This is a genomic window from Pseudidiomarina gelatinasegens (genome assembly GCF_004025325.1).
In the GTDB taxonomy this organism is placed as follows: Bacteria; Pseudomonadota; Gammaproteobacteria; order Enterobacterales; family Alteromonadaceae; genus Pseudidiomarina; species Pseudidiomarina gelatinasegens.
The window spans coordinates 57,672-114,548 of sequence record NZ_RSFE01000003.1 but is presented as its reverse complement, the minus strand read 5'-3'; the positions used below and the strand labels follow the sequence as shown (position 1 = coordinate 114,548).

At 47.7% G+C, this 56,877-nt stretch carries 58 protein-coding genes (2 of these 58 running past the window's edge); 36 read left to right on the top strand and 22 right to left on the bottom strand.

Annotation, left to right across the window (positions count from 1 at the left end; genetic code table 11):
* The 4 genes from EGC76_RS04810 to EGC76_RS04795 all read right to left on the bottom strand — a co-directional run.
* A protein-coding gene (locus EGC76_RS04810; RefSeq protein ID WP_128351877.1) for an efflux RND transporter permease subunit crosses the window boundary here: on the bottom strand, window positions 1–2,910 show its 5' portion. The gene continues 147 nt to the left of window position 1, outside the view; the window shows 2,910 of its 3,057 coding nt (coding positions 1–2,910); its start codon is at window positions 2,908–2,910; its stop codon lies off the left edge, out of view.
* A complete protein-coding gene (locus EGC76_RS04805; protein ID WP_128351876.1) occupies window positions 2,907–6,146 on the bottom strand; it encodes an efflux RND transporter permease subunit in 3,240 nt (1,079 codons plus the stop codon). The genes EGC76_RS04810 and EGC76_RS04805 overlap by 4 nt, the downstream gene beginning before the upstream one ends.
* Complete coding sequence (locus EGC76_RS04800) at window positions 6,143–7,231, bottom strand: efflux RND transporter periplasmic adaptor subunit (protein WP_164876794.1); 1,089 nt, start codon at window positions 7,229–7,231, stop codon at window positions 6,143–6,145. Before EGC76_RS04800 ends, EGC76_RS04805 begins: the two co-directional genes overlap by 4 nt.
* 232 nt (window positions 7,232–7,463) lie before the next feature.
* Entirely contained in the window at window positions 7,464–8,744 is a 1,281-nt protein-coding gene (locus tag EGC76_RS04795) for a citrate synthase (protein ID WP_128351874.1), read from the bottom strand.
* A gap of 476 nt (window positions 8,745–9,220) precedes the next feature.
* On the opposite strand from EGC76_RS04795, the gene sdhC reads away from it, so the two are divergent.
* The 11 genes from sdhC to EGC76_RS04740 all read left to right on the top strand — a co-directional run bounded on the left by sdhC (window position 9,221) and on the right by EGC76_RS04740 (window position 21,913).
* Window positions 9,221–9,595, top strand: a complete 375-nt coding sequence (sdhC, locus tag EGC76_RS04790) for a succinate dehydrogenase, cytochrome b556 subunit (protein WP_128351873.1) — start codon at window positions 9,221–9,223, stop codon at window positions 9,593–9,595.
* The gene (sdhD, locus tag EGC76_RS04785; protein ID WP_128351872.1) at window positions 9,589–9,945 is read left to right on the top strand and encodes a succinate dehydrogenase, hydrophobic membrane anchor protein; all 357 of its coding nucleotides are present in this window, start codon (window positions 9,589–9,591) and stop codon (window positions 9,943–9,945) included. Before sdhC ends, sdhD begins: the two co-directional genes overlap by 7 nt.
* Window positions 9,946–11,712, top strand: a complete 1,767-nt coding sequence (sdhA, locus tag EGC76_RS04780; RefSeq protein WP_128351871.1) for a succinate dehydrogenase flavoprotein subunit — start codon at window positions 9,946–9,948, stop codon at window positions 11,710–11,712. It abuts the gene before it with no gap.
* Window positions 11,713–11,727: 15 nt separating this feature from the next.
* On the top strand, window positions 11,728–12,447 hold the full coding sequence (locus EGC76_RS04775) for a succinate dehydrogenase iron-sulfur subunit (protein WP_128351870.1): 720 nt from the start codon (window positions 11,728–11,730) through the stop codon (window positions 12,445–12,447).
* A 101-nt stretch (window positions 12,448–12,548) separates the two neighbouring features.
* Complete coding sequence (gene sucA / locus EGC76_RS04770; protein WP_128351869.1) at window positions 12,549–15,356, top strand: 2-oxoglutarate dehydrogenase E1 component; 2,808 nt, start codon at window positions 12,549–12,551, stop codon at window positions 15,354–15,356.
* 13 nt (window positions 15,357–15,369) lie between these two features.
* The gene (gene odhB, locus EGC76_RS04765; protein WP_128351868.1) at window positions 15,370–16,950 is read left to right on the top strand and encodes a 2-oxoglutarate dehydrogenase complex dihydrolipoyllysine-residue succinyltransferase; all 1,581 of its coding nucleotides are present in this window, start codon (window positions 15,370–15,372) and stop codon (window positions 16,948–16,950) included.
* Between the two features lie 145 nt (window positions 16,951–17,095).
* Complete coding sequence (sucC, locus tag EGC76_RS04760; protein WP_128351867.1) at window positions 17,096–18,262, top strand: ADP-forming succinate--CoA ligase subunit beta; 1,167 nt, start codon at window positions 17,096–17,098, stop codon at window positions 18,260–18,262.
* The gene (gene sucD / locus EGC76_RS04755; protein WP_128351866.1) at window positions 18,262–19,134 is read left to right on the top strand and encodes a succinate--CoA ligase subunit alpha; all 873 of its coding nucleotides are present in this window, start codon (window positions 18,262–18,264) and stop codon (window positions 19,132–19,134) included. The genes sucC and sucD overlap by 1 nt, the downstream gene beginning before the upstream one ends.
* Window positions 19,135–19,218: 84 nt before the next feature.
* On the top strand, window positions 19,219–20,079 hold the full coding sequence (locus EGC76_RS04750; RefSeq protein ID WP_181950947.1) for a DMT family transporter: 861 nt from the start codon (window positions 19,219–19,221) through the stop codon (window positions 20,077–20,079).
* Window positions 20,080–20,219: 140 nt separating this feature from the next.
* Entirely contained in the window at window positions 20,220–20,504 is a 285-nt protein-coding gene (locus EGC76_RS04745) for an excalibur calcium-binding domain-containing protein (protein ID WP_128351865.1), read from the top strand.
* 20 nt (window positions 20,505–20,524) lie between these two features.
* The gene (locus EGC76_RS04740; protein ID WP_128351864.1) at window positions 20,525–21,913 is read left to right on the top strand and encodes a COG3904 family protein; all 1,389 of its coding nucleotides are present in this window, start codon (window positions 20,525–20,527) and stop codon (window positions 21,911–21,913) included.
* 62 nt (window positions 21,914–21,975) lie between these two features.
* On the opposite strand, the gene EGC76_RS04735 is transcribed toward EGC76_RS04740, so the two are convergent.
* On the bottom strand, window positions 21,976–22,536 hold the full coding sequence (locus EGC76_RS04735; protein ID WP_128351863.1) for an FMN-dependent NADH-azoreductase: 561 nt from the start codon (window positions 22,534–22,536) through the stop codon (window positions 21,976–21,978).
* Window positions 22,537–22,667: 131 nt separating this feature from the next.
* On the opposite strand from EGC76_RS04735, the gene EGC76_RS04730 reads away from it, so the two are divergent.
* The 4 genes from EGC76_RS04730 (at window position 22,668) to EGC76_RS04715 (ending at window position 26,745) form a co-directional block, all read left to right on the top strand.
* Window positions 22,668–23,600: a LysR family transcriptional regulator gene (locus EGC76_RS04730; RefSeq protein ID WP_128351862.1), complete on the top strand. Its 933-nt coding sequence runs from the start codon at window positions 22,668–22,670 to the stop codon at window positions 23,598–23,600.
* An 87-nt stretch (window positions 23,601–23,687) separates the two neighbouring features.
* Entirely contained in the window at window positions 23,688–24,914 is a 1,227-nt protein-coding gene (locus tag EGC76_RS04725; RefSeq protein ID WP_128351861.1) for an acyl-CoA dehydrogenase family protein, read from the top strand.
* A complete protein-coding gene (locus EGC76_RS04720) occupies window positions 24,915–25,988 on the top strand; it encodes a phosphotransferase family protein (RefSeq protein WP_128351860.1) in 1,074 nt (357 codons plus the stop codon). It abuts the gene before it with no gap.
* Window positions 25,989–25,992: 4 nt separating this feature from the next.
* The gene (locus tag EGC76_RS04715) at window positions 25,993–26,745 is read left to right on the top strand and encodes an SDR family oxidoreductase (protein ID WP_128351859.1); all 753 of its coding nucleotides are present in this window, start codon (window positions 25,993–25,995) and stop codon (window positions 26,743–26,745) included.
* Here EGC76_RS04715 and EGC76_RS04710 read toward each other — a convergent pair.
* Together EGC76_RS04710 and EGC76_RS04705 are read right to left on the bottom strand one after the other, a co-directional pair.
* Window positions 26,742–27,218, bottom strand: coding sequence for a hypothetical protein (locus tag EGC76_RS04710; protein ID WP_128351858.1), 477 nt, complete (start codon window positions 27,216–27,218; stop codon window positions 26,742–26,744). The genes EGC76_RS04715 and EGC76_RS04710 overlap by 4 nt on opposite strands.
* The gene (locus tag EGC76_RS04705) at window positions 27,218–28,141 is read right to left on the bottom strand and encodes a pirin family protein (RefSeq protein ID WP_128351857.1); all 924 of its coding nucleotides are present in this window, start codon (window positions 28,139–28,141) and stop codon (window positions 27,218–27,220) included. Before EGC76_RS04705 ends, EGC76_RS04710 begins: the two co-directional genes overlap by 1 nt.
* Window positions 28,142–28,292: 151 nt before the next feature.
* Here EGC76_RS04705 and EGC76_RS04700 point away from each other — a divergent pair, with 151 nt between their 5' ends.
* From EGC76_RS04700 to EGC76_RS04665, 8 genes are all read left to right on the top strand, one after another.
* On the top strand, window positions 28,293–28,475 hold the full coding sequence (locus EGC76_RS04700; protein ID WP_128351856.1) for a hypothetical protein: 183 nt from the start codon (window positions 28,293–28,295) through the stop codon (window positions 28,473–28,475).
* Entirely contained in the window at window positions 28,462–28,752 is a 291-nt protein-coding gene (locus tag EGC76_RS04695; RefSeq protein ID WP_128351855.1) for a hypothetical protein, read from the top strand. Before EGC76_RS04700 ends, EGC76_RS04695 begins: the two co-directional genes overlap by 14 nt.
* 22 nt (window positions 28,753–28,774) lie before the next feature.
* Window positions 28,775–29,188: a hypothetical protein gene (locus EGC76_RS04690; RefSeq protein ID WP_128351854.1), complete on the top strand. Its 414-nt coding sequence runs from the start codon at window positions 28,775–28,777 to the stop codon at window positions 29,186–29,188.
* On the top strand, window positions 29,185–29,949 hold the full coding sequence (locus EGC76_RS04685; RefSeq protein WP_128351853.1) for a 5-oxoprolinase subunit PxpA: 765 nt from the start codon (window positions 29,185–29,187) through the stop codon (window positions 29,947–29,949). The genes EGC76_RS04690 and EGC76_RS04685 overlap by 4 nt, the downstream gene beginning before the upstream one ends.
* A gap of 2 nt (window positions 29,950–29,951) precedes the next feature.
* A complete protein-coding gene (gene pxpB, locus EGC76_RS04680) occupies window positions 29,952–30,644 on the top strand; it encodes a 5-oxoprolinase subunit PxpB (protein ID WP_128351852.1) in 693 nt (230 codons plus the stop codon).
* Window position 30,645: 1 nt separating this feature from the next.
* Complete coding sequence (locus tag EGC76_RS04675; RefSeq protein ID WP_164876793.1) at window positions 30,646–31,617, top strand: 5-oxoprolinase subunit C family protein; 972 nt, start codon at window positions 30,646–30,648, stop codon at window positions 31,615–31,617.
* A gap of 85 nt (window positions 31,618–31,702) precedes the next feature.
* Window positions 31,703–33,373: a glutamine--tRNA ligase gene (gene glnS / locus EGC76_RS04670; protein ID WP_128352094.1), complete on the top strand. Its 1,671-nt coding sequence runs from the start codon at window positions 31,703–31,705 to the stop codon at window positions 33,371–33,373.
* Between the two features lie 87 nt (window positions 33,374–33,460).
* Window positions 33,461–35,155, top strand: a complete 1,695-nt coding sequence (locus tag EGC76_RS04665; protein ID WP_128351850.1) for a sensor domain-containing diguanylate cyclase — start codon at window positions 33,461–33,463, stop codon at window positions 35,153–35,155.
* A 29-nt stretch (window positions 35,156–35,184) separates the two neighbouring features.
* On the opposite strand, the gene fur is transcribed toward EGC76_RS04665, so the two are convergent.
* From fur to EGC76_RS04645, 4 genes are all read right to left on the bottom strand, one after another.
* Complete coding sequence (gene fur / locus EGC76_RS04660; protein ID WP_128351849.1) at window positions 35,185–35,634, bottom strand: ferric iron uptake transcriptional regulator; 450 nt, start codon at window positions 35,632–35,634, stop codon at window positions 35,185–35,187.
* A 31-nt stretch (window positions 35,635–35,665) separates the two neighbouring features.
* Window positions 35,666–36,190: a flavodoxin FldA gene (fldA, locus tag EGC76_RS04655; protein WP_128351848.1), complete on the bottom strand. Its 525-nt coding sequence runs from the start codon at window positions 36,188–36,190 to the stop codon at window positions 35,666–35,668.
* A 26-nt stretch (window positions 36,191–36,216) separates the two neighbouring features.
* The gene (locus EGC76_RS04650; protein WP_128351847.1) at window positions 36,217–36,432 is read right to left on the bottom strand and encodes a DUF2788 domain-containing protein; all 216 of its coding nucleotides are present in this window, start codon (window positions 36,430–36,432) and stop codon (window positions 36,217–36,219) included.
* Window positions 36,433–36,501: 69 nt separating this feature from the next.
* Window positions 36,502–37,284, bottom strand: a complete 783-nt coding sequence (locus tag EGC76_RS04645) for an alpha/beta fold hydrolase (RefSeq protein ID WP_128351846.1) — start codon at window positions 37,282–37,284, stop codon at window positions 36,502–36,504.
* Window positions 37,285–37,405: 121 nt separating this feature from the next.
* Between EGC76_RS04645 and seqA the strand changes: the two genes are divergently transcribed.
* Entirely contained in the window at window positions 37,406–37,933 is a 528-nt protein-coding gene (seqA, locus tag EGC76_RS04640; RefSeq protein ID WP_128351845.1) for a replication initiation negative regulator SeqA, read from the top strand.
* A complete protein-coding gene (pgm, locus tag EGC76_RS04635; protein WP_128351844.1) occupies window positions 37,933–39,573 on the top strand; it encodes a phosphoglucomutase (alpha-D-glucose-1,6-bisphosphate-dependent) in 1,641 nt (546 codons plus the stop codon). Before seqA ends, pgm begins: the two co-directional genes overlap by 1 nt.
* On the opposite strand, the gene EGC76_RS04630 is transcribed toward pgm, so the two are convergent.
* A complete protein-coding gene (locus tag EGC76_RS04630) occupies window positions 39,570–40,862 on the bottom strand; it encodes an MFS transporter (protein WP_128351843.1) in 1,293 nt (430 codons plus the stop codon). The genes pgm and EGC76_RS04630 overlap by 4 nt on opposite strands.
* Window positions 40,863–41,016: 154 nt before the next feature.
* On the opposite strand from EGC76_RS04630, the gene EGC76_RS04625 reads away from it, so the two are divergent.
* The gene (locus EGC76_RS04625; RefSeq protein ID WP_164876792.1) at window positions 41,017–42,087 is read left to right on the top strand and encodes a DUF2066 domain-containing protein; all 1,071 of its coding nucleotides are present in this window, start codon (window positions 41,017–41,019) and stop codon (window positions 42,085–42,087) included.
* On the top strand, window positions 42,084–42,767 hold the full coding sequence (gene hda / locus EGC76_RS04620) for a DnaA regulatory inactivator Hda (RefSeq protein WP_246013900.1): 684 nt from the start codon (window positions 42,084–42,086) through the stop codon (window positions 42,765–42,767). Before EGC76_RS04625 ends, hda begins: the two co-directional genes overlap by 4 nt.
* Here the strand turns inward: hda and EGC76_RS04615 are convergent.
* From EGC76_RS04615 to arsC, 3 genes are read right to left on the bottom strand one after another with little or no spacing between them, the layout of a single operon-like run.
* Entirely contained in the window at window positions 42,764–43,156 is a 393-nt protein-coding gene (locus EGC76_RS04615) for a DUF2069 domain-containing protein (RefSeq protein ID WP_128351840.1), read from the bottom strand. The genes hda and EGC76_RS04615 overlap by 4 nt on opposite strands.
* Window positions 43,153–43,740, bottom strand: a complete 588-nt coding sequence (locus EGC76_RS04610; RefSeq protein WP_128351839.1) for a flavodoxin family protein — start codon at window positions 43,738–43,740, stop codon at window positions 43,153–43,155. The genes EGC76_RS04615 and EGC76_RS04610 overlap by 4 nt, the downstream gene beginning before the upstream one ends.
* The gene (gene arsC, locus EGC76_RS04605; RefSeq protein WP_128351838.1) at window positions 43,737–44,093 is read right to left on the bottom strand and encodes an arsenate reductase (glutaredoxin); all 357 of its coding nucleotides are present in this window, start codon (window positions 44,091–44,093) and stop codon (window positions 43,737–43,739) included. Before arsC ends, EGC76_RS04610 begins: the two co-directional genes overlap by 4 nt.
* A 47-nt stretch (window positions 44,094–44,140) precedes the next feature.
* On the opposite strand from arsC, the gene EGC76_RS04600 reads away from it, so the two are divergent.
* Window positions 44,141–44,602, top strand: coding sequence for a TlpA family protein disulfide reductase (locus tag EGC76_RS04600; RefSeq protein ID WP_128351837.1), 462 nt, complete (start codon window positions 44,141–44,143; stop codon window positions 44,600–44,602).
* Window positions 44,603–44,615: 13 nt separating this feature from the next.
* On the opposite strand, the gene bepA is transcribed toward EGC76_RS04600, so the two are convergent.
* Window positions 44,616–46,061: a beta-barrel assembly-enhancing protease gene (bepA, locus tag EGC76_RS04595; RefSeq protein WP_128351836.1), complete on the bottom strand. Its 1,446-nt coding sequence runs from the start codon at window positions 46,059–46,061 to the stop codon at window positions 44,616–44,618.
* Between the two features lie 157 nt (window positions 46,062–46,218).
* On the opposite strand from bepA, the gene EGC76_RS04590 reads away from it, so the two are divergent.
* On the top strand, window positions 46,219–47,298 hold the full coding sequence (locus EGC76_RS04590) for an AI-2E family transporter (protein ID WP_128351835.1): 1,080 nt from the start codon (window positions 46,219–46,221) through the stop codon (window positions 47,296–47,298).
* 8 nt (window positions 47,299–47,306) lie between these two features.
* On the opposite strand, the gene bcp is transcribed toward EGC76_RS04590, so the two are convergent.
* Window positions 47,307–47,777, bottom strand: coding sequence for a thioredoxin-dependent thiol peroxidase (gene bcp / locus EGC76_RS04585; RefSeq protein ID WP_128351834.1), 471 nt, complete (start codon window positions 47,775–47,777; stop codon window positions 47,307–47,309).
* Window positions 47,778–47,922: 145 nt separating this feature from the next.
* On the opposite strand from bcp, the gene dapA reads away from it, so the two are divergent.
* The 3 genes from dapA to purC are packed head-to-tail and all read left to right on the top strand — an operon-like array spanning window position 47,923 to window position 50,636.
* Window positions 47,923–48,798 (top strand): 4-hydroxy-tetrahydrodipicolinate synthase, encoded by an 876-nt coding sequence (gene dapA / locus EGC76_RS04580; RefSeq protein WP_128351833.1) that lies wholly within the window; start codon window positions 47,923–47,925, stop codon window positions 48,796–48,798.
* A gap of 12 nt (window positions 48,799–48,810) precedes the next feature.
* Window positions 48,811–49,878: an outer membrane protein assembly factor BamC gene (gene bamC / locus EGC76_RS04575; RefSeq protein ID WP_128351832.1), complete on the top strand. Its 1,068-nt coding sequence runs from the start codon at window positions 48,811–48,813 to the stop codon at window positions 49,876–49,878.
* A gap of 44 nt (window positions 49,879–49,922) precedes the next feature.
* The gene (gene purC / locus EGC76_RS04570; RefSeq protein ID WP_128351831.1) at window positions 49,923–50,636 is read left to right on the top strand and encodes a phosphoribosylaminoimidazolesuccinocarboxamide synthase; all 714 of its coding nucleotides are present in this window, start codon (window positions 49,923–49,925) and stop codon (window positions 50,634–50,636) included.
* Here the strand turns inward: purC and EGC76_RS04565 are convergent.
* The 4 genes from EGC76_RS04565 to EGC76_RS04550 are packed head-to-tail and all read right to left on the bottom strand — an operon-like array spanning window position 50,633 to window position 52,972.
* Complete coding sequence (locus EGC76_RS04565; RefSeq protein ID WP_128351830.1) at window positions 50,633–50,797, bottom strand: DUF2897 family protein; 165 nt, start codon at window positions 50,795–50,797, stop codon at window positions 50,633–50,635. The genes purC and EGC76_RS04565 overlap by 4 nt on opposite strands.
* Window positions 50,785–51,501 carry a M15 family metallopeptidase gene (locus EGC76_RS04560; protein ID WP_128351829.1) on the bottom strand — a complete coding sequence of 239 codons (717 nt, stop codon included), beginning with the start codon at window positions 51,499–51,501 and terminating at the stop codon, window positions 50,785–50,787. The genes EGC76_RS04565 and EGC76_RS04560 overlap by 13 nt, the downstream gene beginning before the upstream one ends.
* Entirely contained in the window at window positions 51,495–52,646 is a 1,152-nt protein-coding gene (dapE, locus tag EGC76_RS04555; RefSeq protein WP_128351828.1) for a succinyl-diaminopimelate desuccinylase, read from the bottom strand. Before dapE ends, EGC76_RS04560 begins: the two co-directional genes overlap by 7 nt.
* Entirely contained in the window at window positions 52,619–52,972 is a 354-nt protein-coding gene (locus tag EGC76_RS04550) for a Spx/MgsR family RNA polymerase-binding regulatory protein (RefSeq protein ID WP_128351827.1), read from the bottom strand. The genes dapE and EGC76_RS04550 overlap by 28 nt, the downstream gene beginning before the upstream one ends.
* Window positions 52,973–53,147: 175 nt before the next feature.
* Here EGC76_RS04550 and yfbV point away from each other — a divergent pair, with 175 nt between their 5' ends.
* On the top strand, window positions 53,148–53,555 hold the full coding sequence (yfbV, locus tag EGC76_RS04545; protein WP_128351826.1) for a terminus macrodomain insulation protein YfbV: 408 nt from the start codon (window positions 53,148–53,150) through the stop codon (window positions 53,553–53,555).
* Between the two features lie 31 nt (window positions 53,556–53,586).
* Here the strand turns inward: yfbV and xthA are convergent, their stop codons facing one another.
* A complete protein-coding gene (gene xthA / locus EGC76_RS04540; protein WP_128351825.1) occupies window positions 53,587–54,396 on the bottom strand; it encodes an exodeoxyribonuclease III in 810 nt (269 codons plus the stop codon).
* Between the two features lie 145 nt (window positions 54,397–54,541).
* Here xthA and EGC76_RS04535 point away from each other — a divergent pair, with 145 nt between their 5' ends.
* The 3 genes in view from EGC76_RS04535 to EGC76_RS04525 are tightly spaced (at most 39 nt apart) and all read left to right on the top strand, a layout consistent with a single transcriptional unit that may run on beyond the window.
* A complete protein-coding gene (locus tag EGC76_RS04535) occupies window positions 54,542–55,609 on the top strand; it encodes an alpha/beta hydrolase (RefSeq protein WP_128351824.1) in 1,068 nt (355 codons plus the stop codon).
* Between the two features lie 39 nt (window positions 55,610–55,648).
* Window positions 55,649–56,722 (top strand): ferrochelatase, encoded by a 1,074-nt coding sequence (gene hemH, locus EGC76_RS04530; RefSeq protein ID WP_128351823.1) that lies wholly within the window; start codon window positions 55,649–55,651, stop codon window positions 56,720–56,722.
* A 2-nt stretch (window positions 56,723–56,724) separates the two neighbouring features.
* Window positions 56,725–56,877: the 5' portion of a hypothetical protein gene (locus EGC76_RS04525; RefSeq protein WP_128351822.1), read on the top strand. Its footprint extends 72 nt past the window's final position; 153 of the gene's 225 nt are visible here — the first part of the coding sequence; the start codon lies at window positions 56,725–56,727; the stop codon falls past the right edge of the window.

The window sequence follows — 56,877 nt, the reverse complement described above, 5'->3', positions numbered from 1 at the left end:
AATAGCCATAGGTGCGTAGGGCGGGCCATCGCCACCAATTTGAGTGGTGCCGAAGGCTAAGGGTAATAGCCCAAGAACCGTGGTTGCTACGGTCATTAGTATTGGCCGCAAACGGCTTACACTGCCATCAATTATTGCGCGCTCTAAGCTAGCGCCTTGATCCAATAGCTGATTGATGCGATCAACGAGCACAATACCGTTGTTCACTACAATTCCCATCAAAATTAAGATACCAATCATGGCCATAACGGAAATCGACTGGCCCGTGAGCAACAGCGCCCAGAACACCCCAACAATCGAGAACAGCAAGGACGTGATGACGGCGGTTGGCAAGAGCAATGACTCAAACAACGCGGCCATTACAATATAAATAAGAGCCACCGCCAGCAGCGTATTGACGAGCATGACGCTTTCGTTTTCTTGTTGCCGCTGGAAACTACCATCCAGGCTCCACAAGTATCCCTGTGGCAGTTGAACTTGGTCCATAACCTTGGTGATTACTTCGCGTGCCTCGCTGGTTGTTAACTCGTTTAGGTTTGCGTCGATATTTAACGAGGTTCTGCGATCAGTACGACGGATTTGACTCAACCGCGGTTGCTTGGTTAACCGAGCCACATCTTTTAACGCAATCACGCGTCCATTGCTTTGTAAGATTGGCAGGTTCTCAAGGGCGGTGAGCGACGTTTCAAGCTCTTTATCAAACGCTACCCGCAGATCAATCTCACCATTCGGGTCGCCACGATACGAACGTAGGCGCTGGCCACGTAATGCTGTGGCAACCGTGCGAGCAACGTCTGCTGAACTTAAGCCGAGTTGATGCACGCGTTGACGGTCAATCTTAATTACTAATTCGAACTGACCCGTATCCATCTCGGTTTGAACATCGGTAAGGCCGTCAATAGCGGAAAGCTTAGGCAATAAGTCCACTGCTATACGCTGCAATACATCCGTTGACTGGCCACTCAAACTGACGCGCACGCCTTCACGACCTCCGCCGAACCCAAACTTCGGATCGCTGCGCAGTAAGGTCGGCATGTCTTTGCGGATTCGCTCCATGAGGTCCGCTATCTTCTCGTTCCGATCTTCTTTAAGAAGAAGCGTCGAAATTGCGTAATTTGGCGTGTAATAGCTGTAAACTGCGTCGATGTCGAAGTTATCTTTATTGTTGTATAAATAATTTTCGAGTTGTGTCACTTCATCTTCAACTTCACTGAGGCTGTACTGGGTGTGAAGGTTGTAGGAAATAAACAAACGATCATTAAAACCCTGTGGGCCTTCGTCGCCGCTAACACCGGCAAATGGAATGACAATACTTCCCAGTAACAACAACGCGATAACTCCCGTCCAATTGGGGTGACGCCAGCTCCATTCTAAAATCTTACGATAGCGTTTCGGTTGTTTTACTGGTTTTAATTTACCTTTTGTGAATTTGCTTAAGCGGGTAATTAGCAGTGGCACCAGCGTTTGTGAGAGCAACAGAGATGCCAACAACGACAAACAAATTGCAACGGCGGTATGCTCGAGGAAGATGGTTATGTCAGTTTTTTTACCAAAAATATTCGGTAAAAATACAATTGCCGTGGTGAGTGTGCCCGCTATAACAGCAAGTGACACATTGCCGACACCCTGAATGGTTGCGGTCTCACCATCAGCGCCTTGCTCGCGTTCGTGTTGAATGCTTTCAGTGATAACTACAGCGTTATCAACGAGCATGCCGACAGCCAACATGAGCCCCATGAGCGATAGTACGTTGAGCGAGTAGCCCAGAAAGTACATACCGCCCAATGCGATGCATATAGCAATAGGTACGCTGAGCACGACCACGAGTGTGGTGGTTAAATTACGCAAGAATCCGTACAGAACTAAGAACGATAGAAAAGCACCGAGTAACCCAGCACTAACTAAGTCACTCAGTGATGTGGTTACACCGTCAGCGGTATCGTCCATAATATAAAGATTGATGCCATTAAACTGCGGGTCGGTGCGAATTTGCTCCACCACTTTCATGACACGCGCTGACACGTCAACGAGATTGGCGCTTGATTCCTTAAATACCTCCATGCCAATAGCATATCGCTGATCTAAATGGCGACCGTCAATCTTCCGTGGCATTTCGCGACCAATAGTTGCGACATCACGCAATTTCAAACCGGGGCGAATTGGAAAGTTACCGATAGAATATTCGTCTTGAAATTCACCGACGGGATTCACCAGAATTCGCTCATGCTCATTTTCAATGAAGCCAGCGGTTAACGAAAAATTAGCTTGTTGCAGCAGTTTGGTAATGTCGGCTGCGGCAAGTTGGTGCGCTAGTAGTGCTGCTTGGTCAAGTCGAATAACGATTTGTTGTGGTTCAACACCGTATAGCGTTACCCGCGACACGCCTTCAACGCGCTCGATAGGCCTGCGCAGGCTGCGGTCGAGTAGGTCGTACGCGTTCGACAAATCACGTTGGCTACTTATGCGCAACTGAAAAACTGGCATATCTTCGGTATTGAACTGAAACACTACAATTCGGTCGACATCGTCGGGCAGTAAATGCTTTACCGCATCCACTTTTTCACGCGCTTCAATGCTCTTGGTTTTGATGTCTTGTCCCCATTCAAACTGCAATAAAACCTGAGCATTATCTGAGGTAGAGGTTGAGCGCATGCGGCTGACATTACTTAAGGTAGCCAGCGCTTCTTCAAGCGGCCTTGTAATAAGACGCTCTACTTCCGCTGGCGTTGAGTTGGGGTAGGCGACCTGAACAACAATTTCAGGAATTTCGATGCCTGGAAATTTTTCCAGTGGTAGCAAGCGCGAACTAATCGCGCCCAGTAGCAGCATCGACAAAAATACCATGCAGGTTGTAACGGGGCGGCGTAGCGCAAACCGCGCCAACACCGAACCTATCTGTGCAGCGTTCATGCGGCGTTCTCCGAATTGTTATGCGCTATCTGCTTGCGATCAACGAGTAGGTACAAGCATGGGATAAACAACAGGGTCAACAAGGTTGAGAACAATAGGCCAGCAATAACACTAATTGCCATCGGCGCTCTTATCTCCGCACCTTCACCAAGGCCGATAGCCAGCGGCAATAAGCCTAACACGGTGGTGAGCATGGTCATTAGAATAGGTCGTAAGCGCTGCTGTGCGGCGGTATAAATTGCTTCATAACGGTCGCTACCTTCGCTGCGCAGCTGGTTAATTCTATCGACCAACACAATGGCGTTGTTCACCACGATACCGGCCAGCATGATAAGCCCAATAAACACGATAATGCTGAGCTCGGTGCCAACAAGATAGAGGCCGAGAATAGACCCCGCACCTGCCAAAGGCACGGTGAATAATATGAACAATGGATGCAGTAATGACTCGAACTGGGAAGCCATAACTAAATAGACCAAAAATACCGCCAGTACTAAAGCAAACTGCAATGAGGTAAATGAGCGCTGCATGTCTTCGTTCTGACCAGCAACACGGCCGCTAATGGTGAGGGGCAACTGCGTGTCATCCAAAATCTGCTGGGCTTCTGTGACTGCCGCACCCAGGTCGCCATAGCTTAAATTCGCTTCCACAACAGCAGTACGTTGTTGATCAACGCGTGTGATTTCACTGGGCCCAACCACAGGTACCACGTCAGCAACCGCCCGCAATGATATCTCGCGGCCAGCACCCGGATTAATGATGAGCTGCTGTAAGTCGCGCAACGAATTTCTGTCAGTGGCCTGACTACGTACCAGAATGTCAATTTTACGATCATCAAGACTAAACTGACTGGCTACCCGGCCGCCAATTTTCGTGGCGATCAACTCGGAAACTTCGGCGCTGGTTAAACCGTATTGGCTCAATTTCGCGTGGTCAAAATAAATCGCTAATTCCGGTTGTCCGTCGGTCATATTCACACGGATGTCCGTAAAGCGCGGGTGTTGTTCAAACTCATTACCCAACTGCTGCGCGGCTTGCTGCAACAGGTTTAGGTCGTAACCGGTAAGTTCAATTGTTACAGGGCTAGCAAAGCTAAATAATTCGGGAGTGCCGAATTTCGCCATAACACCGGGCATATTTTGTACGGCTGAACGCAACTCAGACTGAAGTGCCTGTTGTTGTTCCGCTGTTGAGTTCGACGCCATAACAATATTGAGTCGGCCCCATTGGTTTCCGCTTTGCCCTGGTGCTGCATTGAGCAAGCTGCCAGTGCCGGCAATGGTGTAATAGCGATCAACACTAGCATTGAGTTCGTCATTGCTGGCAATCACATCCCCGAGTGCATTCAGTACCGAATCAGTTTCGAAAATGGTTGCGCCTGGCTGGAGTTCAACTTCCACATAAAATTCACCTTGAGCCATGTTTGGTAGCAGGGCGACCGGCAATTGTGGTAGCAGTGCATAACAGCCTGCAGCAACCAGCAAAATAACGCTGAGGGTGGCGGCGGCACGACGCAGAGCCATGCCTAATAATCGTTCGTAGCCGCTTGCTAATAGCGTGTAGAGTTTATCAAAGGCGCGTAACAATGGATTAGTGACTAAGTAAAATAGCTTAGCTAGCAGGCGCCACAGACCGATAAAGACAGTCGCTAACGCCAGCGGTATCCACCGAAATACTAAGTAAACGGGCACACGAGCCCAGAATCGCCATCCGCTTGCGTAGGGTTGCGTGGGTATCGGCGAAAGCGCTGCAGTGTTTTTAGTGCGGCTCGAAAGCATCGGAATTAACGTGAGCGCTACCACCAATGACGCCGCAAGAGCGAAAGTGACCGTAAGTGCTTGATCACGAAATAACTGTCCAGCAATGCCTTCAACAAAAACTAGCGGGAAGAATACTGCCATGGTGGTTAAGGTAGAAGCTGTAATCGCACCGGCCACCTCCGTTGTGCCGAGTTCTGCAGCAACATCGGCAGATTTATCCTGATTATGGCGCGCGATATTTTCAAGCACCACAATGGCGTTATCGACGAGCATACCAACGGCGAGCGCAATACCGCCCAGCGACATCATATTAAGCGATACTTGATAGCCATACAGCAGATTGAAGGTCGCGATAATTGAAATTGGAATTGCCAAACTAATGATGACAGTTGGCCATACCCGCTGTAAGAACAAGTAGATGATAACCATTGCTAGCAGCCCGCCCATAATTGCTGCATCGCGCACTTCAGCTATCGCAGCACTAATAAATACCGCTTGGTCGTATATGGGCTTGATAGAGTATTCATCAGGAATCAGCTTGGCTTGTTGTAATTGTTGCAGGTGCAACTGAATCGCTTTCGAAACATGAACTGTGTTGGCATCGCCTTCTTTGTAGAGAGATACCTCAACAGCTTCCATTCCGGCGATGCGACTAATCGAATCACGTTCCTTATAACTGTTCTCAATGACAGCAATGTCTTTTAAAACGATAGGGCGGTCATTGCGTGTGGTTAAATAGATATTGCGGATGTCGTCGAGGTTTTCGAATTGGTTTAATGTGCGTACTAAAAACTCGGCGCGGTCGGCTTCAATTCGGCCACCGGACAAATTAATATTTTCTTCCCGCAAACGCTCCATAATTAGCGTCATTGGAATTTTCAATGCAGCAGCTTGGCGCTCATTTACTAAAACTTGAATTTCGTCTTCAAGCCCGCCACCAAGGCGTACAGAAGCAACACCTTCAATGCTTTCTAGCTGACGTTTTAATTCTTCTTCGGCATAGGTACGTAACCGCTTTAAGGACTCAATGGATTGATTACCGTCAGTTAAGCCGAGCGCTAGACGATAGACCGGCTCTTCACTGGGGTTGAAGCGCAACAACACTGGCTTTTCCAGATCTAAAGGCAGCTCCACCCAATCGAGCTTTTCGCGAACGTCTAGGCTCGCCATATCCATATCCGTACCCCAGCTAAATTCCAGTAACACGTCGCTTTGTCCTGCACGAGAAATGGATTCGATGCGACGAATCCCTTTTACGGTGCCAAGGTTTTCTTCAATGGGCTTGCTTACCAATTGCTCGACTTCATTGGGCGCGCCGCCTGGATAATCGGTGCGCACAGTGAGTGTCGGGTAGGCTAAATCAGGCAACAAGGTAACGGGAATACGCCCCAACGAAACCATGCCGAAAAGTATGACTGCCAAGGTAAGCATGGCAATGGTGACAGGCCGCTTGACGGCTAAACGTACAATACTCATGACTGCTGTTCGCTACGAATAACTTCAACTAAGGCCGCGTCTTTTAAGTTCGCCTGGCCGCTAATCACAATGGCATCGCCAGCTTTTAGGCCACTAATAATTTCTAAGTTTGACTCATCTTCAAAGCCGATTTTTACGTCCACTTTATGGGCTACACCTTCGGCATCAACGGTAAATACGCTGTGCTGATTATCAAGGCTTTGCACGGCATACCTTGGCACGGTGAGGGTGTTGCTATGGGTGGCATAGTTCAAGTTTACGTGTGCAAACATGCCTGCTTTCAGTGTGTTGTTAGGGTTTGCAACGTTCAGTACAACCTTAAAGGTGCCGGATTGTGTATCGATGACCGGGCTTATTCGCGCAACAACAGCATTCACTGTGGTATTTGGTAACGCACTTAAGTGTAACTGCGCTGTTTGACCTACTTGCACGTGCTGCAATTCACGCTCGGGCAGATATACATTGCCTTGCAATTGATCAAGTGCAACCACATGGAATAATTTTTGTTGTTCGTACTGACGCACAAGGTTGCCAGGCTTTACATAGCGTTTCGCGATATAGCCGCTAATCGGAGCGCGAATATCCGTTTCAGCTAAGTTGAGCGCCGCCATGTCATATTTTGCTTGCAGCATATCGGCTTGAAAACGCAGTTTGTCATAGGCATCGGCGCTAATCATGTCGCGTTCGGCCATGTCCTTCACGCGTTTTAGCTCTTGCTGAATCGAGCTCAGTTCAGCACGGGCTTGCGCAACGTGAATACGGTATTCATCGTCACGTATACGGGCTAGCAATTGGCCTTGTTCTACGTAGTCACCTTCTTCAACCAAAATGGTTTCGACAATGCCGTTGGCCTTGCTGGTCACGTCGGCTTCGTCGCGCGCTTCCAAAGTTGCCGTGGTTTTAAAGCTGGAGGTGATGTCGCCAGATGTAACCAGTTGGGTTGCGACAGGTATACGCGCAACCTCAGGCTTTTCGGCTTGCTCACTAGCAGCTCCAGCATCGCTGCAACCTGCTGTAGTTAAGGCTAGCCAAACCACCAAAACGGTGGCGGTGAGTGGGCGTGTAATCGAAATTTGCGTGTTCATGAGTGTGATCCCGATAGTCATCAAACGTTAGTTATAAATTCATAGTACCCAGAGCTTATGCAGCTTTCGTGCCAAAACTAACCTGTGTATGAAAAGTAACGATAACCCCCTTTATTTAAAGACTTATATGAGAGGCTTGTGTTTTAGATGAGACTGGAAAGGGAAAAGTTGAGTGGTGAAAAAAATAAAAAAAAGCACTCCGAAGAGTGCTTTTTGCTAATTATTAGTGAAATTAACGCTTCAATGGTTTGAAGTCGCGTTTCGATTCACCGGTATAGAGTTGACGTGGACGACCAATTTTCTGGTTCGACTCGCCCATCATTTCGTGCCAATGTGAAATCCAGCCAACGGTACGCGATAACGCGAAAATGACCGTAAACATGTTGGTTGGAATACCAATTGCTTTCAAAATGATACCTGAGTAGAAATCGACGTTTGGATAGAGTTTCTTCTCAACAAAGTATGGGTCTTCAAGCGCAATACGCTCAAGTTCCATTGCTACATCAAGTAACGGGTCGCTGATTTTAAGCTCTTTCAATACTTCATGCGCACTGTCACGCATAACGGTTGCACGTGGATCAAAGTTCTTATACACGCGGTGACCGAAGCCCATAAGACGGAACGGATCGTTCTTATCTTTGGCTTTGTCGATGTATTTAGGAATATTCTCAACTGAACCGATTTCTTTTAGCATACGCAAACAGGCTTCGTTCGCTCCGCCGTGAGCCGGACCCCACAACGACGCAACACCAGCAGCGATACATGCATACGGATTCGCACCTGAAGAGCCAGCTAGACGCACTGTTGACGTGGAAGCATTTTGCTCGTGGTCAGCATGTAGCGTAAAGATGCGATCCATTGCTTTCGCAACAGTAGGGCTAATCTTATAGTTCTCAGCAGGTACTGAAAACATCATGTTCAGGAAGTTTTCTGAGTAACTTAGGTCGTTACGCGGATAAACAAACGGCTGACCGATACTAAATTTATAGGCCATAGCAGCGATAGTTGGCATTTTCGCAATAAGGCGATAGCCACTGCGCAACCGTTGTTTTTCATCATGAATGTCTAAATCATCGTGATAAAACGACGATAAAGCACCGGTGACAGCGCATAGCATTGCCATTGGGTGCGCGTCGCGACGGAAGCCGTTAAAGAAGTTGTGCAAACCTTGATGCACCATGGTGTGTTTGGTGATTGTTTGCTTGAATTTTGCGTATTCTTCTTCGGTCGGCGCTTCGCCATGCAGCAGCATATAACATACTTCGAGATAATCCGCTTGAGTCGCAAGCTGATCAATTGGATATCCGCGATGCAGAAGAACGCCGTTTTCACCATCAATGTAGGTAATCTTTGATTCGCAAGAACCCGTAGCTAAGAAACCTGGGTCAAAGGTGAAGAAACCATGCTTGCCTAAAGTACGCACGTCAATTACATCATAGCCGGCTGTACCAGATAATACTGGCAATTCAATGGATTGGCCGTCAATCTGCAGGGTGGCTTTACGATCAGCCATAAGGAAATCTCCTTGTTTAAGTCTGCTTCATCACTAAAAGGGCGATAGAATTTACTTGATCTTAACCGTTAATGTCAATTCAAACGGCTGTTTAAACCAATTAATTGTGCTGACACATATCAATCATTTTATCGATCGAGCTGATCAGTTTAACACATCAGCTTTACGAAATTTCGTTAAAGTTGGATGACATGAATCGGAATTAAAAATTGTCAGTCAGTGTTATACGCCGTTATAGGACCGCGTTGTATGCGACTAAGGTAGAATTGTTATTCAACGCTTAATTTTATTGGCTTGATCTATTGATAATTAATTTACGTTTTTAACCGAAAGAGGCCGCTAAGGAATTGTAATTCATGACTATGGCTTATATACTTTGGCGGCGATCTCACAGGGTCCTCTCGCCGTCAGGACTAGACGAGGATGTTTGAAGTTCCGAGCATGTTAACAATGCTTTTCGTTAAGGCACAACAATCGTGAAAAAACAAAGACCTGTAAATTTAGACTTAAATACTATCAGCTTCCCGGCTGCAGCCATTAGCTCAATTCTTCACCGTATTTCAGGCGTCATTATGTTGGTTGGCGTTGGTTTTTTGGTGTGGGCACTAGCTATCTCACTTAAATCTGCTGAAGGCTTCGACTTGGTGCACGGCTTACTAACTGGCTTTATCGCTAAGTTTATTGCGTGGGGCATCATGAGTGCACTTGGCTATCACTTACTCGCTGGAGTACGCCACATGTTTATGGACATGGGCTACTTTGAAGAGCTTGATTCAGGTCGAGTTAGCGCAAAAGTGGTGTTCGTGCTAGCAATCATTCTTTCGGTATTAGCAGGGGTATGGTTATGGTAAAAGCAGCTTCAACATTCGGCCGCAGCGGTAGCCACGACTTTATATTGCTACGCGCGTCCGCGATTATTTTGGCGTTATACAGCATTTTTATGGTGAGCTTTTTAGTTTCCGCCGACGTAATAACTTACGTAACATGGACTAATTTGTTTGCGCATTTGGGCATGAAGATTTTCACCATGTTGGCGTTAACAGCTATTTTGATTCACGGCTGGATCGGAATCTTCCAAGTGCTAACTGACTACGTCAAAAAAACTGGCTTACGAGCTTTTCTTCAATATGCAGTATGTGTCGCATTAATCGTTTACTGGTTAGCCGGTTTACTGGTTGTGTGGCCGGTGGAGGGTGTCTAAGTGAGCGTACAAACACTTGAATTTGACGCCGTTGTAATCGGCGCTGGTGGCGCTGGTATGCGCGCGGCCTTGCAAATCTCTCAATCAGGCATGACGTGTGCCTTGATGTCTAAAGTATTTCCTACCCGTTCTCATACAGTATCTGCGCAAGGTGGTATCACCGTTGCACTGGGCAACGCCCACGAAGATAACTGGGAATGGCACATGTTCGATACCGTAAAAGGGTCTGATTATATCGGTGACCAAGACGCTATCGAATATATGTGTAAAACCGGTCCTGAAGCTATTTTAGAACTGGAAAATATGGGTTTGCCATTTTCTCGTTTTGAAGACGGCCGCGTTTATCAACGTCCATTTGGCGGTCAGTCAAAAGCATTTGGTGGCGAGCAAGCAGCACGTACAGCTGCAGCTGCCGACCGTACCGGTCATGCCTTGTTGCATTTGCTGTATCAGCAAAACGTGAAGAACAAAACCACGGTGTTTTCTGAGTGGTATGCACTCGATTTGGTTAAAAACGAAGACGGCGCAATTGTTGGTGTAACAACACTGAACATTGAAACCGGCGAAATCTTTTACGTAAAAGCGAAAGCCGTTGTTCTTGCAACTGGCGGTGCTGGTCGTATCTTCGCATCAACCACAAACGCACACATTAATACCGGCGACGGTGTTGGTATGGCGTTGCGTGCTGGCGTGCCAGTACAAGATATGGAAATGTGGCAATTCCACCCAACCGGTATCGCCGGTGCGGGTACCTTGGTAACCGAAGGTTGCCGTGGTGAAGGTGGTTACCTCTTAAATAAAGACGGTGAACGCTTTATGGAGCGTTACGCGCCGAATGCGAAAGACTTAGCTTCTCGTGACGTGGTAGCACGTTCGATGATGACCGAGATTCGCGAAGGCCGTGGCTGTGAAGGCCCGTTAGGTCCACACTTGAAACTTAAATTGGATCACCTTGGTCGTGACGTGCTGGAAAGCCGTTTGCCGGGTGTTTGTGACTTGGCGAAAACCTTTGCTCACGTTGATCCAGCTGAAGAGCCAATCCCTGTTATTCCAACCTGTCACTACATGATGGGTGGTATTCCGACTGACGTAAACGGTCAGGCGTTACAGATTGATGCGAAAGGCAATGCAACGCCAATTCATGGCTTATTTGCGTGTGGCGAAATCGCGTGTGTGTCTGTACATGGTGCGAACCGTCTTGGCGGTAACTCACTGCTTGATTTGGTGGTGTTCGGTCGTGCTACCGGCCTGCATTTGGCGGATGCCATGGCAGCACTTGGCGATGCGAAAGAAGCGCGTCAAGACGACATCGATGCCGCTCTGGCTCGTGTTCGCCGTTGGGAAAATAATAAAGACGGTGAAGATCCAGTTCAAATCAAGAAAGATTTACAGAAGTGCATGCAACTGAACTTCTCGGTATTCCGTGAAGGTAAAGCAATGGCTGAAGGCTTGGAAGAGCTGAAGAAAATCCGTGAACGCTTGCAAAATGCGCGTTTGGATGACACCAGCAAAGAATTTAACACGCAGCGTATCGAGTGTTTAGAGCTAGATAACTTGATGGAAACTGCGTATTCAACTGCAGTAGCAGCGAACTTCCGTACTGAGAGCCGCGGCGCGCATAGCCGTGCTGACTTCCCAGACCGCGACGATGAAAACTGGTTGGTGCATTCTGTGTATCGTCCAGAAGACGACTCAGTGGTAAAACGCGAAGTGAATATGCAGCCAAAACTGCGTGACGCATTCCCGCCAAAAGCGCGGACTTACTAAGGTTAGGTGACAACGATGAAGAAGTTGAATATTTCAGTTTATCGTTACAACCCAGATGTTGATAACGCACCATATATGAAAGAGTACACCGTTGAGGTGGAAAAGAACCGTGACATGATGGTGTTGGACTTGTTGTTACTGTTGAAAGAACAAGACCCAACGCTGGCATTCCGTCGCTCATGCCGTGAAGGTGTGTGTGGTTCGGATGGTCTCAACATGAATGGCAAAAACGGCTTGGCGTGTATCACGCCTCTGTCAGCCCTTAAAGGTGGCGATAAGAAAATTGTGGTTCGCCCACTGCCAGGGTTACCGGTCATTCGTGATTTGATTGTCGACATGAGTCAGTTCTACACCCAGTACGAGAAAATTAAACCGTACCTGATCAACGACGACAAAACGCCACCAGCGCGTGAGCGTTTGCAGTCAACGGAAGAACGCGCGAAGTTGGACGGATTGTACGAATGTATTCTTTGTGCATGCTGTTCATCCTCATGCCCTTCGTTCTGGTGGAATCCAGACAAGTTCATTGGCCCGGCCGGTTTGTTGAATGCTTATCGATTCCTTATCGATAGCCGCGACACCGCCACAGAAGAGCGTCTTAATGAGCTTGACGATGCCTTTAGTGTTTTCCGCTGCCATGGCATCATGAACTGTGTCAACGTATGTCCGAAAGGGCTGAACCCGACGAAGGCTATTGGTAACATCAAATCCATGCTATTGAATCGCGCGATTTAATTAAATCGCGCAGATTTGCTATAGTAGTGGCCGAGCTGTATCGAAATAGCCATCCAGCTGGGATGGCTATTTTTTTATAAAACGAGTGTGAAGGAACAGCGATGCAAGATGGCGTAATGCAAGCCTGGCTAGAATCCTCCCACCTGGCTGGTGGTAACATGGCCTATGTTGAGGAATTGTTCGAGTTGTATCTCGACGATCCGACAGCGGTCAGTGATGAGTGGCGCAACTTCTTTGATCAACTTCCGCGCGAAGGCGCAGGGATGGACACGAAGCATAGCGCAGTTCGTGAACAGTTCCGTACGCTTGCAAAAAATAAGTTAAAGCAAGCGGGTACGGTAACTGCGGGAGCTCCCGATCAAAAACAAGTGAAAGTCTTGCAGCTGATTAATGCGTACCGCTTCCGTGGTCATCAGCACGCGAACCTTGATCCACTCGATTTATGGAAACAAGAGTCGGTACCGGACTTATCGCTCGAGCACCACGAACTCTCTAAAGACGATTTCGATAAAGAATTCAACGTTGGCTCTTTGGCTGTTGGCCAAGACAACATGAAATTGGGCGAAATCTATGAACTGCTGAACAGCATTTACTGTGGCCCAATTGGCGCTGAGTATATGCACATCGTTTCGACCGAAGAAAAGCGATGGATTCAGGAGCGTCTTGAAGGTGTGCGTGGCCGTCCAGAATTTAAATCTGACCAACAGAAAAAAATCCTAAAAGAACTTGTCGCCGCAGATGGCCTAGAAAAATACTTGGGCTCAAAATTCCCAGGCGCCAAACGATTCTCGTTAGAAGGTGGCGATAGCCTAATACCGATGCTTAAGGCGCTGATTAGTCGCGCTGGCGAGCAGGGTGGTAAAGAAGTCGTTATCGGTATGGCACACCGTGGCCGATTGAATGTTTTGGTCAACGTTCTGGGTAAAAAACCACAGGACTTGTTCGACGAGTTTGCCGGTAAACACATTAATAATAAAGGCTCGGGTGATGTGAAATATCATTCGGGTTTCTCGTCAGATTTCGCCACCCCAGGTGGCGACGTGCATTTGGCGTTAGCATTTAACCCGTCGCATTTAGAAATTGTGAACCCGGTAGTAATGGGTTCTGTTCGTGCTCGTATGGACCGTCTTGGTGACAAGACAGGTGCGAAGGTTTTACCAATTACCATTCATGGCGACTCAGCGATTACTGGCCAAGGTATTGTGCAAGAAACCTTTAACATGTCGCAGACGCGTGCCTATCAAGTTGGTGGTTCGATTCGGATTGTTATCAACAACCAAGTTGGTTTCACCACGTCCAAACGTGAAGATACGCGCTCAACTCAGTACTGTACTGATATTGCAAAAATGGTGCAGGCGCCGATTTTCCATGTGAACGCTGACGATCCGGAAGCTGTTGTGTTCGTCACCCAGTTAGCATTGGACTATCGCAATACGTTTAAGCGCGATGTAATGATTGATTTGGTTTGTTACCGTCGTCACGGCCACAACGAAGCTGACGAGCCAAGTGCCACGCAGCCGCTTATGTACAGCAAGGTGAAGAAACGCCCGGTAGCGCGCGCTATCTATGCTGAACGCTTGCAGCAAGCGAATGTTGTGGCTGAATCTGATATTGAAACTTTTGTCAGTGATTACCGTGATGCGCTTGATAAAGGCGAAATTGTGGTGGACGAATGGCGTGAAATGAAGAGCCACTCGTCTGACTGGTCGCCTTACGTTGGGCAAGACTGGAATGTTGACTACGATGCAAAAATCAGTCGACAAGAAGTCGAGAAGCTCGGTATAGCAATGAGTACCGTGCCGAAAGAATACAAATTGCACTCACGTGTACAAAAAGTATACGACGAGCGTATGAAAATGGCGAAAGGTGACAAAGCCGCAGATTGGGGCTTTGCTGAAAATCTGGCTTACGCAAGTTTGGTTGACGATGGCGTGCACATTCGCCTGACTGGCCAAGACAGCGGTCGCGGCACCTTCTTCCATCGTCATGCGGTGCTGCACAACCAAAAAGATGCTGCAACCTATATGCCGTTAAACAATATTCGTGAAGGCCAAGGCCAAATCGAATTGTATGACTCGGTATTATCAGAAGCTGCCGTGGTTGCTTTTGAATATGGTTACGCAACTGCAGAACCTAAATCAATGGTGATGTGGGAAGCGCAGTTCGGCGACTTCGTTAATGGTGCCCAAGTGGTTATCGATCAGTTCTTGAGTTCCGGTGAGCAAAAGTGGGGCAGATTGTGCGGTTTAACGCTATTGCTGCCACATGGCTACGAAGGGCAAGGGCCTGAGCACAGTTCTGCGCGTTTGGAGCGGTTCCTGCAGTTGTCCGCTGATCATAACTGGTCGGTTTGTGTGCCAACCACGCCAGCGCAAGTATTTCATATGATTCGTCGTCAACATTTACGACCGGTTCGTCGGCCGTTAATTGTTATGACACCGAAGTCACTGTTACGTCATCCATTAGCGGTTTCTGACCTTGATGAATTGACGACAGGCGTATTCCAGAATGCGATTGCAGAAGTCGATTCGTTAACGCCGAAGAAGGTAAAACGCGTGATAATCTGCTCAGGTAAGGTCTATTACGACTTGCTGCAAGAGCGGCGTAAACGTGAGCAAGAGGACGTTGCAATTATTCGTATTGAGCAGTTGTATCCGTTCCCTGCAGATGAAGTTGCTGAAATCATGAAAGATTATCAGCATGTGAAAGATTTTGTTTGGTGTCAGGAAGAACCGCAGAACCAAGGAGCTTGGTACAGCAGTCAGCACAACTTCCGTGCGGCAATTCCTAAAGGCGCAGAACTAACTTACGCAGGTCGTGAAGCTTCGGCCGCACCAGCAGTAGGTTATTTGTCTGAGCATAACAAACAGCAACAAAAATTAGTCGATGACGCGCTAACCATTAAATAGGTGATAATTGACCATGGCTATTGATATTAAAGTTCCACAACTCCCTGAATCTGTTGCTGATGCAACAGTTGCTACTTGGCATGTGAAGCCAGGTGACAAAGTATCGCGCGACCAGAATCTGGTTGATATCGAAACCGACAAAGTGGTGTTGGAAGTGGTTGCACCTGATGATGGCGTAATCGGCGAAATCATCGCGGAAGAAGGCGCCACTGTCGGTGCTGAAGAAGTTATCGGTAAACTTGAAAAAGGTGACGGTGCAGGCGCTGCGGAAGACAAAAAATCAGACAAAAAGTCAGACGATAAGTCAGATAAAAAGTCTGAGGCAAAAGCTGACGATAAAGAAGACAGCAAGAAAGCCGATAAGCCGGCTGCGAAGAAAGCCTCAGGTTCAGGCGAAAAGCTTGAAGTTAAGGTGCCGCAGTTACCAGAGTCGGTTGCTGATGCAACGATTGCTACTTGGCACGTAAAAGCCGGTGATGCAGTAACACGTGATCAAAACTTAGTTGATATCGAAACCGACAAAGTTGTGCTCGAAGTTGTTGCTCCTGCTGACGGTGTGCTGGTTGAAATCAAGCATGAAGAAGGCGCCAATGTTGGTGCTGATGACGTTATCGGTATTGTTGAAGCGGGTGCTTCTGCTGATTCAAGCGAGTCGGCAAAAGAGTCGTCAAGCGAAAGCAATGAAGAATCAAGTGATGAAGGCGACAGCGAAGTTGCAGGCCCAGCGGTACGCCGTATGCTGGCTGAAAACAGCTTGAAAGTGTCTGACGTAAAAGGCACTGGTAAAGGCGGTCGTGTCACCAAAGAAGATGTTGAGAAACATTTGAAGGACGGTGGTTCTAAGAAAGCTGAGCCTGCGAAGGCAGCAAGTGCACCAGCACCAGCCGCTGGCGACCGTGATCAAAAACGTGTACCAATGACGCGTTTACGTAAAACAATCGCTAAGCGTTTGCTTGAAGCTAAAAACGCAACAGCCATGTTGACCACGTTCAATGAAGTGAACATGAAGCCAATCATGGATTTGCGTTCGAAGTACAAAGACGAATTTGAAAAACGTCATGACACGCGTTTAGGCTTCATGGGCTTCTACGTGAAAGCCGTAACTGAAGCGCTGAAGCGGTTCCCAGAAGTCAATGCGTCAATTGACGGTGATGACATTGTTTATCACAACTATTTCGATATCAGCATTGCAGTTTCAACGCCACGTGGACTGGTAACACCAGTATTGCGTGACTCAGACAAGATGAGCATCGCTGAAATTGAAAATGGTATCCGCGACTTGGCTATTAAAGGCCGTGACGGCAAATTGACCATGGACGATATGCAAGGTGGCAACTTCACTATCACCAACGGTGGTGTATTTGGTTCATTGCTATCAACACCAATTTTGAATCCACCACAAAGCGCTATCTTGGGCATGCATAAAATCCAAGATCGCCCAATGGCCGTGGACGGAAAAGTTGAGATTCTACCAATGATGTATTTAGCGTTGTCTTATGACCACCGCATCGTTGATGGTAAAGAATCTGTTGGTTTCTTGGTTACCATCAAAGAGTTGTTAGAAGATCCGCAGCGTTTGTTGCTGGACCTTTAACATATTGCACAGCTGCTGTGTTGCAATTGGGTAACAATTGTACCGGCAGCTGTCTTTTTTGCGCGCAAAAATGTAAAATACGCGCGAATTTTCGGGTAAGCAGCACGAAGCTGCTTTTGTTGTTCAAACGAATCGGAAGATCATCATGAATTTGCATGAGTATCAGGCTAAACAACTCTTCAAAGAGTTCGGTTTGCCAGTATCTGAAGGCTTTGCAGTCGACACTGCAGACGAAGCCGTTGAAGCTGCCAAAAAAATCGGCGGTGATCGTTGGGTTGTTAAAGCCCAAGTACACGCAGGCGGTCGCGGTAAAGCGGGCGGTGTTAAACTTGTTTCTAGCCACGATGAAGTTCGCGATTTCGCGACCAATTGGTTAGGTAAAAACTTGGTTACCTATCAAACAGACGCAAACGGTCAGCCGGTTGCTAAAATTTTGGTAGAAAGCCTTACTGATATCGCTTCAGAACTGTACTTAGGCGCAGTTGTTGACCGTGCTACACGTAAAATCGTGTTCATGGCGTCAACCGAAGGTGGTGTTGAAATCGAGAAAGTTGCTGAAGAAACCCCTGAAAAGATTCTTAAAGCAATCATCGACCCAACAGTAGGCGCTCAGCCGTATCAAGGTCGTGAGCTTGGTTTTAAATTGGGTTTGAACCCAGACCAAGTTAAACAATTTACTAAAATCTTTTTGGGCTTAGCGAAAATGTTCGAACAGTATGATTTCGCACTGTTAGAAATCAACCCGCTAGTTATTACTGACGAAGGCAACTTGCATTGCTTAGACGGTAAAATCAATATCGATAGCAACGCGCTATATCGTCAGCCAAAAATCCGTGAAATGCACGATCCGTCACAAGAAGACGAGCGTGAAGCACAAGCTGCGAAGTGGGAACTCAACTACGTTGCGCTTGATGGCAATATCGGTTGTATGGTGAACGGTGCTGGTTTGGCGATGGGTACTATGGATATCGTTAAACTTGCAGGCGGCGAGCCAGCTAACTTCTTGGACGTTGGTGGCGGCGCGACCAAAGAGCGCGTTACTGAAGCGTTTAAAATCATCCTGTCTGACAGCGCGGTACAAGCCGTTCTCGTTAACATCTTCGGCGGCATCGTACGTTGCGACATGATCGCAGAAGGTATTATGGGTGCAGTAGAAGAAGTAGGCGTGAAGGTTCCAGTTGTTGTTCGCCTTGAAGGTAACAATGCTGAATTAGGTCGTCAGAAATTAGCAGAAAGTGGCCTGAACATTATCGCAGCAGAGAGCTTGTCTGACGCTGCTGATAAAGTGGTTGCTGCGGCAGGAGGTCAATAATGTCTATCTTGATCGATAAAAATACCAAAGTAATCTGTCAGGGTTTCACTGGCGGCCAGGGAACTTTTCACTCTGAGCAAGCGATTGCATACGGCACGCAAATGGTTGGCGGCGTAACTCCAGGTAAAGGCGGTCAAACGCACCTTGGTTTACCAGTATTCAACACGGTGCGTGAAGCTGTAGAAGCAACAGGCGCAACTGCGTCAGTTATCTACGTTCCAGCGCCTTTCTGCAAAGATTCAATCATTGAAGCTGCAGATTCAGGTATCGAGCTAATCGTTTGTATCACAGAAGGCATTCCTACTTTAGACATGCTGTACGTGAAAGAATATTTAACGCACAAAGGCGTGCGCATGATTGGTCCAAACTGCCCGGGTGTTATCACGCCTGACGAGTGCAAGATTGGTATCATGCCTGGCCATATCCACAAGAAAGGTAAAGTGGGTATCGTATCGCGTTCAGGTACGTTGACCTATGAAGCTGTGAAGCAGACTACTGACGAAGGTTTTGGTCAGTCAAGCTGTGTTGGTATCGGTGGCGATCCAATCCCAGGTTCTAACTTCATCGATATTCTCGAATTATTCGAGAAAGATCCTGAAACTGAAGCGATCGTGATGATTGGTGAGATTGGTGGTACTGCAGAAGAAGAAGCTGCAGAATACATCAAAGATCACGTAACTAAGCCTGTTGTTTCTTACATTGCAGGTGTTACAGCTCCTCCAGGTAAGCGCATGGGCCACGCTGGTGCCATCATCTCTGGTGGTAAAGGTACTGCAGACGAGAAGTTTGCTGCCCTTGAAGCTGCTGGTGTGAAAACTGTGCGTAGCTTGGCCGATATCGGTAAAGCATTGCGCGAAAAAACTGGCTGGTAAGCTCAGTTTTGATACGATGAAAGCCGCTCAAATTGAGCGGCTTTTTTGTATCTACAGTCCAATTATCGCAACCACGAAAGGCCAATGATGAAAACAGCTGCGCTATTTTTAATTGCTTTATTTGCGTTTGCAGGAAATTCGGTTATTGCACGCTATGCACTGTTAGAACCGGCTATTGATCCTGCTTCGTTTATCATCATTCGAATTCTAAGTGGTGCCGTTACCTTGTGGATACTGCTGACATTGCTGCAGCAGCGCACGGTAAAATCTAAGCGCAGAATTACTACGAAAGGCAGTTGGTGGGGCGCACTCATGTTAAGCGTCTACGCAATCGCATTTTCATACGCGTATGTTGAGTTGGAAACGGGATTCGGCGCTTTGGTGTTGTTTGCGGCTGTGCAGTTGACCATGCTGGGCGTGAATATAAGCCGTGGGGTTTTACTCACGAAGGCTGAATGGGTCGGTTGCATCATTGCGTTTGGTGGGCTGGCCTATCTGGTTGCCCCCACGATCAGCGTTCCCGATTCATTATTGGCGTCTATAACCATGATTATGGCGGGCAGTGCATGGGGATTTTATTCATTGCATGGCCGCGGTCGCGTTAACCCGTTAGCCGATACAACCTATAACTTTGTGCGTGCTGCCCCCATCGTGATTGTCGCGTTATTATTTGCCTTACCCGATGCTGCGGTTACCTCAGAGGGTATTTTGCTAGCCGTTTTGTCGGGGTCGGTGACCTCAGGGTTGGGGTATGCGGTGTGGTATTTGGTTTTGCCGCGCCTATCCGTTACCACAGCGGCGATAGGTCAACTTTCGGTGCCGCTTATCGCAGCCTATGGTGGTGTACTATTCGCAGGTGAACTGTTTACACGTCAGTTAGTTATCGCCGCATCGCTAATCATTGGCGGTATCTTGATCGTGTCTTGGAAAAATAAACCTCGATAAATATATTATTTGATATAGTGTTAAAATAAAAATATCTAATTTGCTCTATGATTATTATAAAATTGTAAATTATAAAACAGTTGTCTAGTATCAAGTCATAACAAAAGTGGTGTGAGTGTTAAATCAATAAGGTACTCCCCATGAAAAAAATAATACTACTTGCTGCGCTAATCCTTGCTGTATGGAATTATTACGAAGCCCAAAAACCGCTACCGGAAAATCGGACGGGTCTTTTGAGTGAACTTGTACAAACCATGCAAGGTCAGGTACTCCGCAAAAGTCCAGAATTTCATTGCGATGGTCGTCGTTATTGCCCTGAAATGACGTCTCGTGAGGAGGCTGAATATTTTATGCACTTTTGCCCCAACACCGAACTTGATGATAACCAGAATGGTATTCCTTGCGAGAACGACTCTCGCTTTTAGGCGTTAAGGACCTGGTAATTATGTTGGCACCGATCAGAAACCTTATTAAAGAGCATTGGCAGGGAGACTTCTCGCTAGGCTTTGCTTATTGGGTTATCGGTGTTGGTGTCACATTATTGCTTTCGTTGGCCATCTTTCTTGTCGATAAATTACTCACGATACTCTCAATTAATACCAGTTTTTATGGTGGAGTGTTAATCCTACTCTGCGGTCTTGTCCTGCTCGTTACGCTCTGGCAACTCGTTGGTATTTGGCGCTCAGCGCGTTATCACACGTCACGCGGTGGGCGCACAATGTGGGCTAATGCGGCACGCGTTATGGTGGTTATTGCTGCTGTAAGAGCCGTTTTCGACTTTAATCAGTTTGGGGTTGGGCAATTGCAAGAAGGTTTTGGATTATTGGCGCAAGGTGAGTCACTCGGTACGTTTGAATTGCGAATATTAAATCAGGGTACTGAATTAGAGTTAATAGGCAGTTTACCGTTTGGTACTGCGGATAGTGTGCAGGCATTACTTGAACGCTACCCAAATGTTCAGGTGATTCATTTAAATTCAAAAGGCGGACGCATTAGTGAAGGGGTGCGGTTGTATCAACTGATTCAGCAGTACAACCTGGACACGTATAGTCCCAGTGAATGCTCAAGTGCATGTACCATAGCCTTTATGGGGGGCGCGAAGCGATACCTAGGCAAGCGTGGCATTCTGGGCTTTCATAGCGCCTCATTGCAGTCGGTGGACGGCAACGACGTGGCACAGCTGAATGATGAGTTTAAGCGAATTTATCGGCGCCATGGGGTGTCAGAAAGTTTTATCAGGCAAGCCGTGAGAGTGGCTGGTGCTGATATTTGGTATCCGGGCCAGTTAGAGCTATTGGATGCGCGGGTGGTGGATGAATTGGTGCCTAGCGAGCGATTTGCGTCAACTAATGCGTTTGGTGATAGAAAGGTCAATTGGCAACCGGAGCATCTGCAGCAAGCGCCTGATACTGAGTTAGTGGGTTATTGGCAGGCGACGGTTGATATTCTTAATTACTTAAATTATCTAGAACCACGGCATTGTGTGAATTATATGTATCCGCAGTGGAGTGCAGAGGGTGCCGATGTGGAGAGTATGTTGCCGGCTAACCTGATTGATGCACATGAAAATGCCGTGATAAAGCTAATTGAGCGTACTCAGTTGCGATCAGACTATCGCAGCCGAACCGGTACGGCGCCTATACTGTTTGACTCGGTGCTAATACAGCTTGAGCAACGCAATCCAGAATATCTTTCGGTTCTAGATGATCCCGAACAGTACATTAACTCACCACGTTTATTATGCAGCGCGACCATTGCCCTTTACGAAGGGGCACTGCGGCAATCGACGGTTGATAGGCAAGCTGCGCTGCTACGCTACTTGCAGCAAGACTAAAAAAAGGCGCACCAAATAGGTGCGCCAAAGACCGTCGGGATGGTCATAGAAAGTATAACGGTTTAAAGCTGAGCAATTGCTTCTTCAGCTTCTGACAATCCTTTTTGACGTGGTTCGTCGCCCATATTCAGGCCTTCAGCACGAACAACATGCACATCTGTGATACCAATAAATGCTAAGGCGTTGCGCAAGTAGCTTTCTTGGTGATCGAGCGCTGCGGCGCCACCTTGGCTATAAATGCCACCTCGGCCTGATGCAATGTAAGCGGTTTTTCCGGTTAATAATCCAACTGGGCCTTGCTCAGTATATTTGAAGGTAACACCTGCTTTGAGCACACGGTCCAGCCAAGCTTTGAGCTGAGTCGGTATGGTGAAGTTATACATAGGTGCGCCAATTACGAGCACATCCGCGGCTTGAATTTCCGCAATGAGCTCTGCGCTCAATGTATTCTCGTTATCCAACAGGGTGTCTGCATCAAGGTGTGGTACCGCATTGGTTACCAGATCACGATGAGTAACCTTGACGCCGCTACTTTGGCTTAAATGCGTGACAATATCACGACTGAGTTTACGACTAACCGACTGGTCAACGAAAATACCTGAATCAAGATGCAAGATATTCATAAAAACCTCTCAAAATGTGTGCGCTGTGTTATTTAATTTCATGAGCATATTGTACGAATGTTCCATTTATGTCGGTAGATGGTTATATTGGGAATCAATGTTCCATATATGGAACAGCTGCAGGAGTGGCTATGGCGATACCAGATTTAACTAATTACTTAATCTTTGCGCGGGTGGTTGCCGCTGGCAGCGTCAGTGCAGGTGCCCGGGAATTAAATATGCCGAAATCAACAGTAAGCCGGCGGTTGACTGAACTTGAAGAACAGCAAGGGGTGCGATTACTGCATCGGAGTACCCGCGGACTGAAGTTAACTGATATTGGGCAGGCCTTCTTGGTGCATTGCGAAACCATGGTCGCGGCGGCCGAAGCGGCACAACAAGTGACGCAAATGGTGCAGGAAACTCCCCGCGGTGATATTCATGTCAGTTCACCTTATGCGATTAGCCAGAGCATGTTGGTAAACCTGCTGCCCGAATTTATGTCACTGTACCCGGAGGTTAGAATCAATTTGATGGTTACCAATCGTCCGGTTAATTTAATTGACGAAGGCATTGATGTTGCGTTGCGGGTGCGGCCATTTATTGAGGACTCATCACTTATTGCTCGGCCGCTTGCTGATGCCCCAGGTACGCTGTACCGCAGTCCAAATCGCGGCGATGTAGCCAAGATCACTAAGCCGCTTCGACATCCACTTGATCTGGTTAACTTCCCCCATTTGAGCTTGCACTACACCAGTGGTCGATACAGGTATGACATGACTTCTCAGCACGGAGAAAAGTTAACAGTTAGTTTTCGTCCGCGGCTAATCACCGACGACATGATTGTTTTACGTGAAGCAGCAATTGATGGCTTAGGCATTGTTTCACTGCCCAGCTACTTAGGTAAACAAGCGGTTGAAGACGGCTTACTCGAGCGGGTTCTTCCTGACTGGTCGTTACCGATGGGAATCATGCACATGGTGTATCCATACCGCCGCGGATTGCTGCCAGCAGTGCGTGTATTTATTGATTTTCTTGCAGAGCGCTTGCCGGCTACGGCACAACGTTCGTTAAATACGATATAAAGGCTTTTATTTTCAAGTTAACTCACTACAATCATTCAAACAGTTGTTTAAATAATTTCGCAACCGCGATTCAAGTAGGGCACCGTTATGGATTTTACCCCAAGTGACAATACACTGAAATTTCGCAAGCGGCTTATTGCTTTCATGCGCGAGCATATTGAGCCGATTGAAACGAACTACCACAAGGAAAACCGTCGGCTCAATCCAGATGGAAATTGGCGCGATTGGCAAGTGGCACCCATTATTGAAGAGCTCAAGGTAAAAGCCAAAGAAGCAGGTTTGTGGAATTTGTTTTTGCCAGATGCAAAGCTTGGCGCTGGCTTATCCACACTCGATTATGCGCCGCTGGCTGAAGTTATGGGGCACAGCATTATTGCACCCGAAATATTCAATTGTAATGCACCTGATACGGGGAACATGGAAGTGCTGTACCACTTTGGTACATCGCAGCAAAAGCAAACTTGGCTGACGCCGCTATTAAACGGAGAGATCCGCTCTGTTTTCTGTATGACAGAACCTGATGTGGCGTCATCTGATGCGACCAACATGCAAGCAAGTATTGTGGCGGATGGCGATGATGTGGTGATTCAAGGTCGTAAATGGTGGTCGACCGGATTAGGGCATCCGAATGCAAAATTCGCGATAGTTATGGGGCTTACCGATGCCGATGCACCAAAGCATCAACGCCACTCGATGGTGCTGGTGCCACTGGACACGCCAGGCGTAACCATAGAACGTATGTTGCCTGCATTTGGTGAGTACGATGCGCCGTATGGTCATGGTGAGGTACTGTTTGAAAACGTTCGGGTACCGAAAACCAATGTGATTGGTGCTTTAGGGGATGGGTTTAAAATTGCTCAAGGGCGGCTTGGTCCAGGGCGCATTCATCATTGTATGCGGGCTTTGGGCGCCGCAGAGAAAGCGCTGCAACTCTATATGCGCAGGGGGCAGGACCGTATTGCGTTTGGCAAACCATTATTACAATTAAACGGCAACCTTGAGCGTGTAGCAGACATGCGTATTGCCATCGATCAGGCGCGCTTACTCACTTTTTATGCGGCGTGGAAAATTGATCAAGTAGGTGCGATGAAGGCTTTGGCCGAAATTTCGGCAATTAAGGTAGCCGCACCGAACGTATTGCAGAAAGTTGTTGATGAAGCCATTCAGCTCTATGGTGGTGCTGGCATGAGCCAAGATACACCGTTACCCGCGTTGTATGCGATGGCTCGCGCACTCCGCATTGCCGATGGCCCAGACGCAGTTCACCGCGCAACCATTGCTAAAGTTGAACTAGCCAAGTATCGGGAGGCTTAAGTGGCGAACGCGGGAGCAAGATTTGAAGATAAGGCGGGTGAAGTTCGTGCTGGTGAACAACTGCCCGAACAACAACTCAGCCAGTGGCTGCGTGAACAGCTACCCGAGTTAAAGGGTTCTATGCGGGTCACCCAATACAGTGGAGGTGCGTCCAATTGGACCTATCGGCTCGAATTCGACAACGCCGATCTTATTTTACGCCGACCACCGGCAGGCACGAAGGCCAAATCAGCCCACGACATGGGGCGGGAGTATCGGCTACAGAAGGCGTTAAAGCCAGTTTTTCCCTATGTCCCCAAAATGCACCTCTACACCGACGATGAATCCATCATTGGTGCTGAGTTTTACATCATGGATAGGGTGGCTGGTATTATTCCGCGTAAGAATATGCCGCGAGACCTAAAGCTCAATGAACCACAAACACGGCAGCTTTGTTTAAATGCGCTGAATGTGCTGATTGAATTGCATCAGGTAGATATTGAAGCCGCTGGCTTAACTGATTTGGCCAAAGGCGCGGGGTATACAGAGCGTCAGGTAACTGGCTGGAGTGAACGTTATATAAAAGCCAAGACCTGGAACGTACCGTCAGGAAAGAACATTATTCGCTGGCTTGCCAAAAATATGCCACAGCAAGAAACCATCTGCATGACACACAATGATTTTCGATTTGATAACCTCGTGTTGGATGTTGATGATCCGACACGAATCATTGGCGTTTTGGATTGGGAGTTGGCAACACTGGGCAATCCGTTAATGGACTTAGGCAATAGCCTAGCCTATTGGATACAAGCCGACGATGACCGTATAGCAAGGTCGACACGGCGCCAGCCCACACATTTGCCAGGCATGCTGACACGGCAACAAGTCATTGACTATTATTGCGAGAAAATGGGCGTTAACGTCGCAGATTTTCGCTTTTACGAAGTTTTTGGGCTGTTTCGCCTTAGCGTTATCGCACAACAAATCTATTACCGTTATTACCACAAGCAAACACGTAATCCAGCCTTTAAGAACTTTTGGTTTTTGGTGAATTACTTGCAGTGGAGAGCCCGTAAATTAATGAAACAAGGATAACCAAATGCGCAAAACTATTCTTATAACAGGCGCGAGTTCAGGTCTCGGTGAAGGGATGGCCCGTGAGTTTGCTAAACATGGCCGCAATTTAGCATTGTGCGCGCGTCGCACTGAGCGGCTCGATGGGCTCAAGCAAGAACTGGAACTACAGTACCCAGATATAAAAATTAGCGTAAAAGCGCTCGATGTGAATCAACATGACGATGTGTTCCGCGTGTTTAAGGAGTTTCAAGTTGAATTCGGAACGCTCGACCGAGTTATCGTTAACGCAGGTATGGGTAAGGGGGCTTCACTAGGTACCGGCTACTTTCATGCCAACGTGCAAACGGCGCAAACCAACTTTGTGGCAGCACTTGCTCAATGTGAAGCTGCTTTGGAGATTTTTCGTGCACAAAACAGTGGGCATTTGGTTACCATTAGCTCCATTAGTGCGCTACGCGGCATGCCGCGTGCAATGACAGTTTATGCAGCAACCAAAGCCGGTTTGTTAGCATTAACCGAGGGTATTCGGGCTGATCTTATTAAGTCGAAGTCACCGATTAAAGTTAGCGCGATTTTGCCGGGCTACATACGGTCAGAAATTAATGAAAAAGTTAAAAATACACCGTTTATGATCGATACTGAAACCGGGTGTCGAAAATTAGTCAAAGCTATCGAAAAAGAGCCGGTGCAAGCGTACGTGCCGAGTTGGCCGTGGGCTTTAATCGGATTTCTGATGAAACGCTTACCATTGACATGGGTGATGAAGCTCGGTTAAAGCGGGCAGTCATCTTCGCGTTGGGTGGTGACGCTAATGGTATTTGGCAGATTGTTGGCGTCACGATAAATCACCGAGTTTTTCGCGATATTTAAATCGCCGCGGCTATGGCCGTGGTGAATTACCAGTTCGCCTGAACGCTGCCACGACACACTTAAACAATCCCCCTGTTCAGCAGTAGCAATACGCAACCAATCATTGCTTGATGGCTCAAATAACCATATCTCGTAGCCTTTCCAAGCGGCTTTGTTCGCACCGCGTTGACACTGATACACGTGAATTTCTGCAGCATTGTCGGCAGTAGTAATTAGTTGTATGGACTGGCAATTCGCAACAGTTGGCGGATCAGGTTCAAATACCGTGAGCTTGTAAATCAAAACTGCCGTAAACAGCACAGCGAGCGTAATTCCGGCTGCTAAAAACCACAAACCAAGGCTGCGTGTAAAATTTCGTACTGCGCGAATAAGTCCCATTACGTCGCCTTTTTACTGGTGTAGTGACTGACTTGTCCGAAACGTTCGTGACCTGAGTCCCAATCACTTTGGGCTTGTTCAACCCGCTGTTGCGACGCGCTTACAAAATTCCACCACATTTTAACAGGCTGTTCAAAAGCTTCACCGCCAAGCACCAGAATTTCAGTATCGGCGCTTAGCTCAATGACAATATGGCGTCGACTGCTGCCCAGACTGATAAGTTGATGCGCCCGAACTGTTTTATCAAGTAGCTCAATTTGTCCTCGAACCACATAAATCCCGTATTCAAAATCACGATCAAGATGAACTTCAATGGCAGTGACGCGCGGTGTACTGAGCATCAAGGCAAGTGCTGGGCTAAAACTTAATGCTGGACTCGTCCAGCGCCTATCATTAGCAGCATAAGAGCCAATAATGAGGGTTGCAGTACAGTCACCGATACTAAACTTCGGCACCTGCTGATAATGGTCAAACCGCGGTTCCGTTTGCTCGTGTTCTGGAGGAAGCGCACACCACAGCTGCAACCCATGCAGTGGTTGATCGGGATTATGATCAGCAACTTCAGCATGACTAATTCCGCGCCCTGCCGTCATTAAGTTGAGTTGACCGCTGCGTAATGGCTGTTCGTAACCTAAACTATCTTGATGCAACAGTTGACCTGAGAACAGCCAAGTAATGGTTTGCAGGCCTATATGTGGATGCGGTGCAATATCGAACTTGCGATAATCTGCGGGTGCGACTGGGCCAAAATGGTCGAGAAAACACCAGGGGCCAATCATGCGGATGGCACGTTGAGGGAGTATGCGATGAATCAAGAGTTGCGGTGTGAGTTGGCGTTGCAGCGATGAATGCACACTTGCATCGTGTTGCAAGTGTTCTGACTCACAGGTTTCAATTGTAGTTTCCTGAGCTGATCGGGTCATAACAGCCTCATGATTCCGCTATTTAAAAAAGACGCATACATGCTTTTGAGCAGTATGGCATCGCCCCATACAATAGTCGAATATAATACAAGAGCACTTCCGTAGCGCGATAGATTTCAGTAAGGTGTATGCACACCTCAAGGAGATAAAAATGATTTATCCTTTGCTGTTAGCTGTAATTGGCTTCGCCGCCATGTTAAGCGGCGTTTGGGAGCAGAACCTTACCACCATTATGGTGGGAATAGTCATGCAATTAGTGGGCTGGGTATGGTTTTTCATAGCCTGGCGAAAAGAGAAAAAACAGGGGCAAACGCACAAAAATGAAAACAACTAGTGCAACACGAATCAGTGCTCTCGCAATAATTATAGCGGGGGTTTTATTAGCCGTTTTAGCACCAGCGGGCGAAACGGTGTCAAGTTATCGCCGGTTAGGCGTTGTTTTACTGGTTGTTGGCGCGGTGTGGTTGCTTCGGCAAAAACGTCCAGAGGCGCAACGCGAGGCTAACCAACAACCGTTTCAACAACCCGTATTAAAATGGTATCAATCCCCGATTTTTTGGGTACCTGTTATTGCGGCCATTATCGCCTTGCTATCGTGGTTAATGCTATAGCCCTTGGATTTAAGGAAACACTATGTCAGTAACGACGCGATTAGTTATTTTGGCCGGCCTAGTCGGCTTACTGTTCTATAATGCGACGGAGCAACAATTGTGGGCTGTTATTATCGATTGGCAGCTGGGCTGGTACAAACTTGGCGTACCGCTTGCGTGGGGGGTCATTTTAGGCGCTTTGGTGAATCTTTTAGGCGGCACCGTCTTAATCAAGTGGTTAGAGCCAATAACTTTCGTGGCAGCCTCACTGGTTACGCTCGGGTTAACCGGCAGTGCGGCTATTTATGGCGCACATCAAGTATCTGGGTTAGTGATTGTGCCGCTGTCGATAAGTAGTATTGGTGTTGGCATGTATTTGTTTGCCTACAGCTATGCACGGTTTACCGGAGCACGCTCCAGCGAAAAGGCAAAGGAAGCGGTTGATAAGAAACCATGATTAAACTGAATTGTGACATGGGTGAGAGCTTTGCGGCTTGGACTATGGGCGACGATAGTGCTGTGATGCCACATATTGATATGGCTAATATTGCCTGTGGATTTCATGCCGGTGGGCCGGCAATTATGGCTCAAACCATTAACTTAGCCCTTGAGCACGATGTGACGATCGGGGCGCACCCAGCCTATCCTGATTTAGCGGGCTTCGGCCGCCGCACCTTGCATTTCAGTGCACCGGAATTAAAGGCTATTTTGCATTACCAAATTGGTGCAATGCAGGCGCTCTGCGACCATGCCGGTGCTGAACTGAGCTATGTGAAGCCCCACGGCGCGTTGTATAACGACATGCAGCGTGACCAAGAATTGTTTGAGCTGGTATGCCGGGTTATGGCAGAGGTCAATCAAAACCGATTTGCGAAGTCGCAGCAACCGGCGTTGTATTTATTAACACTAGCCAAGGCAGATAACAGTGTTCAGCAACGAATTGCTGCAGAGCATCAGGTGAATTTATGTTTTGAAGCGTTCGCGGATAGACGTTACGAAGCTGACGGCAGTTTGCGTTCGCGCCATTATGCTGATGCAGTGCTTACCGAGCGTGATGAGATTCTTGCGCAAGCGATTGCGTTCGCGCGAGGGCAGTCAATTGCTGCTGCAGACGGCTCAGCATTAACATTGGCGCCGGATACACTTTGTGTGCATGGCGATAATCCGGAGTCTATTGCAACTGTGGTGGCAATCCGCCAAGCGTTGTTCGAGGCGTGAAGGTGCAAGCTCGAGTCGAAGTGGCCGCACTTGATGCGGCTATGGTGGTTTTTGAAGCTCGGGTTGATAAAGCCATCAATCAACGGGTGCACGCCTTCCGTGCGAGCGTTTTAGCCGGTAATCCTCCGTGGTTAGTTGATGTCGTTGCGGCTTATCACACATTAATGGTTGTCTACGATGTGCAAACTACCGAGTATGCAGTTGTTGAACGCTTTCTGAATCAACAATTGCATGGGGTAAATAATCAGGAGCTTGCGCACACAGGCACCTTGCATGAATTTAAAGTTTGCTACGATGCCGATTTGGGCATGGATTTAACGCGCGTAAGTGAATTAACTGGGCTTAGCACGTCGGCAATAATTGAACACCATAGTGCGCCTACCTACCATGTTTACACCATCGGATTTGCTCCTGGCTTTGCGTACCTCGGTGACGTTACGGAAAGCTTGCAGGTGCCGCGGCAAAGTACACCACGAGCTAAAGTTCCAGCCGGCAGTGTTGCCATTGCAAATCAGCAAACAGCAATTTACCCGCGTCCGTCTCCCGGCGGATGGAATCTCATTGGTCGGGTTGCCGGTTGGCAGTTTGAGACTGGACTAACCATGCGAGCTGGGGATCAAGTGAAATTTATACCAATTAGCCGCGCTGAGTACGACCAGCTTGAACAACAGGCGAGAGAGCGGGCGAATGACTGACATGAATAAGTGGCTAACGTCATCGAAACCTGGCCTGCAAATTGAACAGCCGGGCCTGCTAACCACGCTGCAAGATTGGGGAAGGTTTGGGCAACTGGCACAAGGAGTCACGCGAGGCGGGCCGATTGATGAGCGCGCATTTTTGTGGGGCAATAAACTGCTCGGTAATAAGGCAACCGCAGCGCAGCTAGAAATCACGCTAGGCGACTTGACGGTAACGGCATTGAACGCAGGCTTTTGGGTAGTGTGTGGCGCGCCAGTTGAGGTGACCAAAAACGACCAGCCGCAACCTACTTGGCAGGTTTTTCCTGTTGCAGAAGGCGATACAGTGACCATTGCGGCACCTCCGCGTGGGCTGCGAAGTTACTTGGCGGCAGCTGGTGGTATTCGAGCTAAGCAGGTGCTTGGCTCGGTCGCGACGGTAATGCGTGATGGGTTAGGGGGCTTACAAGGCGATGGACGGCCCTTAAAACATGGCGATACCTTAAATGTTGGTGAGTTTGCACAGCAGCAAGTGGTTGCTCATCGGCGCCCCAAACACGCGTTTATCCCGCGTATATCGGCCACCTCAACCCTTGAACTTGGTGTGATTCTGGTTGCTCAACATGGGCAATTTTCTGAAACCGAAAGAGCAAAATTTTTCGAACAAACTTTTGCGGTTACTGCCAAGCAAGACCGTATGGGTGTTCGGTTACATACAGACCAGCCACTCACTTGGTCGCATGGTGAAATTATTTCTGAACCGCTGCCTATTGGGGCTATTCAGGTTCCGCCTGATGGGCAGCCAATCATTATGCTCAATGATTGCCAGACGCTTGGTGGCTATCCGAAAATAGGTGTATTGAGGTGGTCCGCGCGAATGGCACTCGCGCAAGCAACTGCAGGCACTCAAATTCGCTTTGTACGCACCGAGTTAAGCGAAGCTCAAGAGGAAGTAAAGCAAGCCTTTCGGTTTTTTAACTTGAGCGTATAGGCCTTGCGCAGTCTGGCAGAAACTGCGATCATAGCGCCCACTTTATCGAATTAGAATTGGAGTACAGGTATCCATGGCCGCAGACATGGCAGCAAACGCGCCGCGCAGTAATTTTATCCGCCAAATTATCGACCAAGATCTTGCCAATGGTAAGCATCAAATGGTGCACACGCGCTTCCCACCAGAGCCAAATGGCTTTTTGCATATAGGCCATGCTAAGTCCATTGTGCTGAATTTCGGCATTGCGCAAGACTACCACGGCACGTGCAACCTGCGTTTCGACGATACCAATCCGCTGAAAGAAAAAGTGGATTATGTAAACTCAATTCAAGCCGATGTGAAATGGTTAGGCTACAGCTGGGAAGGTAAACCGCGTTATTCGTCGGATTACTTTGACCGGTTGCATGGTTATGCGGTTGAACTTATAGAAAAAGGTTTGGCGTACTGTGATTTTTCAAGCCAGGAAACCATGCGTGAACTGCGCGGCACCTTAAAAGAGCCGGGCAAGAATAGTCCATACCGTGACACAGCCATCGAAGAAAACCTTAAAATATTTGCTGATATGACAGCGGGCAAATACCAAGAGGGTGAAGTGTGCCTGCGCGCTAAAATTGATATGAGCTCGCCGTTCATGTGTATGCGTGATCCGGTAATTTACCGCGTGCGTTTTGCCCACCATCATCAAACCGGTGATAAGTGGTGTGTGTATCCAATGTATGACTTCACGCACTGTATCTCGGATGCGATTGAAGGCATCACGCATTCGTTGTGTACGCTTGAATTCCAAGACAATCGCCGTTTGTATGACTGGGTACTGGATAACATCAGCATTGATTGTCATCCACAGCAAATCGAATTCTCACGCTTAAACCTACAGTACACCGTAATGAGTAAGCGTAAGCTTCATTTACTGGTTGAAGAAGGCAAGGTGAGTGGTTGGGATGATCCGCGTATGCCAACTATTGCGGGCATGCGTCGTCGCGGCTATACGCCGGCATCGGTGCGCGAGTTTTGCCACCGCATTGGCGTAACCAAAATGGATAATCAGGTTGAAATGAGTATGCTTGAAGCCTGTATTCGTGACGAACTCAATCAAGATGCGCCGCGTGCTATGGCCGTTCTTGATCCTGTGCGTTTGGTCATCGAAAATTACCCGGAAGAACATGAGCAACAGCTCAATGCACCAAACCACCCAAATAATGAAGCCATGGGTACGCGCCAAGTGCCGTTTGCTCGTGAAATTTTGATTGAACGTGAAGATTTTCGTGAAGAAGCGAATAAAAAATATAAGCGTTTGGTACTCGGTAAAGAAGTGCGGTTGCGTAACGCATACGTAATTAAAGCGGAACGCGTTGATAAAGATGCGGAAGGCAACATTACCACCATTTACTGTACTTATGATCCGGAAACCTTGGGAACTGACCCCGCAGATGGCCGTAAAGTAAAAGGCGTGATTCATTGGGTTGCTGCAGCTCACGCTGTGCCATGTGAATTTCGTATGTACGATCGTTTATTCCAAGTGCCTAATCCCGGTGCGGAAGAAGACTTTTTCAGTACGTTGAATCCGGCTTCATTGCAAATTAAACATGGCTTTGTTGAGCCAAGTTTAGCAAAAGCGGCGCCAGAAAAGGCCTATCAGTTTGAGCGTATCGGCTACTTTTGTGCGGACAGTCAGGATAGCCACGAAGGCAACTTGGTGTTCAATCAAACTGTTGGCCTACGCGATACGTGGTCAGAGAGTGAAGCAGCCGCTTAAGGTGACTAGCGACGACGCGCAAGGTTGCTTTACCCATAGTGAGCATGCCAAAATCCCTAGTAGTTCCATGCTACTAGGGATTTTTTAATGCCAATAAAAGATTTGACTGAACGTTATAGTAACCTCACTGCCGCGCAATTGCGGGAGCGGCTCTATTGCTTAGAGACTGTGGTTTCGAAGTCAAAAATTGGCGTTTGGCAGTTGTGTGTAGCTACCGGTAAGCTTTCAGTAAATCAATACTTCGCTGAATTGCTCGGGCTTACATGGCATCCTGAATTAGCACTTACTTTTGACGATGTGCTCAAGATTATTCATCCTGACGATCGCCAGAGCGCTAAAAATCAGTTTAAACAATATCTCGCTGGGAAAAACCGCGATTTTGAAGTGGAATTTCGAGTTCAATTTGCTGACGGCAGTTGGCATTGGGTTCGCGATATTGGCGCCGTAGTAACTTTACAAGCCGATGGGCAAGCAGAGAAAATCGTTGGGTCTTGGTTTGATGTGAACGACATGGTTGAATCAAGCCAACGGCTGCGCAAGATAACTCGAACCATTCCCGGCGTTATCTATGAATTTGAGCTTTATCCAGACGGCAGCATGCGCTTTCCCTATTCAAGTGAAGGGATTAGCGACATCGCAGGGGTTTCGCCGGAACAAATTCGTGATGATGCGAGTGTGCTCTTTAGCCTGATCCATCCTGATGACATAAGCAAAGTTCAACACAGCATCTTAGAGTCAGCTCAGTCGCTCACGGAATGGTTTTGCGAGTACCGTTTGATCAAAGGTGATAGCGAACGCTGGTTAACGGGCTATGCCGTTCCTGAGCGCGATGATGCGTCCGGTGTGGTTCGTTGGTATGGGCAAATTGTTGATACGACTGCTGATAAAGAGCTCGAGCTGGAGTTACTTGAAAGTAAGATCACGTTAGAAAAAGCACAGGAACTTGGCAATATTGGTTACTGGCGAGCAGACTTAACTACGGGTGAGTTGGCGTGGTCGGACGAAATATTTCGTATTTTCGGGCTCGATAAGGAACACGTAAAGCCAACGATTGAAGTTTTTGATCGGGCTATTTATCCCGATGATTTCAAAGCAGTAAAAGCCAGCATGGAACGCGCCCGTGAATCCGGCATTCATGACGTGGAGCATCGCATTGTGCGCGCAGATGGCGAGATTCGATGGGTACACGAATTAGCAGGTTTTCGGGGCGATGACAGCCGCGATGTGATGATAGGTACTATTCGCGATGTGACCGAGCAAAAGCTTTACCAGCGTGAGCTGGAGCGCCTGAATGTGACCGACGAATTGACGAAAGTGAACAACCGTCGGTTTTTTATCGCTAGCCTGGAACGTGAGCTAAAATCGATTGTAGCCGCATCCCGAATCTGCGTTGCGATTGTCGATATCGATTACTTTAAAATCATTAACGATCAATACGGCCACGCCGAGGGCGATTTGGTTCTGAAAACTGTATCTGCGTTTATTAATGAACAGTTGCGTCCTGGCGATGTATTTGCACGTATCGGTGGGGAAGAGTTCGCATTGTTATTGCACCGGGTTGAAGGTGCGGATGCGAAACGCCGCTTAAATGCAATTCGCCAATTAATCAGTGAGCTGGCGTTTTGCCATAATGGTGAAAGCTATCAAGTAACCGCAACCATTGGCATGACGATGCTGAACCCGCAAGATACCCGCGATGATGTTTTACACCGTGCTGACGAAGCGTTGTATCGCGGTAAACGGGACGGGCGAAACTGTGTGGTGTGGTCAGAAGTCGACTAAAAACGCGACACTGTTGTCGCGCTTATTGACTAGTCAGCGTCAGCTTCCAGATTATTGGCACACGTTTCAGGGGTTTTGCATTCGCCGTAAAGGTACAAACTATGATTGGTAAGTTTGATGTTGTTGGCTTCTGCAACCTGCAACTGGCGCTGCTCGATGACGTCGTCTTCAAACTCAAATACGTGGCCACAGGTTAAGCAAACGAGATGATCATGGTGATCTTTCGCGCTTAATTCGAACACGGAACGACCGCCTTCAAAATGGTGCCGACTTACAATTCCCGCGTCATCAAATTGGTTGAGTACACGATAAACTGTCGCAAGACCAATTTCTTCGTTGTTCTCGAGTAAGATTTTATACACGTCTTCAGCGCTAATATGCTGATTGTTTGGGTTCTTCAGAATCTCGAGAACTTTAATCCGTGGCGACGTGACCTTGAGGCCTGCTTTTTTTAGTTGTAATTCGTCTTTGCTGCTCATGATATCTTCGCTGTGAGTGGTTTATTAACGCTTAGCCTAATTGGTCTAAGCCCATTTCATCACGAATTTGTGCACACCACTTCTGTACACGTTCTTTAGTTAACTCAGGTTGACGGTCTTCATCAATGCCCAAGCCTACAAAATGGTTGTCATCTACTAGAGCGCGTGATGCGTCAAACTCATAGCCATCTGTTGGCCAGTGACCAATGATGATACCGCCACGTGCTTCAACAATATCACGGATAGTGCCCATGGCATCTAAAAAGTATTCAGAGTAATCTTCTTGATCACCGCAACCGAAGATAGCAATCAATTTGTTATTGAAGTCTATTTCTTCGAGTTCAGGGAAGAAATCGTCCCAATCACATTGGGCTTCACCGTAATACCAAGTAGGGATGCCAAACATGAGCAAATCATACGACGCGATGTCTTCTTTGCTTGACTTTGCGATATCAAATACGTCGATTAGATGCTTGCCTAAATCTTTTTGGATCATCTGCGCGACAGCTTCAGTGTTTCCCGTGTCGCTACCGAAAAATATACCTACACTTGCCATAGAATCGTACTACCTGCTCTAGAGAATTAAAGACCTGCTTCCCAGAATGCTTGAATAATGCCTTTCGCAATAAAGCCAGCGCATCCTAAAAATAGAACTAACCAAACAAACCAACGACCAAACTTAGGAACATCGCCTTTCTTTAAAACATCTTGAATTGCTAACCCAATAAGTACAAATAATATTGCAATAGCAAAGTTGGTACCTAGGGTTTCAATCAATTCATAATGTTCTGACAGCATAACAGCAACACCCGATGTATGGTTGTTTATATGATTTCAAAAGAACGCAGAGTATAGCATGCTGCGTGCCTAGGTGCGAGAATGATTCTCAATGAAGGCGCGTGCCAGCCGGTTGAAAATGCGCGGTTTTTCGGCGTGAAGCCAATGGCCTGTTCCTTCAATAATTTTTACTTCTACGTTATTAAATCGCCCCTTTATTTCGTCGGTATGCGCTGTCGCTAAATAATCAGAATCGCCGCCCTTGATGAATAATATAGGGCCGTCGTAGCTCCCTTGCCGCACCGCTCCCGATATTTCCTCATAACAACTGTTTAAGGTGTCAAGGTTAATGCGCCAGGTGTAATGCCCGTCTTCTCGGCTAAGGTTCTTTAATAAAAATTGGCGCACACCACGGGTGTCAATGTGTTGCGCAAGTTGTTTATCGGCATCGGCGCGATTGCTAACGGTACTCAAATCGATAGCTTTTAAAGCATCGAGAATGTGTCGATGTTTTGGATCGTAAGCCACTGGCGAGATATCTGCCGCAATAACGCTGCGCGCGCGCTTCGGGTAGGTAAGTGCGAATTCCATCGCTATTTTTCCACCCATTGAATGTCCGACAATATGCGCTGACTCAATGTTCAGGGCGTCGAGCGTTGCGGCCAAATCCGCTGCCATATCGGCGTAATTCATATGGTCGCTATGAAATGAATCGCCATGATTGCGCGCGTCAACTAGGATGACTTGAAAATCAGCGCTTAAATCGCGACCTAGCCCTTTAAGATTATCCAAGTCACCGAATAATCCGTGCAATAAAACCACTGGCTCGCCACTGCCAAGAACTTCATAGTTAAGAATCTGTGCTGTGCTCATATTGATTTCCTGTACCCTAGCGTGTGCTTGGGTATAATAGCGTGCAGAACATGTGTCTTAAAGCACCAACCCTTGTTTAAATCAAAAGCTAAACTAAACGCTAACAAAAAGTGATCGGGTGATGACCAAACGCATTGAAATAGATGACGAATTATACCGCTATATTGCTAGCCACACACAACATATCGGTGAGAGTGCTTCGGCCATATTACGCCGCTTGCTTGGCTTGTCTGTTGCTGAAGTAGCAACGGGGCAACCGGTGATAGCAATTCCAGAAGCAACGGATGAAGAAACTAGTGCAGGTATAACCGGCCGCAGTATCTTTGATGTGATGACCCGTGCAGACCTTGCTGGGCAACGCAGTATTGTGGCGCGCTTTCTCTACATTTTGAGCATGCTGTACAAATGCCATGCCAATCAATTCGACAGCGTGCTGCAAATTAGCGGACGTGATCGTCAGTATTTTGCCAAAACGGAAGCCGAACTTGAGGCTTCGGGCACAAGCACCAATCCAAAACAAATTCCTGAAGCACCGTATTACGTTGTGACGAATAACAATACCACGCGGAAAAAATCCATGCTGACGCAAGTTGCGCAGGAATTGGGCTATTCGCAGGAACAAGCTGAAAAAATAAGGGACTTTCTATAATGGCTTTGCATCCACGCGCCGGACAGCCGGCTGTTGCCGCTGATTTAACTAACATTGCGCAGCTTGTAAGCGCCTATTTCGTGAATGAAGTTGACCCGCGCAACCGCGCTCAGAAAGTGAAGTTTGGAACGTCAGGTCACCGCGGTTGTGCTTTTGATAGTTCGTTCAATGAAGCTCATATTTTAGCAATTAGCCAAGCTTTGGTGGCCTATCGTGAAGAGCAGGGAATCACTGGGCCGTTGTTGTTGGGGCGTGATACTCATGCATTGTCAGAAGCGGCTTATATGACAGCGCTGGAAGTCTTTATTGGCAACGGCATTGAAGTGCATATTCAAACCGATGATGGTTATACCCCGACACCTGTGGTCAGTCATGCAATATTGCGCTATAACCGCAACCGTAGCGACGGCTTGTGTGATGGGGTGGTCATAACACCGTCTCATAACCCGCCGACTGACGGCGGCTTCAAATACAATCCACCGCATGGCGGGCCGGCCGATACGAACGCAACGCGAACCATCGAAAAATACGCCAATGCGTTGTTATCATCGCAGTTGATGGGTGTTAACGCGGTGACGTACGCAGAAGCACGAGCCAGTGACAAATTGAAGCAAGTCGATTGGCGTAAGGACTATATTGAGAGTCTTGATGACGTGATTGATATGTCGGCGATAGCTGCAGCTAACCTTCGTATTGGTGTCGATGCTATGGGTGGTGCAGGAGCCAGTTACTGGGCGCTAATTGCTGAACATTATAAATTAAATATTGACGTTCATAATGCTGATGTTGATGCCAGCTTTAGGTTCATGACCCTCGACAAAGACGGCAAGATTCGTATGGATTGCTCATCGCCATACGCCATGGCAAGTCTGGTGAAATTAAGAAATGACTATGACATCGCCTTAGGCAATGACCCTGATTACGACCGTCACGGTATTGTTACCCCCACACATGGCTTGATGAATCCAAACCATTACCTCGCAGTGGCTATTGATTACTTGTGCAGTCATCGTACTTGGTCAAAAGAATTAGCAATCGGTAAAACCTTAGTTTCAAGCGCAATGATTGATCGGGTGGTAAACAACTACCAGCGTCCACTGCGTGAAATGCCAGTTGGCTTTAAATGGTTTGCACCAGAACTGTTTGCCGGAACCACAGCCTTTGGTGGTGAAGAAAGTGCGGGCGCTAGTTTCCTCGATAAAGAAGGACAGCCTTGGTCAACGGATAAAGACGGCATTATTTTGGCATTGTTGGCCGCAGAAATTTGTGCCAAAACGGGTAAGAATCCAAGCCAATATTATGATGGTTTGTGTGAGGAATATGGCACAGCTTATTATCGTCGTATTGATGTCACGTCGTCGGCAGAAATGAACGCAGGATTTGCAGGTATTCGCGGTTATAAACTTAAACTGACTGAATTAGCAGGCGATGAAGTTACTGCAATCATGACCAAGGCGCCGGCCAACGACGCCATTATTGGCGGCGTGAAAGTGACGACAGCAAATGGTTGGTTTGCGGCTCGCCCTTCAGGCACCGAGCCAGTTTATAAAATTTATTGTGAAAGCTTTGTCAGCGAAGCTCACCTTGATGAACTTGCCGAACAAGCGCAGCAACTGGTTACCAGTTGGCTGCAGGCTTAGGCATTTGCGTTAGGCTGTTGCGATTCCGCTTCAGCCTCTTCTTCTTCGATCATGTGAGCTTGCTCATCCGCAAGGGTTGTTAGTAGCTCATCTGAAGTCTGCGTTGGCCCCAGCATGGCGTATGCACTGTGAGACTGATCGTCTGCTTTGGGACGCTTGGTAATGCGATACAGCGAGTACGCGCACACAAAGCTGGTCATGACCATAATCAGCAAGAAGAAGTAGTTTACTGCACCAAACTGCATGAGTGCGGCCACCGCAGGCGCGCCAATAATTGAACCGATACCACCAACTTTAATGATGGCACCTGTGGCTCCAACCATTTGATCTTTTTCTAAGTAGTCGTTGGTATGTGCCATGCCCAGTGAATAAAGGGGCAGAGCACAGGCACCGAATAAGGTGACACAAACATATATCAGCCAGGCGCCAGAGGCATCAAGCTGTGACAAGATAAAGGCCATAATTGCAGCAGTGCCGGCACAGCCTGCCATCATAATGCGCCGATCTATCCGGTCAGATAGCAGACCGATTGGCGCTTGCGCTAACATACCACCAAGAATAAAGGCGGCCATGAAGTAAGATACCTGGGCCACCGACAATCCAATATACGTGGCGTACATGGGGCCTATACCGTAAAACATAGCGTAACAAGCCTGCATGATGAATGCATTGACCATGCCTAACGGCACCAATTGCAGTAAGCTGCGAATTGGCACTTTGCGCGATTCATGGGTGGTTGGTTCAACGGTAACACTAATTAAAATAGGAATAAGTGCAAAGTTGATGAGTAGTGCAACCAAGGCGAAAGCAACAAACCCAGCCGGATCGGTAATACCCAGAATAAGTTGTCCAGCAACCAAACCGCCATAGATTAGAACCAGATAAACAGAGAGCAAGGTGCCTCGGTTTTTGTTGTCAGCCATGGTATTTAGCCAACTTTCAACAATCACGAAGATTGCGGAAATGGCAAAACCCGTTAAAAACCGCATAACGAACCAAACAATAGGGTCAACCCAAATGGCTTGAATTAAAATGGATGCTGCCGCGAGCGCTGCAAGGCCACCAAATGCTCGAATATAACCGACGCGGCGAATATCTTTCGGAGCGCGGCTGGTACCAAACAAAAAGCCAATGAAGTACGCTGACATGATAATACCGGTTGTCAGCGTGCCGAAATTCTCAATTGTCGCGCGTAAACTCAACAAGGTGCTGGTCATGCCGGTGCAGATACCAATAAGTGTAATACTGGTGAGCAGTGAGCTGATGGCGCGCAATTGTTGCTTCAGCATAATGAGCAATCCTTGAATTTATGCGGTATGTTTACGCGCAAGTTTATCACGTTGCCAGAAATACGGAAACGCCAAGAGGTTATCCACAGCTTGTTACTTGCTACGCTGCAAACGGCTGTTTATGATGAGCACAAGATGTTGCTATGAGGTGGCTATGCGAACGCCAAAAGTTGTAATTTTAGTCAGTGCTCTGCTGCTTGTATGTACGTTGAAACCCGTGCAGGCTGCAGTGGAACTTAAACAGTTGTATCAAGCCCGAGTGGCTGTGACCAGTCAAACTGTGGGCGAGCGTAGCGAAGGCTTACGTCAGGCTCTCACTGACACTTTATTGAAGGTTTCAGGCGACGATACTGTACTTGAGCACCCGTCAGTGGAGCTTGCATTGCAAAATGTGCGTAATTTTGTGGTTCAGTATGGTTATCAACAAGAAGGCGAAGCATTGCACTTGTGGGTGCAGTTTGATCAACCCCAAATTGATCGCGTGATTCAAGAAGCTGGCTCGGGTATTTGGAGTAGCTTACGCCCAGAATTATTGTTTTGGATTGTGGAAGAAAATGAAGATTTGCAGCGCAATATTCTCGGTGCAGGTGATGAACGTGCATTGATTGAAACGCTGCGACAAACAGCAGAAAACCGTGGTTTACCAATCAAGCTACCATTATTGGACTTAAACGATACCATGACCCTGTCGGTTGTTGACGTCTGGGCACGGTTTGATGATCGCATCGATTTCGCGAGTAGCCGATACGACGCCGATGGTGTGGTTGTGGCGCGTGCCTATCAGGCCGACCGAGCGGTTACCGATGACAGATGGATGCTTGATTGGACGCTTAAATTAGGCGATATCCGTTGGCGCGGTGTGGTTTCGGCAATGGAAAAAAGTGAGCTTGGCCACTTGATGGTTGCCGATATAACGCAGCAAGTCTCAAAGCGTTATCGTATTGGGACCAATGCCGCGATGGCGGGGCAATGGCGCATTAAAGTTCGTGAGCTAACTCAGTTTATGGATGTGCTTAAAGCTGAAGAATTATTACTTGCTTTGCCGTCGGTAGCGCGGGTGCAGTTACTCGAATACGGTGAACATCAAGCTGAGTTTGAGCTCTTCATTCAAACCGATGCTGCACAGATCATGCAGGCAATCGATATTAATAGAGCATTTGAGCCCATCAATACCGATCAGCGTACAGAGTTTGAAGCCCCTGTGTACCGATGGAGCAAATCTTGAGTGCGATAGCGCAACTGCCGTTGGCAGTGCAGTTACCTGATGACGAAACGTTTGCGACCTATGTGTGTGGCGACAACCTTGAGTTAGTTCAGGTGCTACAGCAGCAACAGCAGGGCTTAATTTACTTGTGGGGGGGCGCTGGCGTTGGCAAGAGCCATTTATTGCACGCATTGTGTGCGCAAACCACGCAACCGGCAATGTATCTGCCACTTGGTGAACTCAAAGATCAGATGCAGCCGCAGGTGTTGCAAGGTTTAGAACATTACCCACTGTTGTGTCTGGATGACGTGGATGCGATTGCAGACAACGAAAACTGGTGTTTGGAATTGTTTGCGTTATTGAATCGCGTCAAAGACTATGGCACCGGAGTTATTATAGTGACCGCGCATAGCGCTCCTCGCACATTGCAAGTTGCTATCGCTGATGTGCATTCGCGCTTACAGTGGGGGGTGGCATTGCAGGTCAAGCCATTAAGTGACGAAGATAAAGCACAGGCCCTGCAACGTCGCGCGAAAACTTTTGGCTTGAACTTAGGTGACGAAACGGCGCAATTTATGGTGCAACGCCTTGGTCGCGATATGCGTGGGCTGATGAACTGCTTGGCCCGATTAGATCGGGCCTCAATTGCAGCAAAACGTCGCCTGACGATTCCGTTTGTCAAAGACGTATTGGCTATTTAATCTTCTTTTTTAAGCTTCTTCAGGCCTAGGCCCAGTGCGCGACCTTGACGACGCGCGTACCAGGTGCAACCTACAAAGGCACCTGTGGTTAATACAAGTTCTGCAATCGCAAAGCCTCTATCTGCTGGCGCAACATAAAGAACTGTTAAGCTATGCAAGTAATACCACATCAGAATAAAGTTAGCCCACGCATAGGTGTAAGGTTTACCACGCAACATGCCGGGTAGTGCAAAAAGTAATGGCACAACCCACAGGCCAACGCGAAAGCCTAGACTGAATTCACTGTCAGTTTGACACCAAACTTGCCAGATAATCATCAGAACTAACAAACCAATGTAGCTTGCCAACGCTAAAAATCGAATGTTCTTGGTGGACTCTTCAGGGTTCATAAATTTCCTTGCTCGCGTTCAGTAATTAATGCGCGTGCAGCGTGTGTCACGCGTTTGCCAAGTGCCACTGCCGCTTGATATTCGTGTGTACTTAATTTAATACCTTGCCCATGTTCGACATGACTTGCGCCATAGGGTGAACCGCCTGTTGTGGTTTGCTGAATAGCAGGTTCAGTGTAGGGGATACCGCATAACATCATGCCGTGATGAAGCAGGGGGACCCCCATTGCCAGCAACGTGGACTCTTGGCCACTGTGCATACTACTACCCGATGTAAATACTGCAGCGGGTTTACCTTGCAATTGTCCTTTTAACCACGTGGCACTGGTTTGTTCCCAAAATTGTTGCAGGCTGCTGGCCATATGACCAAAGCGTACGGGACTCCCCATAATCAAACCGTCACACTGGGCGAGATCGTCCACTTCAATGCTTAGGTCGCGATTGCTTGCGGGTTCGCCACCACCGGATACCGTTCGCAATAGAGCATCGCCTTGTGCCTGTTGCACCCCAGTGGCTATAGCGTCTGCCAACTGTTGTGTGGCACCATTACGGCTGTAATAGAGGATTAATACTTTAGGCGTCATGCTTCGATAACCTCAAGTACGGCCTCGGGCGGACGGCCCAAACGCGCTTGATCACCCACCACTACAATTGGACGTTCAATTAACTTTGGATTGTCAACCATGGCCTGCAGTAGCTTGGTTTCATCAGTTTCATTAGCTAAGTCCAGCGCTTTATAAGCTTCTTCTTTGGAACGAATCAATTCTCGCGCAGAAACACAGCCTAACTGTTTTACCAAGGTTTGTAATTCTGTCAAACTAGGTGGAGATTTTAGATATTCAACAATAGTTGGTTGAATGTTGTGTTGTTCCAATAATTGTAATGTTTGGCGGCTTTTTGAGCAGCGTGGGTTGTGGTAAATAGTTACCGATGCCATGGCTTAGAATCCTCCAGAAAATAAAGCAATAGCTTAAGGGAAAGTCTATGCGTTGTCGATTTTTGCCAGTTGTTTTACTTGCCTCAGTGGCGTTTGTAAGTGGTTGTCAGCCTGCGCCAGACTTCCATACCGATACGGCTGGTGCTCATTCGTGGGAACAACTGCAAGGTAACTATGTGGTGGTGAACTATTTTGCGGAATGGTGTGCACCTTGTTTACGTGAGTTGCCTGAGCTGAATGAATTCCACGAGGAATACGGCGACAAGGTGAAATTGTTTGGGGTAAGTTTTGATGGGTTAGATAACGCAGCACTAGCCAAGCTTCGCGAAGATTACCAAATACAATTTCCACTGATTCAAAACGAACCGTTACCGGCACTGCCTTTCCCACAACCGAATATGCTGCCAGCAACCTATGTGATAACGCCGGAAGGTGAAGTGAAAGGGCCACTGTTGGGCGAGCAAACGATATCGAGCTTAGCTGCAGCAACCAAACTTGAACATGAGTAGCAGCGAATCAAAGTTAAGAATTGAGGCTTTGTAACAGTTGCTTTTGTGACATGAGCTGCTCAATGCGCGCTTGTAACCGACGCCGCTCGAGCTCCAGACCACTTTGCTTATGCGCTTTGTGTAGGTGATCAATGGCTTGATCAAAGGCGCCATGCAAGGCCGCCAATTCAGCTTGGGTTTCATGCATGGCACTGATATTGCCGTTTAGGCGGTAGGCCGTTCCGAGCAGATCAAGTGCCAGTACATGTTTCTCATTTTTCTGTAAGTAATCCCGCAATAGCGCAATCGCTAATTCGTACTTCTTGCTTTCGACTGCAGCGTTCGCAAAGTTGATGGTAATGGTCTGCTCGTTAGGTTGCCGTATATAGGCATTCTCAAGCAGCGCCAACGCTTCATCGTTACGCGACTGCGCCAATAGAACATCGGTTTGTACGTCGATATAAAATGTATTGAGGGGCTCAGCCTTTAATAATGGCGCCAGCACTGTTTCTGCCTCTTCAGCACGTCGATTATCGAGCAGTACAATAGCAAGCGCATACTGGGCTGCCTTCTTTATGAGCGGGCTTTCGGCATCATCAATTTGTCGGCGTAGCTCAACTTCACTGAGTGATTTTATGTACCGCGCTTCAATTCGGTATTTTGCTAATAAAAATGAAGTTGGGTCACGCACCACTGGGGTCGGCATTGACTCTGCGCGGGCACGCATATCGGCCAGTCGATTTTCACTATACGGGTGAGTAAGCAAAATTTCAGGCGGGCGCGACATATAACGATATTTTTCGGTCAAGCGTCCGAAAAAGTCAGGCGAACCCATCGGGTCAAAGCCGGAGCGGGCCAGAATGCTGAGACCGACACGGTCGGCTTCTTGCTCAAATTGACGGGTGTAGTTAATTTGCATTTGTTGCGAAACACCCATGGTGCCGGTTAACGCGGCCATACCCAGTTGTGGGTTAATCACCGCAAGAATAACGGCACCGAGCATTGCAGCCATGGTGGTGGGGGAGGCGTTCGACATGCGTTCCATGTTACGCACAATATGCCGTTGGGATACGTGTGCAACTTCATGCGCCAACACTGCAGCAAGTTCAGATTCGGTGCGAGCCTCAGAAATTAAACCGGTATGGACACCTACGTAGCCACCGAAGAACGCGAAGGCGTTGATTTCACTCTGATTAACCCAGAAGAAGCTAAAGGGGAAGCGTACACCGTCAGCTTCACGAACCATGCGCGAGCCGAGATCACGCAAGTACTCATCAAGCACAGGATCGTTCACAAGAGGCGCCATAGCGCGCAGCTGGCGCATGTACATGTCGCCATAAATGCGTTCACGTTCAATGGTCATGACCGAGGCGCCAGCTGTACCAATTTCTGGCAAGCGTTCCTGAGCATAACTGCTTGAACTAACTGCGATACTTACACCGAGTGCAACTGCGGCGAATTTTCCCAATAACTGCTTCATCGTTCGCGCCTAAATAACCTGATGCTAAGAGTATAAAATTGTGAAAAGGTTCCCGTTTTAATGGTGCAACACTGTAACTCTTCTACGTTCAAAGCTATGATGTGGTATCTATGGGTAGCATGCAATGTTTTTACCCAACTTCTTGGAGCTGCCGAGTATGTTTGATTATTTAAAACAATGGTACAACCGCAAATTTTCAGACCCTGACGCGGTAACATTGTTTTTATTAGTACTTCTGACGTTTGCGCTAATTATTTTGTTTAGCGATATTTTGGCACCTATTTTGGTGGCTGTGGTACTGGCGTACTTGCTGGAGTGGCCTGTACAACGTATGGTCCGGGCTGGCTTGCCACGCTTAAGCGCTGTAGGTATTGCTTTCATGAGCTTTGTTGCGCTCATTGTGGTGTTAATGCTGTTCCTGATGCCGGTTATCTGGCAGCAATCGGTCGCTCTGGTAGCGGAGTTACCGCAAATGTTTGCGCAGGTGAAGGTTCTGCTCAATCGGTTGCCCGAAATGTTTCCTGAATACATCAGTCAGGACAACATAAATCACTTTATTCAAACTACCACTGACCGGGCACTCGTGTTTGGCGAAAACATCTTAAGCCAATCGCTTAGCCGCATAATTGGCATCATGGCGTTGTTGATTTATTTGATTATTGTACCGCTGTTGGTGTTTTTCATGTTGAAGGACAAGAACCAGTTGTTGCAGCACTTAAATCGAATTCTACCAACCAATAGACGTTTGATTTCTCAAGTCAGCGATGAAATGAATATGCAAATAATGAACTACATTCGCGGCAAAGCTGTTGAAGTGTTCGTGGTTGGCGTATTTACCTATTTGTGTTTTGCATTCTTTGATTTGCGCTACGCAGTGCTGCTAGCTGTATTGGTCGGCTTTTCAGTACTTATTCCGTACATTGGCGCTGCGGTTGTGACGATACCAGTGTTTTTGGTGGCGTTATTCCAATTCGGTTGGACTGGCATGTTCGCTTGGGTGATGATCGTTTATTTAATCATCCAGGCATTGGATGGCAACCTATTGGTTCCGCTATTGTTTTCTGAAGTGGTTAACTTGAACCCAGTCTATATTATTGGGGCCGTACTGGTGTTTGGCGGTATATGGGGGTTCTGGGGGGTATTCTTTGCGATTCCGTTGGCCAGTTTGGTCAAGGCGGTTTTTACCGCCTTATCCTCTAAACAGGAATTACCTCCTGTACCACCGGAGCCGCAATAAATAGCAAGTTAAGTTTGAGCTAGATAATCAAGTACCACCTGATGGTGGTCTTTGGTTTTAAATTTGTCGAATACGTGGGCAATGTTGCCGTCTTGGTTGATTAAAAAGCTGATGCGGTGCAAGCCATCATATTCGCGGCCCATGAATTTTTTGAGGCCCCACACACCGAAAGCTTCAGCGACTTGATGATCAACATCGCCTAATAAGGTGAAATTGAGTTGGTCACGCTCTGTAAATTTAGCGAGGCGCTTAGGTTCGTCGGTGCTTATACCGACAACTTGAACACCATGGTCGCTTAATTGCTGTTGATGATCACGCAGCTGTTGCGCTTGTACAGTGCAACCGGGTGTCATCGCTTTAGGATAGAAATAAACGAGTACTCGGCCTTGTTGTAACAAAGTCGCCAATGCCACATCGTTATTATTGGCATCGGGTAGGGTAAATTGTGGTGCTTTATCGCCAGCTTTTAAGGTATTCATAATCGCTCCATACAACGCGTGTGAATAAATAACTACAAGGCAGCCATGATAAAAGAAGCGCTGGTTGGAAGCAAAGATACTGACAGCCTTGTCATTGCCGGACGGGAAAAGTACCATTGGAACAGAGATTAATTTTGGGGGCAGTATGTTAACAGGTAGTATTGTCGCGTTAGTGACACCCTTTACCCAACAAGGCAATGTCGACTTTAACGCGCTTGAGGCGTTGGTAAACTGGCATTGTGAAGCAGGTACCGATGCAATTGTGGCGATGGGTACCACCGGTGAGTCGGCGACAATGAGTCATGACGAGCATATTATGGTGGTGTCGGCAGTTGCAGAAATCGCTGCAGGTCGCATTGGTGTGATTGCTGGAAACGGCTCGAACGCGACTGCTGAAGCGGTGTTTTTGACCGAGCGTATGAGCACACTTCCGATACAAGGCTTTCTTAATGTAAACCCTTATTATAACAAGCCGTCGCAGCGTGGGCTGATGGCGCACTATAGAGCGTGCGCTGAGGCCTCTGACTTGCCGCAGTTGTTGTATAACGTGCCAGGACGAACGGCGTCGGATATTCTGCCCGAGCAAGTTGCAGAGCTAGCTGAAATACCAAATATCGTTGGGATTAAAGAAGCTACTGGCGAAGTATCGCGAATTATTCAGTTGAAAAAGCTATGCGGTGACGATTTTATTTTACTGAGTGGCGATGACCCGACGGGTTGCGAGTTCATGCTTCAAGGTGGTCACGGTGTGATTAGTGTCACGGCTAACGTTGCTCCGGAAAAAATGAAAGCTATGGTTGCTGCGGCCACCGCTGGGGACGCTTCGACTGCGAAAGCACTTGATGCTGAAATAGCCAGTATTCACGAAGCTATGTTCGTGCAAGCCAACCCGATTCCGGTGAAATGGGCACTCTCTCTGATGGGGAAATTAGAAGCTAATTATCGATTACCGATGCTTGAGCCGGAACTTCCGCAGCAACAACACATCGAACAAACATTAAAACAAGCAGGTTTAATCTAGAGCGGAGTCATAATGAAATTTAATTTAATTGTACTAGCCGGCGCCACAACAGTGCTGGTTAGTGCTTGTAGTTTTACGCCCAAAGAGCAAGCTGAAGGTAAATTCGACTACACGAAGTTACAAACAGATACTCAAATCCAACCTGCGCCAAATAAGCAATTACCTGCGTTAACGAACCGCTATGCGATTCCTGATGCTGCGAAAGAAGCTCCGATTGGTAAAAATGTACCTATTTTAGCGCCAACGCTGGTATGGCCGGTGGCAGAAGGCAGTCGGGTTGAAGAAAATGAAACCCAAGTTCGGGTGTTTTTCGATGAATTGGAAGGCATGTCAGACGTTGAACAATACGTTTGGCAAGGCGTTTTACAAGCACTTCGTACGCGCGGTGTAAGTCTTGATCAACAAGTTGAAAAGCAATTCGTGGTTACGGATTGGTTGACGGACTCGTTCACCTACGGCGAAGATGAAACGGAAATTGCTGTTAGCCGAAAAGTTAAGATTATGCTGGACACAGCCGAGCATGGCCGGACTACTGCGTTGATCAGTACGGTGAGTGATCGCGAAATTGTGAGTAACAACGACGTAACTATCAGTGCCGACTATTTAAATTTTCAGGACCGTGAAGCCGCCGCAAAAGTACTCAACACAGTGGTCAGCGAAATTGGCATTACGCAACAGAAAGGCGTTGCCGACATTGACGATGATGGTTCTGTAGTGATTGATATGGGCTTCGATGAAGATGGTTATGCCAGCATCATGATGGGTGCAAGCTTCAGTTACACATGGGCGCTGATGCAAGAAGTACTGCCAGAACTCGGTTTTGAAGTGAATGACTTTAATCAGCAAACTGGCCGATACTACACCACCTACAACTCAGAAGAATCAGGCTTCTTATTTTGGGGTAATAGCTCTGAAGGCAAGCTCACGCTACCTAATGGCGACTATGAAGTGAAAGTCACCGGTGATCGTAGCCGCACTTCAATCACGCTGTTCCGTGACAACAAAGCTATCGAAGCAGATCAGGTACTGGAAATTTTTGCACCGTTTGCTGCTGAAATTCGCACCCAAAGTGGCTTATAATACGCGCACTTTTAATCGCTAACTGTTCGGAGATAAAGCTGCTCATGGAAAAACGTACTGAATTATATCGGGGAAAAGCCAAAACCGTATTTACTACGGACAACCCCGAGCGGTTAATTCTTCAGTTCCGCAACGACACGTCGGCATTTGATGGCGAAAAAGTTGAGCAGCTGGAACGCAAAGGTATGGTGAATAATAAGTTTAACAACTTTATTATGGCCAAGTTGGAAGCAGCAGGCATCCCAACGCAACTAGATAAAGTGTTAAGCGAAACTGAAACCTTGGTTAAGAAGCTGGATATGATTCCGGTGGAATGTGTGATTCGTAACTTTGCTGCGGGCTCTTTGGTGCGTCGCCTTGGTGTTACCGAAGGGCAGGCACTTAACCCGCCAACGTTTGAGCAGTTTTTAAAGAATGATGCGCTGCATGATCCACTTATTAATGAATCATTAGCGATTAGTTTTGGCTGGGCGACCGCTGAACAGTTAGCACAAATGAAAGCGCTGACGTTTAAAGTAAACGATGTGTTGCTGAAGCTGTTCGATGATGCCGGTATGTTATTGGTCGATTTCAAACTTGAGTTTGGTGTCGATGGCGACGGTCAAATTGTACTTGGCGATGAATTTAGCCCAGACGGATGCCGTTTATGGGATAAAGAAACACGTAAGAAGCTTGATAAAGATCGTTTCCGTCAGGGCTTAGGCGGTGTGGTTGAAGCGTATGAAGAAGTGGCTGCACGTTTAGGTGTGCCACTTTAATCGTCTGACCATTTGTCTTTATCTTTTTCTTCTTGTTCTTGTTCTTGGTGCCGTTGCTGATGATCTTTCAGCGACGGCATTTTTATATGTGCGGTATGTTTGAGTAACATCAAATTGCCAATAATGATGCCTACACCGAGTAAAATCATTAACCAAACCATATGTCACCTGCGGTAATGTCAGCGCTACAAATTGCGTCGATGAATCGCGCCTTTATATCACCAAGCTGCTCTTGTAGATAGGCTTTACCGGCAATATCGTGTTGGCCGATGAGTTGAGATAGTACTTCGGTGTTTAAAGCTGCCAGAGCTTCACTGGCTAGCGTTTGATGGCTCAGATGCCAAGGCTCAGCGGCCACACCGCCTTGATAGCGTGCATACGGAAAGAAAAAGCCAAAGTCACGTGCATGCTTTATGAGCCATTGGTGCAGCGAGTAGCACGGGCCGTTAAGTTCATATTCAGCCGGAATCAGTTCGAGTTTTCGTTCGCCGCTGCTAAAAGGGGTGGGGTCGTACACATCGAAATCGGTTCCCCAATGATGGCGGCTTGCACCCGGTAGCGCTGACCAGGTTAAAATAGCTTCAATTTTTTCACCGGTTGAGAGTTGTGTCGTGTCTAATAATTCACCCCGGTCATTATACAAAGGAGCGTTACCGTTAAACTTGCGATTCCAAATGGCGCGTTGGCGTTCAAAATCGCGAAACGCAGAGGCAATTGCTAGATGTATCCCATCGGCCGCAGCCGCGTCGCGCATTGCGAGGTAGGCGTCAGCCACGGTCGGTTGCAGGCAAACGCCTTCGCGTTCGCCGGTTACCTGGCGAACATGGCTGTTAGCAATACCACACAGTTCTGCTGGTTTTAGCATAGTAAGTTTTCAAGTACCTTTTCGTACACCCGAGTTAGCGTTTCTAGGTCAGCTTCGCTGACGCATTCGTTAACTTTATGGATGGTTGCATTTATCGGACCGAGTTCAATCACTTGTGCGCCGGTGGGGGCAATAAAGCGGCCGTCCGAGGTGCCACCCGCAGTTGACAGTTCAGGCAACCGGCCCGTGTGTTCCCCAATGGCGTTCACAGTTGCTTCTACCAGTGCACCAGATTCGGTTAAAAACGGATCGCCGTTAAGCTTCCACTGTACCGAGTAATCTAACTGATGGTTGTCCAGAACGGTAACCACATGCTGCTTGAGCTGCTCCGCGGTTGATTCGGTGCTAAACCGAAAATTAAACTGCACATGCAATTCCCCTGGAATCACATTGCCGGCACCGGTACCCGCTTGAACGTTTGAAATTTGAAAGCTGGTTGGCGGAAACGAGCTATTGCCGTCATCCCAGCTTTGTTGTGCCAACTCTGCCAAGGCGGGTGCTGCGTTGTGGACAGGGTTTTCAGCCAAATGTGGATAAGCAACGTGACCTTGTATTCCAAATACGGTCAAATCGCCGGTAAGGCTTCCGCGTCGGCCTATTTTAACCACATCGCCAAGTTCCGCAGTGCTTGAAGGTTCGCCGACTAAGCACCAGGTTATTTTTTCTTGGCGCGCTTCCAGAGTTTCGACAACTTTTGGTGTGCCATTAATGAATGGGCCTTCTTCATCACTGGTAATTAAGAATGCAATACTGCCTTGATGATCTGGGTTATCCGCGACAAACCGTTCAGTGGCAACGACCATAGCTGCCAAGCTACCTTTCATATCGGCGGCGCCGCGTCCAAAAATATAACCATCTTTGCGTGTGGCTGAAAATGGCGGGTAGATCCAGGCATGCTCGGCGCCCGCAGGAACTACGTCGGTGTGCCCAGCAAAGCAAAAAACTGGGCCGCTGTCACCGCGTCGAGCCCACAGGTTGGTGGTGTCATCAAAGACCATGCTTTCCAGTTTAAAGCCTATCTTAGCAAGGCGCTCTCCAAGCAATTGCTGACACCCTTCATCGTTAGGCGTTACCGAAGGGCGTTTGATAAGCTCGCAAGCCAGTTCAATAGTTTCCACTAACGTTGCTCCAAAGCGTGTTGCCACGTTTTTTCATTGAACCCCGCAATAAATTGACCGTGTACATCCAATAAAGGTCGCTTCATCAATGTGGGGTATTCTTGCAACAGTGTCACGGCGTCATTAGCGTTTGAGATGTGTTGTTGTGTTTCGTTCAGTTGACGCCATGCTGTACTGCGCTTATTAATCACAGTATCTTGTCCTAACTGTTCAAGCCAGGCAAACAATGTTTCTGGTGGCACTGGGGTAGCGCGAACATCGTGGAAAGTGAAATCAAGTTGTTGTTGCTCAAGCCATTTGCGTGCTTTGCGCACCGTGTCACAATTTGGAATGCCATATACTGCGATAGTCATAAAGGTTGAATTCTCTCGGTATGTTCAGTTCATTTGAACATTGTGTCAAAGCTACTGTGAATTCTCCACAATTTATGTGGATAACTCTGTGGGTTAGCTGCCGTGAAGTCAGTAACTAGTTGAAAAATATGAATAAACATTCTTGGTTGAATAACGAACAACGAGTCGTAAATTTATGAATTTTTGGAAGCTTTTGAAAGACGGTCAACACTATGCGCACGTTTGGCCACGGCACGCGGTGGTTGCGGCAATGACAGAAACACGCGTTATTCCAGCCGTTGCATTTGCCGCGCGGTGGATGCCTGTTATGGCGGTGCTGAATTTAGCTGTGCAGTGGCAATGGCAGGGAACGGTGATGTTACCGCAAGCTCTGGTCACATCTTTATTTCTATTGTCGTTGCCATTTCAAGGTTGGTTTTGGTTGGGGCGGCGCGCTAATACCAAGCTCGATGCACGTCTTAAGCACTGGTATTGTGATCTTGCTTCTAAACTCAAGGTACAGCCGTATCCGCAGCCTACTTATATGCACTTGGGTAAGATATTACGAAAAGCATTGAAGGAATTGCCGCCAGACGAGCACTAATGTCGGGCGGCAGGGTTCTTAGCTAAAGCTGTTAAATTGAGAACGTGCTCCAAATTGGCGCATGATCAGAAGGTTTTTCAATGCCCCGCAGGTCATAATCAATGCCCGTGTCGGTACACAGTGTCGCGAGTTTTGGCGTGGCTAGAATTAAATCGATTCGTAGCCCACGATTGTCATCGAAACCTCGTGAACGGTAGTCGAACCAGCTAAATCTGTCCGTTACGTCTGGATAATGTTGGCGGTAAGTATCCACCAAGCCCCAATCGAGAAGGGTATTTAACCAAATACGCTCCTCGGGTAGGAAACTGCATTTGCCGGTACGTAGCCAGCGTTTTGCGTTGTCTTCACCAATACCAATATCACAGTCTTGGTGGGAGATATTCACATCGCCCATAACGATTACCGGTTGTTCGCTATCGAGCTCATTATTTAAATAGTCCATTAAATCAGCATAAAATTTTTCTTTCGCTGGAAACTTCAACGGATGGTCACGACTTTCGCCTTGTGGGAAATAGCCATTAAGAACGCGAACCCGTTCGCCGGTATCAGTGACAAAGTCACCCATAATCATACGGCGCTGTGCTTCTTCGCCATCATTTGGAAAGCCAAACGTTGGGTTTTCCAATGGCTTTTTACTCAACAATGCGACGCCATAGTGACCCTTTTGACCATGAAATATAACGTGATAGCCCAAGGCTTGCACATCAGCGAGCGGGAATTGCTCATCATGAACTTTGGTTTCCTGCAGGCCGATAACGTCAGGGTTATGTTTTTCGATAAGCGCTTCAAGCTGATGGAGGCGAGCGCGGATGCCATTAATATTAAAGGAAATGACTTTCATTTTGTCTCTCAATTGCAAGTTCATAATGTATAGTGCGCAAGCATATCAGATTGGTACAATCGAGGCGACAACAGCTGCCTCGGAGCTGCTTTTTCGATATACTCGATGTATGTAACACCTGATGCCGACAAGGATTATGATAACAATGACAACCGATTGGTTGAGGATAAAGGCAGGGCGTGAAGCTTGGCTTCATGTTCAGGAAAATGGCTTAAATGCAGACGATATAGGTTTGTTGCTGGGGGCTTCCGGTGGCCCCAAGTGGTTTGTCTTGCAAGGGCTTGATCGGTACTTGTTTGGCGATTTTTTTGCGCAACGCCAGCAACCTTTAGACATGTTAGGAACCTCTGCAGGAGCGTGGCGATTTGCCAGCCTTGGGCAAGCTGATCCAGTGGCGGCGAGTGACCTTTTTTGTCGTTTGTACCGCAAACAGACCTACAGCGAAAAGCCTGACGTACGGGAAATTACTGACGAAGCAATCAAGTTACTTCACGAATACATTCCCGATAATGTGGTGCCGAAGATATTAGAGCAGGATAAGTTTCGCCATCATTGGATAGTGACGCGGTGTCGTGGGCTATCGGCAGTGAACGGGAAACGCCAATTGGCGGGCTTATTGGGCTCGGCGGCGTTAAATGCAGTTAATCGGCGTTGGCTAGGGCATTTTTATGACCGTGTTATTTTTCATCATCCGAGTTCTGATGTAGGTTTTGCCAACAATTGGGTTGATATACCCACGTTAAAAGCCACGCTAACGGCTGATAACTTTAAATCTGCGTTGTTAGCCACAGGTTCTATTCCTATGGTGCTAGAAGGGGTTCGTGATATACCTGGTGCTCCGGCAGGCATGTATCGTGACGGCGGAATTACAGATTATCATTTTGATGTGGATTTATCACAAGTGAAAGGCTTGGTGCTGTATCCACATTTTTATCATCAGGTGGTGCCAGGTTGGTTTGATAAAAACCTTAAATGGCGCAGAACCAATGGTACAAAGTGGCCAAATGTGATCTTAATGTCGCCTTCACCCGAATTTATAGCGTCATTGCCCTATGGCAAGATTCCAGATCGGACCGACTTTGCCAAACTCAGTGTTGCCGAGCGCTTTAAATATTGGCAACAAGCTGTTGATCAAGGTCAACGTATGGCCGATCAACTACGCGAATGGGTCACAACTGGCGAAATTCGCAATAAGATAACGTTGTGGACGTGAACGCCCGGAAACAGGCGTCAATTAATGGAGTAAATATCGATGCGCTATCAAGGTAGCCCCAAATTTAGCCATGCTCAAACTGATCGAATTGGTGTTTTGATTACCAACCTAGGCACACCAGATGCCGCAGAAACACCGGCATTGCGCACATATCTACGTGAGTTTTTATCTGATCCACGTGTTGTTGAAGTGCCGCGATTACTTTGGTGGCTGATTTTAAATGGGGTTATTTTACGTATTCGCCCACGTCGTTCAGCGGCTGCTTATAAAACAGTTTGGACTGAACGCGGTTCGCCCTTGCTGTTTCACACCAAAGATCAGCAGCAAGCACTGCAGGCTAAATTGGCGGAACGTTATGGCGACGACGTGGTGGTGAAATATGCGATGCGTTACGGCAACCCTTCGATTGCGTCAGGCTTGCAAGAATTATTTGATGCTGGTGCGCGCAAGCTGGTGGTGTTGCCGCTGTACCCGCAGTATTCAGCCGCAACAACCGGTTCAACCTTTGATGCAATTAGTACCGACTTCAACAAACGCCGCTGGTTGCCAGACTTTCGATTCGTCAGTCACTACCATGATCACCCAGCGTACATCGCAGCGGTCGCACAAAGCATTAAACAGTTCTGGGAAACCCAAGGTAAGCCGGAGAAGCTTATTCTGTCATATCATGGCGTGCCGCTTCGTTACTTGCATGAAGGCGACCCGTATCACTGCGAGTGCCACAAAACGTCACGTTTGATTGCCGAACAGTTGGGCTTGCAAAAACATGAATACATCACTACCTTTCAGTCACGTTTCGGCCGTGAAGAATGGTTGCAACCGTATACGGATGCGACTCTGAAAGCCCTGCCTGGGCAGGGTGTAAAACGTATCCAGGTTGTTTGTCCAGGGTTTAGTTCCGATTGTTTAGAAACCATCGAGGAAATCGGTGAAGAAAACCGGGAATACTTTATGGAAGCGGGTGGTAAAGACTACGCGTATATTCCAGCGTTAAATGCTGAGCCCGGTCATATTGATGTGCTCGCTCAGATTGTTCAGGAGCAGTTACATGGTTGGACCCTTGAACATACTGAATCAGAGCGTGCTGAGCGAGCCAAAGCTTTAGGAGAGTGAGCATGAGCAACGCCGATGATAAAGATACGAAGTTAACGCCTGAAGAAGAACGTCAGCGGGTGTATCAGGTGTCCGCCAATCGCGGTCGGTCACGGCATAAGCTACGCTATGTTGAAAGCTCAGTTGCAGATACCGGGGATTGTCGGCTGTGTGTT

What these genes read in the sequence shown, in the direction of transcription:
- EGC76_RS04805 (WP_128351876.1), bottom strand. Translation starts at nt 6,146, where the DNA reads ATGAGTATTGTACGTTTAGCCGTCAAGCGGCCTGTCACCATTGCCATG.
- EGC76_RS04800 (WP_164876794.1), bottom strand. Translation starts at nt 7,231, where the DNA reads ATGAACACGCAAATTTCGATTACACGCCCACTCACCGCCACCGTTTTG.
- EGC76_RS04795 (WP_128351874.1), bottom strand. Translation starts at nt 8,744, where the DNA reads ATGGCTGATCGTAAAGCCACCCTGCAGATTGACGGCCAATCCATTGAA.
- sdhD (WP_128351872.1), top strand. Translation starts at nt 9,589, where the DNA reads ATGGTAAAAGCAGCTTCAACATTCGGCCGCAGCGGTAGCCACGACTTT.
- EGC76_RS04775 (WP_128351870.1), top strand. Translation starts at nt 11,728, where the DNA reads ATGAAGAAGTTGAATATTTCAGTTTATCGTTACAACCCAGATGTTGAT.
- sucA (WP_128351869.1), top strand. Translation starts at nt 12,549, where the DNA reads ATGCAAGATGGCGTAATGCAAGCCTGGCTAGAATCCTCCCACCTGGCT.
- odhB (WP_128351868.1), top strand. Translation starts at nt 15,370, where the DNA reads ATGGCTATTGATATTAAAGTTCCACAACTCCCTGAATCTGTTGCTGAT.
- sucC (WP_128351867.1), top strand. Translation starts at nt 17,096, where the DNA reads ATGAATTTGCATGAGTATCAGGCTAAACAACTCTTCAAAGAGTTCGGT.
- sucD (WP_128351866.1), top strand. Translation starts at nt 18,262, where the DNA reads ATGTCTATCTTGATCGATAAAAATACCAAAGTAATCTGTCAGGGTTTC.
- EGC76_RS04750 (WP_181950947.1), top strand. Translation starts at nt 19,219, where the DNA reads ATGATGAAAACAGCTGCGCTATTTTTAATTGCTTTATTTGCGTTTGCA.
- EGC76_RS04745 (WP_128351865.1), top strand. Translation starts at nt 20,220, where the DNA reads ATGAAAAAAATAATACTACTTGCTGCGCTAATCCTTGCTGTATGGAAT.
- EGC76_RS04740 (WP_128351864.1), top strand. Translation starts at nt 20,525, where the DNA reads ATGTTGGCACCGATCAGAAACCTTATTAAAGAGCATTGGCAGGGAGAC.
- EGC76_RS04735 (WP_128351863.1), bottom strand. Translation starts at nt 22,536, where the DNA reads ATGAATATCTTGCATCTTGATTCAGGTATTTTCGTTGACCAGTCGGTT.
- EGC76_RS04730 (WP_128351862.1), top strand. Translation starts at nt 22,668, where the DNA reads ATGGCGATACCAGATTTAACTAATTACTTAATCTTTGCGCGGGTGGTT.
- EGC76_RS04725 (WP_128351861.1), top strand. Translation starts at nt 23,688, where the DNA reads ATGGATTTTACCCCAAGTGACAATACACTGAAATTTCGCAAGCGGCTT.
- EGC76_RS04715 (WP_128351859.1), top strand. Translation starts at nt 25,993, where the DNA reads ATGCGCAAAACTATTCTTATAACAGGCGCGAGTTCAGGTCTCGGTGAA.
- EGC76_RS04710 (WP_128351858.1), bottom strand. Translation starts at nt 27,218, where the DNA reads ATGGGACTTATTCGCGCAGTACGAAATTTTACACGCAGCCTTGGTTTG.
- EGC76_RS04705 (WP_128351857.1), bottom strand. Translation starts at nt 28,141, where the DNA reads ATGACCCGATCAGCTCAGGAAACTACAATTGAAACCTGTGAGTCAGAA.
- EGC76_RS04700 (WP_128351856.1), top strand. Translation starts at nt 28,293, where the DNA reads ATGATTTATCCTTTGCTGTTAGCTGTAATTGGCTTCGCCGCCATGTTA.
- EGC76_RS04695 (WP_128351855.1), top strand. Translation starts at nt 28,462, where the DNA reads ATGAAAACAACTAGTGCAACACGAATCAGTGCTCTCGCAATAATTATA.
- EGC76_RS04690 (WP_128351854.1), top strand. Translation starts at nt 28,775, where the DNA reads ATGTCAGTAACGACGCGATTAGTTATTTTGGCCGGCCTAGTCGGCTTA.
- EGC76_RS04685 (WP_128351853.1), top strand. Translation starts at nt 29,185, where the DNA reads ATGATTAAACTGAATTGTGACATGGGTGAGAGCTTTGCGGCTTGGACT.
- EGC76_RS04675 (WP_164876793.1), top strand. Translation starts at nt 30,646, where the DNA reads ATGAATAAGTGGCTAACGTCATCGAAACCTGGCCTGCAAATTGAACAG.
- glnS (WP_128352094.1), top strand. Translation starts at nt 31,703, where the DNA reads ATGGCAGCAAACGCGCCGCGCAGTAATTTTATCCGCCAAATTATCGAC.
- EGC76_RS04665 (WP_128351850.1), top strand. Translation starts at nt 33,461, where the DNA reads ATGCCAATAAAAGATTTGACTGAACGTTATAGTAACCTCACTGCCGCG.
- fur (WP_128351849.1), bottom strand. Translation starts at nt 35,634, where the DNA reads ATGAGCAGCAAAGACGAATTACAACTAAAAAAAGCAGGCCTCAAGGTC.
- fldA (WP_128351848.1), bottom strand. Translation starts at nt 36,190, where the DNA reads ATGGCAAGTGTAGGTATATTTTTCGGTAGCGACACGGGAAACACTGAA.
- EGC76_RS04650 (WP_128351847.1), bottom strand. Translation starts at nt 36,432, where the DNA reads ATGCTGTCAGAACATTATGAATTGATTGAAACCCTAGGTACCAACTTT.
- EGC76_RS04645 (WP_128351846.1), bottom strand. Translation starts at nt 37,284, where the DNA reads ATGAGCACAGCACAGATTCTTAACTATGAAGTTCTTGGCAGTGGCGAG.
- seqA (WP_128351845.1), top strand. Translation starts at nt 37,406, where the DNA reads ATGACCAAACGCATTGAAATAGATGACGAATTATACCGCTATATTGCT.
- pgm (WP_128351844.1), top strand. Translation starts at nt 37,933, where the DNA reads ATGGCTTTGCATCCACGCGCCGGACAGCCGGCTGTTGCCGCTGATTTA.
- EGC76_RS04630 (WP_128351843.1), bottom strand. Translation starts at nt 40,862, where the DNA reads ATGCTGAAGCAACAATTGCGCGCCATCAGCTCACTGCTCACCAGTATT.
- EGC76_RS04625 (WP_164876792.1), top strand. Translation starts at nt 41,017, where the DNA reads ATGCGAACGCCAAAAGTTGTAATTTTAGTCAGTGCTCTGCTGCTTGTA.
- EGC76_RS04615 (WP_128351840.1), bottom strand. Translation starts at nt 43,156, where the DNA reads ATGAACCCTGAAGAGTCCACCAAGAACATTCGATTTTTAGCGTTGGCA.
- EGC76_RS04610 (WP_128351839.1), bottom strand. Translation starts at nt 43,740, where the DNA reads ATGACGCCTAAAGTATTAATCCTCTATTACAGCCGTAATGGTGCCACA.
- arsC (WP_128351838.1), bottom strand. Translation starts at nt 44,093, where the DNA reads ATGGCATCGGTAACTATTTACCACAACCCACGCTGCTCAAAAAGCCGC.
- EGC76_RS04600 (WP_128351837.1), top strand. Translation starts at nt 44,141, where the DNA reads ATGCGTTGTCGATTTTTGCCAGTTGTTTTACTTGCCTCAGTGGCGTTT.
- bepA (WP_128351836.1), bottom strand. Translation starts at nt 46,061, where the DNA reads ATGAAGCAGTTATTGGGAAAATTCGCCGCAGTTGCACTCGGTGTAAGT.
- EGC76_RS04590 (WP_128351835.1), top strand. Translation starts at nt 46,219, where the DNA reads ATGTTTGATTATTTAAAACAATGGTACAACCGCAAATTTTCAGACCCT.
- bcp (WP_128351834.1), bottom strand. Translation starts at nt 47,777, where the DNA reads ATGAATACCTTAAAAGCTGGCGATAAAGCACCACAATTTACCCTACCC.
- dapA (WP_128351833.1), top strand. Translation starts at nt 47,923, where the DNA reads ATGTTAACAGGTAGTATTGTCGCGTTAGTGACACCCTTTACCCAACAA.
- bamC (WP_128351832.1), top strand. Translation starts at nt 48,811, where the DNA reads ATGAAATTTAATTTAATTGTACTAGCCGGCGCCACAACAGTGCTGGTT.
- purC (WP_128351831.1), top strand. Translation starts at nt 49,923, where the DNA reads ATGGAAAAACGTACTGAATTATATCGGGGAAAAGCCAAAACCGTATTT.
- EGC76_RS04565 (WP_128351830.1), bottom strand. Translation starts at nt 50,797, where the DNA reads ATGGTTTGGTTAATGATTTTACTCGGTGTAGGCATCATTATTGGCAAT.
- EGC76_RS04560 (WP_128351829.1), bottom strand. Translation starts at nt 51,501, where the DNA reads ATGCTAAAACCAGCAGAACTGTGTGGTATTGCTAACAGCCATGTTCGC.
- EGC76_RS04550 (WP_128351827.1), bottom strand. Translation starts at nt 52,972, where the DNA reads ATGACTATCGCAGTATATGGCATTCCAAATTGTGACACGGTGCGCAAA.
- yfbV (WP_128351826.1), top strand. Translation starts at nt 53,148, where the DNA reads ATGAATTTTTGGAAGCTTTTGAAAGACGGTCAACACTATGCGCACGTT.
- xthA (WP_128351825.1), bottom strand. Translation starts at nt 54,396, where the DNA reads ATGAAAGTCATTTCCTTTAATATTAATGGCATCCGCGCTCGCCTCCAT.
- EGC76_RS04535 (WP_128351824.1), top strand. Translation starts at nt 54,542, where the DNA reads ATGACAACCGATTGGTTGAGGATAAAGGCAGGGCGTGAAGCTTGGCTT.
- hemH (WP_128351823.1), top strand. Translation starts at nt 55,649, where the DNA reads ATGCGCTATCAAGGTAGCCCCAAATTTAGCCATGCTCAAACTGATCGA.